Source organism: Micromonospora sp. DT48, assembly GCF_049844495.1.
Taxonomy (GTDB): domain Bacteria; phylum Actinomycetota; class Actinomycetes; order Mycobacteriales; family Micromonosporaceae; genus Micromonospora.
The window spans coordinates 57,672-115,342 of record NZ_JBNCLE010000008.1 but is presented as its reverse complement, the minus strand read 5'-3'; the positions used below and the strand labels follow the sequence as shown (position 1 = coordinate 115,342).

The window sequence follows — 57,671 nt, the reverse complement described above, 5'->3', positions numbered from 1 at the left end:
CGCGCCGCCGTCGCCTGCCACCGGCGCGGGCCGGTCGGGTGACGCACGGCGGCGACCGGGCCGCGACGACCGCGACGTTTCCGCCCCCGGCGACGTGGCCGACTGCGCGTACGGCCCGCGTACCGGCAAGAATGGCGGCATGCAGTCACACCCGAACGTCCGGGCGGTGCAGGACGCCCTCGACGCCGCGAACGCCCGGGACGGCTCCGACGCGCCCGCCACGGTCCGCCTGCTGCCCGACGCCGTGCACACCGCCGCAGCCGCCGCCGAGGCGCTCGGCGTCGACGTCGGCGCCATCGCCAACTCGCTCGTCTTCGACGCCGATGGAGCCCCGTTGTTGGTGCTCACCTCCGGCGCGCACCGGGTCGACACCACCGCTCTGGCGGACCGGCTCGCCGTCACCCGGCTGCGCCGGGCCACCCCGCAGTTCGTCAAGGAGCACACCGGGCAGGTGATCGGCGGGGTCGCCCCGGTCGGTCACCCGCAGCCGCTGCGCACGCTCGTCGACACCGCCCTGGAGAAGTACGACGAGATCTGGGCCGCCGGCGGCGTGCCCCGGGCGGTCTTCCCCATCACCTACGCCGAACTGCTGCGGGTCACCGGCGGAACGCCGACCGACGTGGCGTGAACGAGCGAAGCGAGCGGAGAGTGGTGCCTCGCGCCGACGGCGGGCGCAGCGAGGTGGCGGCGTGAGGCGCCCGGAGAGCGTCCCCGAGTTGGTCACCCTGCACGTGTGGCGGATCGCGCCGGCCGCCGTGGGTCGGGCGCTGACCCGGATGGCGCTCGACCCGCGCCGGCTGCGCGCGCTGCCCGGCGTACGCTTCGGCAAGCTGCTCGGCACCGGGACCGGCACCGGCTTCGGGCCCGGCGACGCGGACCTGACCCGTTGGGCGGCGCTGACCGTCTGGGACTCCCCCGCCGCAGCCGCCCGGTTCGCCGACTCATCCGTGGCGCGGGCCTGGTCCGGTCTCGCCCGCGCGGATGTCCGCCTCGACCTGCGCCCACTGACCAGCCGGGGTGAGTGGTCGAGACGGCGGCCGTTCGGTGACCCGACCGGCGGCCGGGTCGCCGGCCCGGTGTTGGCGCTGACCCGGGCCCGACTACGACCCACCCGGGCACTCACCTTCTGGCGGGCGGTCCCGCCGGTGGCCGCGGCCCTGCACACGGCACCCGGGCTGCTGGCCCGCTTCGGCGTCGGCGAGGCGCCGCTGGGCTGGCAGGGCACCGTCAGCGTGTGGCGCGAACCGGCGGATCTCGTGGCGTTCGCGTACCGTCACCCGCAGCACCGAGCCGCGATCACCCGGACGGAGACCCAACGGTGGTACGCGGAGGAACTCTTCGCCCGGTTCGAGGTGCGGGACGTGGTCGGCGACCGAACGGTACTGGGGTGGGTCACCGACGACGGTGACCCGGCGAAGGGTGGACGGGCATGAGGTTGGTGCGGTGGACGCCGGACGATCTCCTCCGACGGCTGGACGACGTGGTGGCCGTCTACGGCGAGGCGATGGGTTACCGCGCCGACCTGCTGGAGGCCCGTCGTGGCTACATCGCCACCCACGTACGCCGGCCCGGCTTCCGCGCCGTGGCCAGCCTCACCAACACCGGCCAGCTGGCCGGGTTCGGCTACGGCTACGTCGGCGCCACCGGCCAGTGGTGGCACGACCAGGTCTGGCGGGCCCTGGACCAGGCCGCCCGTCGGCGGTGGCTGACCGACTGCTTCGAGGTGGTCGAGCTGCACGTACGACCACCGGCCCAGGGGCACGGGCTGGGCGCCGGGCAACTGCGCGCCCTGCTCACCATGGCCGAGGGTGCCACCACCCTGCTGTCCACCCCGGAAGCCGACGAGCAGACCTCGCGCGCCTGGCGGCTGTACCGCCGGTTCGGCTTCGTCGACGTGCTGCGCGACTTCCGGTTCCCCGGCGACGAGCGTCCGTTCGGGGTGCTCGGCCGGGACCTGCCGCTACCCGCGCCGGAATCCACACCACCACCGGTGCGGTCATGACCGCACGGTCACCGGTCCGGGGCTACGCCTGGACCATGCTGGCCCTGCTGGTGCTGGCGCAGATCTGCTACCCGCTGACCGACGGGGTCACCCGGGCCCGGCTGACCGTGGCCACCGTCGTGCTCGGCTACCTGCTCTCGGTCGGTCACGCCCTGCTCAGCCGGGGGCCTCGGGCGGCAGCGGCGCTGGTCGCGGTGGCCACCGGCGGCGGGTTCGCCATCGAGGCGCTCGGCGTGGCCACCGGTTTCCCGTTCGGCAGCTACGACTACTCCGGCCAGCTCGGCCCGAAACTGGCCGGCGTGCCGCTGATCATCCCGCTGGCCTGGACCTGGATGGCCTGGCCCGCCTGGCTGGCGGCCACCCGACTCACCGGCGGGTCACCCGGCCGGTGGCGCTGGCCGGTGCGGATCGCGTTGGCCACCGTCGGGTTGGCCGCCTGGGACCTCTTCCTCGACCCGCAGATGGTGGCCGAGGGGCACTGGGTGTGGCGTGCTCCCACTCCGGCCCTACCCGGGCTGCCCGGCATCCCGGTCAGCAACTACCTGGGTTGGCTGCTGTTCGCGGTGCTGATGATGACCGCGCTGCGCCCGCTCGCCGGGCCCACCGTGACCGGCACCGGCGACGGCGATCACCCGATGTTCGCGCTCTACCTGTGGACGTACGGCTCCAGCGTGCTGGCCCACGCCGTCTTCCTCGACCTGCCCGCCTCGGCGGTGTGGGGGGCGGTCGGCATGGCGGTGGTCGCCGTGCCGCTGGCCGTGGCCCTGCTGCGGGCCGGGCGGACCCGCGACCACACCGGTCCGCCGCGCTCCCCGACCGACGCGCTCGACGTGGCGGCATGACCGTAGCGCTGGTCCTGCTGCTCGGCGTGAGCGTGCTGACCCTGCACACCGTGGTCAACGCCGGTCGCTGGCTGCGCCGACCGACCGACCGGCCGACGGAGGTCACCGAGACGGTGGCGGTGCTGCTGCCGCTGCGCGACGAGGCCGACCGGGTCACCCCGTGCCTGCGCGCCCTGCTCGCCCAGCGGGCGGTTCCCGGGCTGCGCGTGATGGTGCTCGACGACGGCTCCACCGACGGCACCGCCGACGTGGTGCGCGCGATCGTCGCCGACGATCCCCGGGTCACCCTGCTCACCGGGGTGACCCCGCCACCGGGCTGGCTGGGCAAACCACACGCCTGCTGGCAGTTGGCCACCCGCGTCGAGGAGCCCGTCACCGCACTGGTCTTCGTCGACGCCGACGTGGTGCTCGACCCGTACGCGGTGGCGGCGGCGGTCACCGAGCTACGCGCCGCCGGGGCGACACTGCTGTCGCCGTACCCACGGATCGTGGTGCGCTCGGCGGCCGACCGGCTGGTGCAGCCGCTGTTGCAGTGGTTGTGGCTGACCTTCCTGCCGCTGCGGGCGATGGAACGGTCGCCGCGACCGTCGCTGGCCGCTGCCGGCGGACAGTTCCTGGTCGTCGACCGCGACGGCTACCTGCGCGCCGGTGGGCACGCGGCGGTCGCCGACCGGGTGTTGGAGGACATCGAGCTGGCCCGGGCGGTGAAGCGGGCCGGTGGTCGGATCGCCCTCGCCGACGGCTCCCGGCTGGCCAGTTGCCGGATGTACGAGGACTGGCCGCAACTGCGCGACGGCTACACCAAGTCGTTGTGGGCCTCGTTCGGGCACCCGGCCGGCGCGGCCGTGGTGCTGGCCCTGCTGCTGACGCTCTACACCGCACCACCCGTGGTGGCCGTCGCGGCACTGCTCGCCGGGGCGCCGATGGTGGCCGGGATCGCGGTGGGCGCGTACCTGGCCGGGGTGGCCGGGCGGGTGGTCAGCGCCCGCGCCACCGGCGGCCGGGCATGGCCCGACGCGCTGGGCCACCCCGTGTCGGTCGCGATCCTCGGTTGGTTGACCCTGCGGTCGTACCATCTGCGTAAGCGACGGCGCCTGTCCTGGCGCGGTCGCCCGATCGGCTGAAGGTTCGGGCGAGGGGGCGCGACATGGCGCGGATCGTGGTCGTCGGCGCCGGGGTGGGTGGGCTGGCCACCGCGGCCCGACTGGCCGTCACCGGGCATCAGGTGACCGTCCTCGAACGCGCCGAGCAGGTCGGCGGCAAACTCGGACGGCACAGCCACGACACCCCCGAGGGCTCGTTCCACTTCGACACCGGTCCCAGCCTGCTCACCCTGCCCGAGGTCTTCCACGAGCTGTTCGAGGCGACCGGGGCGAAGCTCGACGAGTACCTCGACCTGGTGCCGCTGGACCCGATCGTGCGGCACGTCTTCCCCGGTGGCGGCCCGGTGCTCGACTCCTGCGCCGACCCGGCCGAGTTCACCGCCCGGATCGGTGCGGCCCTCGGCGACCGCGCCGCCGCCGACTGGCAGCGGCTGTGGCGCCGGGCCGCCCGGGTGTGGCGGGCCTCCGAACGCGACATCCTGCGCCGCCGCGTCGACTCTCCCCGTGACCTGGCCCGGTTGGCCTGGCGGCTGGGCGACCTGGCCGCGATCCGGCCCGGTCAGAGCCTCCGTGGGCTGGGCCGTTCCCTGATCTCCGAGCCACGACTGCGGATGCTGCTGGACCGGTACGCCACCTACACCGGCGCCGACCCGCGCCGCGCACCGGCCGCACTGGTCGCGGTTCCCTACGCCGAGCTGGCCTTCGGCGGCTGGTATCTGCGTGGCGGGCTGGGCAGCCTCGCCGACGCGCTGCTGTCGCGCTGCCTGGACCTGGGGGTGGTGGTGCGTACCGGCACCACGGTCAGCCGGATCGACGCGGTGGGCGGTCGGGTGCACGGGGTACGCGTCGCCGACTCGACCACCCCGATCCCGGCCGACGTGGTGGTGGCCAACGTCGACGCGCTCAGCGTCTACCGCGATCTACTGCCCGACCCGCGCCGGCTGGCCGCGCTCACCGACCGCAGCCTGGCCGGTTTCGTGCTGCTGCTCGGCGTACGCGGCGACTCCGGGCTGGCCCACCACAACGTCTTCTTCCCCGCCGACTACGACGCCGAGTTCGACGCGGTCTTCGGTGATCCGGGGCGGGGACTGCGGGCCCGCCCGGCCGCCGACCCGACTGTCTTCGTCACCGTGGCGGACGATGCGGCCGTCCGTCCGGCCGGGCACGAGGCGTGGTTCGTGCTGGTCAACGCCGCCCGGCAGGGCACCGCACCGGGGGCGATCGACTGGCGTCGGCCGGGGCTGGCGCAGGCGTACGCCGACCGGATCCTCGACGTGCTGGCCGAACGCGGCGTGGACGTACGCGACCGACTGGTGTTCCGCGATGTCCGTACTCCGGCCGACCTGGCCGCCGCCACCGGCGCGCCGGGCGGCACCATCTACGGCACCGCCGGTGGTTTGCTCCGCCCGGCCAACCGGGGACCGGCCCGGGGCCTGTGGCTGGTCGGCGGCTCCAGTCATCCGGGCGGTGGCCTGCCGATGGTGACCCTGTCCGCGCAGATCGTCGCCGAGGCGATCGGTCCCGCCTGGTAGGTGTAAGGAAGGGCCCCCTACTAACGCCTGCGGTAGAGGAAGGGCCCCTTGCTAACGCCCGCCAGGCGCGCTGGCACACCCAACAGGCGCGGCCAGTCGGGCGGTGCCCCCCGGAGTCCCCCGGCGGTACCCCGGGGACCGCTCAGCCGGCGTCGATCAACGCCCGGCGGACGGCGGAGAGCAGCTGCCCCAGCCCGAAGGCGGCGAGCAGCACCCAGACGGCGGTCGCCATGGTGATGGTGCCGGCCGCCAGGTCCGTCTCGATCAGCCCGCTCAGACCCGCCAGCAGCAGCCCCGCCACGGCCACGCAGACCCGGGTGGGCCGCTCCCCCACGGTGACCGCGCCGATCTCCCGCATGCCGGCGGCGACCGCGCGGGCGCGGACGTACTCGTGCAGCCAGGACAGCGCACCGGCTGCGGCGACCAGCGCCCCTGGCGCGCCGATCAGCCAGAACGCCACCAGCCAGGCGGCCTCGCCGAGCCGGTCGGCCAGTGAGTCGTAGACGTAGCCGAGGCGGGTGGTGCGCCCGGTGGCCACCGCCACCGCCCCGTCGACGCTGTCGGCGACCGAGGCGAGCAGCACGAACAACGCGCCCAGGAACGGCCCGTCGCCCGACCGGACCGCGAACAGCGGTACGCAGAAGCAGAGCAGCACCCCGACCACCGTCACCGCGGTCGGGCCGACCCGTAGCCGACCCAGCAGGAACCCGACGTGGTAGGAGAAGCGCAGCCAACCGCGCACCACCGGCGTGGCGGCCCGGGGATCGAAACCGCCGTGCAACCGGGCCCACGCCGTGGCGTACTCGTTCCAGTTCAGCTGTCTGCCCACCACGGTTCAACCGCCGCGACAGCGCCGAGGTGTCGCGCGCCTGGTGTCACGTCGCGACGCTCACCCGCAGGTTCTGCCATATCTCCCGGGTCGCGGTGGACCGGTTGAAGGTGATGAAGTGGATCCCCGGCACCCCCTCGTCGAGCAGCCGGCGGCACATCTCGCTGGTCTGCTCGATGCCGAGCCGGCGGACCGCCTCCGGGTCGTCGGCGACCCGCTCGAACCGCTCGGCCAACGCCGGTGGAAAGGGTGCCCCGGACAGCTGCACGGACCGCTCGATGGTGCCGATCCGGGTCACCGGCATCACCCCGGCCAGGATCGGGGTGTCGCAGCCGGCGGCGGCCACCCGGTCGCGCAGCCGAAGGTACTCGTCGGCGTCGAAGAACATCTGGGTGATCGCGAAGTCCGCGCCGGCCCGGCACTTACGCACGAAGTACTCGGTGTCGGCGGCGACGTCCGGCGAGCGCGGGTGCCGGTAGGGGAAGGCGGCGACACCGACGCTGAAGTCGCCGGAGTCCCGGACCAGGCGGACCAGGTCCTCGGCGTAGTGCACGCCCTCGGGGTGCGGGATCCACTCCCCGGTGGGATCGCCCGGCGGGTCACCGCGCACCACCAGCACGTTGCGCACCCCGGCACCGGCCAGCCGCCCGATCACGTGCCGCAACTCGGCGACGGAGTGGTTGACCGCCGTCAGGTGCGCCATCGGCAGCAGGGTGGTCTCGGTGGCGATCCGCTCGGTGACCGCGACCGTGGTGTCCCGAGTCGAGCCACCGGCACCGTAGGTGATCGAGACGAAGGAGGGGCGCAGCGACTCCAACTCGCGGATGGCCTGCCACAACTGCCGCTCGCCCTGCTCCGTCTTGGGCGGCATGAACTCGAAGGAGAAGGTCGGCTGGCAGTCGCGCACCAGCTCTCCGATCGCCGGTTGCGAGTTCGGGAGGACCGAGGGAAGACCGAGCGCCACGAACCGACTCTAGCCGGACCGGACGGACACCCCCACCGGCTTCCCAGCAGTGGGGACGGCCGACCCCGCACACACCGGCGTCCATCCGTGACATCGACACCACGGACCGTGGTGTACGCCGAACCGTCGCACACCCGCCGCCGGGGGAACTGTCGCACCCGCGGGCTAATCTGCTCACCTGCGCGGGTGCGGTCGACAGCCCACCGGGCGGCCGCGCGGGGGTCACGCGCGGGGGTCAGCAGCAGACGGTGCGCCGACACCACCCTGAGCCGGTGTCGGGCCACCACCCGCCGACCCTGCCGGAGGATCCATGTCCCCGCCGCCGTCCGCCTCCACCCGCCCCGACTCGGCACCCCTGGGCCCGCTGCTGGTCCGGCTACGCCGCACCCGGGGATGGAGCCAGGCCCGCCTCGCCGCCGAGCTGTGCGCCGCCGCCGGTGTGTGCACGCTGAGCCGGCACGAGATCTCCCGGTGGGAGCGGCAGGTACGGGAGCCGGGGCGCTTCTGGCGCGGCTGGCTGGTCCGGGTCCTCGCGGCCCCGGCCGTCCAGCCCGGCGCGGGCAGCCAGCCCTGTCGGCCGGGTCCGGGCCGACACGCCCGGCCCGCGTCCAGGCCCGGCAGCGCGTCCAGGCCCGGCGGGTCAGCCCGCTCGGCACGACCTGTCCCGCCGCCGGGTCGATTGCGACCAGCGGCTGACCCGACGCGCCGGAGGGCGGGTGGCTCGGCGCGTCGTACCCCGACCAACTAGCGTCGAGATGTGACCCATGCTGCTCCCGTCTCCCCGGTCGACCGTGCCAGCCTGCGCCAGCGGGTCGACAAGGCACTGTCGGACTTCCTCGTCGGCCGTCGCGCCTGGATGGCCGAGGTCGACGACGCCCTGCTGCCGGTCGCCGAGGCGATCGAGGCGTTCGTGCTGGGCGGCGGCAAGCGGCTACGGCCGGCCTTCGCGTACTGGGGCTACCGGGGCGCCGGCGGGGTGGACACCGATGCGGTGGTGACCGCCCTCGCCGCGCTGGAGTTCGTGCAGGCCAGCGCCCTGATCCACGACGACCTGATGGACCGTTCGGACACCCGACGCGGAGAGCCCGCGGTGCACCGACGGTTCGCCGCCCGGCACCGGTCAGCCGGTTGGGGTGGCGATCCGGACAGCTTCGGCGACGCCGCGGCGATCCTGCTGGGCGACCTGTGCCTGGTCTGGTCCGACGAGCTGTTGCACTCCGCCGGGCTCGACCCCCGGACGGTGGCCCGCGCCCGACCGGACTTCGACGAGATGCGTACCGAGGTCACCATCGGGCAGTACCTCGACGTGCTGACCCAGGCCACCGGCGACACCTCGCTGGAACGCGCCAGCAAGGTCGCCCGGTACAAGTCGGCCAAGTACACCGTGGAACGGCCACTGCTGGTCGGCGCGGCGTTGGCCGACGCCCCCGCCGACGTACGCATCGCCTACTCGGCGTACGGGTTGCCGCTGGGTGAGGCGTTCCAGTTGCGCGACGACGTGCTCGGCGTCTTCGGCGATCCGGCGCAGACCGGCAAGCCAGCCGGCGACGACCTGCGCGAGGGCAAACGGACGTACCTGGTGGCGGCCGCGCTGGAGGTCGCCGACGAGGCCGGTCGTGCCCTGTTGCTCGACGGCCTCGGCGACAGCGAGTTGGACGCCGACCGGGTGACCCGGCTGCGGGAGCTGATCGTCGACACCGGCGCGCTGGCCCGCACCGAGCAGCGCATCGTCACGCTGACCGACGCGGCGCTCGCCGCGCTCACCGCCGTCGACCTGGACACCGAGGCCCGACAGGCGCTGGTGGATCTGGCCATCGCCGCCACCCGCCGCGCCGACTGACTCGACCGGCGCGGCGACTGAGCCGGACGGTCCCTCAGAAACCCAGCGCCTGGGCGCGGCGCTTGACCTCACGGGCCTGGTCGCCGCCGAGGGCGGTCGCGGGGGTGCCGCCGGCCAACGTGTCGTCCGGCTCGTAGAGCCAGCGCAGCGCCGCCTCGTCGTCGTAGCCGGCGTCGGCCAGCAGGGTGAGCACGCCCGGCAGGTGCTTGAGCACGGTGTGGTTGGCCACCAGGTCGGCCGGGATCCGGCGGACGCCGTCCCGGCGTACCGCGAGCAGCTGCCGGTCCCGGATCATCTGGTGGACCTTGCTGATCGACAGGTCGAGCCGCTCGGCGACGTCCGGCAGGGTCAGCCAGCCCGCCGGGTCGGCGGGACCGGCCAGGGGCGCGGCGCCCTCGGCGGGTACGGAATCGGTCACGGCACCACCCTGCCACGCCGCCCCCGGCTCCGGTCAACGGCCTCCCGGCGACCACCCTGAGCAGGGGCGACCGTCACCGTACGCGCGCGTCGAACCCGCCGACGGGCACCTGCCGGTAGCATCCTGTTCAACCTTCATCCCCCCGACACATAGACTGCCTGCCGATGGACACACAGGTCGCCGACACGTTGCTGGGCTCGCTGATCGACGGGCGCTACCGCATCCGCGGTCGCGTGGCCCGTGGCGGCATGGCGACCGTGTACACCGCCGTTGACGAGCGGCTCGAACGCACCGTCGCCGTCAAGATCATTCATGCCGCCCAGGGACCACCCGGTCAGGCCGGTCGACCCAGCTTCGTCGACCGGTTCACCGACGAGGCCAAGACCATCGCCCGGCTCACCCACCCCAACGTGGTGGCGGTCTACGACCAGGGCACCCACGCCGGGCGGCCCTACCTGGTGATGGAGTACGTCCGTGGTCGCACCCTGCGCGAGGTGCTGACCGAACGACGCCGGCTCAACCCGGACGAGGCGTTGGCCATCACCGAGCAGATGCTCGCGGCCATCGGCGCCGCCCACCGGGCCGGTCTGGTGCACCGTGACGTCAAGCCGGAGAACGTGCTGGTCGCCGAGGCACCCAGCGGCGGTCCGGCCAACCTCGTCGACAGCGTGGTCAAGGTGACCGACTTCGGGTTGGCCCGGGCGGTGGAGGCGAGCACCGACCACGACAGCGGCAACCAGTTGATGGCCACCGTGGCGTACGTGGCACCGGAGCTGGTGACCGACGGCCGGGCGGACGCGCGCACCGACGTCTACTCGACGGGCATCGTGCTGTTCGAGATGCTCACCGGTCGGGTGCCCTACGACGGTGACCGGCCGATCGACATCGCCTGGCAGCACGTCGACCGCGACGTCCCCGCACCGTCGACGCTGGTGCCCGGTCTGCCGAGGGTCCTCGACGACCTGGTCGCCCGCGCCACCCGACGCGACCCGGCGGCCCGCCCCGGTGACGCGGGCACGCTGCTGGCCGAGGTGCAGGTGGCTCGGGACAGCGTGGGCAGTTCGAACAGCCACACCGCCCTGATCACCCCGGTGACCGACGGCCCCGCGGTGTCCCAACCGACGATGGTGGTCGCGCCCGTGCGTCCGTCCGAGCGACCGACCTGGGCGCGACTGCCGGAGGACGGCTCGCCCGCGCGTGGTCGCCGTCGGGCCGCGTCCGGCGGCGACGACCTGCGTACCCGATTGTCCGGCCTGGTCGCCCGCCTGCCCGGCCAGGGCGGCGGACGGCTCGCCGTGGCGGCGGTCGTCGTGGTGCTCGGGCTGGTGGCCGCGCTCGGTGGCTGGTGGTTCGGGGTCGGTCGGTACACCACCGCGCCGGAACTGGTGAGCATGACCAAGGCCGAGGCGGAGGCACGGGCCTCCCAGGCGGGCTTCGACGTGGTCTACGCCGATCCTCGCTACGACGACCAGGTCCCCCGCGACGGTGTGCTGGGGCAGGATCCCGCCTCCTCCGCCAAGATCCTCAAGGGCGGCACCATCACCCTGACCCTGTCGCTCGGGCCGGAGCGCTTCGAGCTGCCGGACGTGGTCGGCAAGGAGTTCGCGCTGGCCGAGGCCGACCTGCTCAGCGCCCAGCTAGAGGTGGTGAAGGGCACCGCCCGCTACGACGACAGCCTGCCGGAGGGCGTGGTGGTGTCCACCAAACCGGAGGCGGGCAAGGAGGTCAAACCGGGCGACAAGATCACCGTCATCCTCAGCAAGGGCCGCGCCCCGATCACCGTGCCGAACCTGGTCGGCAAGAACCTCAACGACGCCCGCAACCAGATCGCGCAGCTCGGTCTGGTGCTGGTGGAGCCGACGCGCAAGCAGTCCGACAAGCCGCGTGACGAGGTGATCGGGCAGAGCCCGGCCGACGGCAGCGGCGTGGAACGGGGGGCCCAGATCCGGCTGGAGGTCAGCGAGGGGCCGCCGCTGGTGACCGTGCCACGCGTCGTCGACCTGCCGTGCCAGCAGGCCAAGCAGGTGCTGGAGAGCCAGGGCTTCCCGGTGACGGTGCAGTTCAACCCGAACGCCGTCACCCGGTTCCAGAACCCGAACGAGAACGCCCAGGTCGCCCCGGGTACGCAGATCACCATCGGCTGCTTCTGATGACCGCTGCGGTTCCCGGCCACCGGCCGATCGGCTCGCACACGCCCACCTCCGGTGGGCTGGCCAAGGCGGCGCTGCCGTATATCGACGCGGCCGGTTCCGAGGTGGCGCAGGTCTACGTCGGCAACTCCCGGGGCTGGGCGATGCCGGCCGGCGACCCGGTGCAGGACGAGCTGTTCCGCGACGGCTGCGCCGACCGAGGTGTCGCCGTCTACATCCACGCGTCGCTGCTGGTCAACCTGGGTTCACCGACCGCTGCGACGGTCGAGCGGTCGACCCGGACGCTGGCCCACGCGCTGCGCCGAGGTGCCGCGATCGGCGCTCGTGGGGTGGTCTTCCACGCCGGCAGCGCGGTGGACGCCGGGCACGCCGAGGCGGCCATGCGGCAGGTACGCGAGTCGCTGCTGCCGCTGCTCGACTCGGCCGCCGACGCGGGTGGGCCGATGCTGCTGGTCGAGCCGAGCGCCGGAGGCGGCCGGTCGCTGGCCAGTCGAGTGGAGCACCTCGAGCCGTACCTCGACGCGGTGGACCGGCACCCGTGGCTGGGGGTCTGCTTCGACACCTGCCACGCCTGGGCCGCCGGGCATGACCTGGCCGCCGAGGGCGGGCTGACCGCGACGCTGGACGCCCTGGTCACCGCCGTCGGAGCGGACCGGCTGCGGCTGGTGCACGCGAACGACTCGAAGGACCTGTGCGGCTCCACCCGGGACCGGCACGAGAACATCGGCAAGGGCCTGATCGGCGAGCCCGCCTTCGCCGAGCTGATGCGTCACCCGGCCACCGCCGGAGTCCCGGTGCTGGTGGAGACCCCCACCGAACGGCACGAGGGCCACGCCGCGGACATCAGCACCCTCCGCCGCCTCCTGCCCTGACCCCTGCCCTCCGGCCGTGCCGGTCGTTTGCACCGGCCGAGCGGTGACGGGGCACGCCCGGCCAGGGCCGGGACGACGGCGGTCAGCGGCGGAGGATGCGGGTGAGGACGGCGGCGGCCTGATCCGTCTCGGCGTCGGTGACGTCCAGGTGGGTGACCAGGCGGGCGATACGCGGACCGAGCACCGAGACCAGCACACCCTCGGCGCGGGCGGCGGCGGCCAACTCGGCCGCGTCCAGCGGCGCCTTGGTCAGATCCAGCGGAACGATGTTGGTGCGTACCGTGGTGGCCAGCACCCCGAACGGGGCGACCGCCTCCGCCAGCCGGGCCGCCTTCGCGTGGTCGGCGGCCAGCCGGTCGACGTGGTGCGCCAGCGCGTACCGACCGGCGGCGGCCAGGATCCCGGCCTGGCGCATCCCACCGCCCATCCGCTTACGGATCACCCGGCCCCGCTCGATCCGGTCGGCGGAGCCGACGACCAGCGAGCCCACCGGCGCGCCGAGTCCCTTGGACAGGCAGACCGACAGGGTGTCGAACAACGCGCCGTAGGTGGCCAACGGCACGCCGTCGGCGACGTGGGCGTTCCAGATCCGAGCACCGTCGCAGTGCAGCGCCACCTGCCCGGCGTCGGCGATCCGGCGCAGCTCGCGCAGCGTGTCGAGGGGAATCACCCCACCGCCGCCACGGTTGTGGGTCTGCTCCACCGCGATCGCCCGGGTGGGCACCACCCAGGGGGCGTCGGGACGGACCATACCGGCGACCACGTCGGGGTCGAGCTGCGCGCCCACCGGTGGCCAGGTCCGCGAGGTGACCCCGCCGTACGCGGCGGCAGCCCCCATCTCGTACGTGACCACGTGCGCGTCGGCGTCGCAGAGCAGCTCCGTGCCGGGCGGCACCAGCAGTTGCAGGGCGATCTGGTTGGCCATCGACCCGCTCGGGCAGAACAGCGCCGCCTCGTGCCCGAACATGGCGGCGACCTCGGCCTCCAGCGCCTGGACCGTCGGGTCCTCGCCGTAGACGTCGTCGCCCACCTCGGCGTTGGCCATGGCCTGACGCATGGCGAGGGTGGGCCGGGTCACCGTGTCCGACCGCAGGTCGATCAGCTCAGCCATCGGTCGTCCCACCGGTGCCTCCCGTTGGCCATGGTCACCCCTCCGGCCGCCGCACCCGGCGGGCAGGCCGACTCCTCGGGTCAGCCACGGAGCATCTCCGCGACGAGGAACGCCAGCTCCAGCGACTGCTGGGTGTTCAGGCGGGGGTCGCAGGCGGTCTCGTAGCGGCCGGGCAGGTCGAGGTCGGCGATGCCCTGTGCGCCGCCCAGGCACTCGGTGACGTCCTCACCGGTCAGCTCGACGTGCAGGCCACCCGGGTGGGTGTCCAGGCCCCGGTGCACCTCGAAGTAGCCGAGCACCTCGTCGACGATGCGGTCGAAGTGGCGCGTCTTGTAGCCGTTGGAGGACTCGTGGGTGTTGCCGTGCATCGGGTCGCACTGCCACACCACCTTCGCTCCGGCGGCGGTCACCTTGGCCACGATCGGTGGCAGGACGTCACGGACCTTGTGGTTGCCCATCCGGCTGATCAGGGTGAGCCGGCCGGGGATGTTTTCCGGGTTCAGCTTCTCGCACAGCTCGATCGCCTCGTCCGGGCTGGTGGTCGGGCCGAGCTTGACCCCGATCGGGTTGGCGATGCGGGAGATGAAGTCGATGTGCGCGCCGTCGATCTGCCGGGTGCGCTCGCCGATCCAGAGGAAGTGCCCGGACAGCCCGTACGGCCGACCACCGGAGACCCGGGTCAACGCCCGGTCGTACTCCAGGGCCAGCGCCTCGTGTGAGCAGTACAGGGTGACCGTGCGCAACGCGTCGTCCTCGGTCATCCCGCAGGCGCGGATGAAGGCGAGCGCCCTGTCGATCTCCCGGGCGATCGCCTCGTACCGCTCCCCGGCCGGGGAGTTGCGCACGAAGCCCTTGTTCCAGTCGTGCACCGCGTGCAGGTCGGCCAGCCCACCAGCCAGGTAGGCACGCAGCATGTTCATCGCGGCGGCCGAGTTCGCGTACGCCCGGATCATGCGCTGCGGGTCGGCGACCCGCGCCTCCGGCGTGGCCTCCAGCGAGTTGATCATGTCGCCGCGGTAGGCCGGGAGGCCGCGCGCGTCGGTCGGCAGCGACCGGGGCTTGGTGTACTGCCCGGCCACCCGGGCCACCTTCACCACCGGCAACGACGCGCCGTAGGTCAGCACGATGGCCATCTGCAACAGCGTGCGGGCGTTGGCCAGCAGATGGCTCTCGGTGTTGTCGGCGAAGGTCTCCGCGCAGTCACCGCCCTGCAACAGGAACGCCTTGCCCTCGCAGACCAGGGCCAGACGCTGACGCAACTGGTCGACCTCGTACGGGGCGACCACCGACGGTACGGTGTCGAGCACCTTGCAGACCTCGGCGACCTGGGCCTCGTCGGGCCAGGGTGGGGTCTGTGCGCGGGGCAGGGCCCGCCAGAGGTCCAGACCGAGGGCCTCGTCCTCGGCGGAGTCGACGGTCGGCCGGCTGGTCTGCAGCACGGGGCTGCCGACGGCCGGATGGCTCAGCTGGTGCCACTCATGGCGCATGACAGAAAGCGTACGGCGACGGTCCGGGCCGCCGTCCGGCGAGGGGGACCGTTCCGGCAGATGAGAGATCGTCATCACGGGGTGCCGGCCGGTCCGTCGCCGCCGCTCACCGGTCCGGGTGACGGACCCGGACCGGTGAGCCCGGCGGCGGTCCGCACACCGGGCCCACCCGTCGCGGCATCACCGCGTCACGGCCGCCAGGTAAGCGCGAAACGGCTCGGACAGCTCGACCTCGGCGAGGGCGGTCTCACCGCGCCGGGCGATGCCGGGCACCACCGCGGCCACCGCGTCCGTGAGCCGCGTCGTCACCTCCGGGTTCGGGTCGATCCCGGAGGTGACGTGCTCGCGGCCGGCGGCGTAAACGATCTCGCGGACGCCCGCCATCGCGGCCGTCGTGCGGCAGATCGCGCAAGGTTCGCAGCTCGAGTAGACCACCGCTGCGGCCAGGTCGACCGAACCGGTCCGGCGAGCGGCGTCGCGGACCGCCGCCACCTCGCCGTGCGCCGTCGGATCCAGGTCTGAGGTGGTGGTGTTGACCCCCGCACCGATCACCACGCCGTCCTGGACGACGACGGCGGCGAACGGCGGGTGTCCGGCCACGGCGCGACGCCGCGCCAGGTCGACGGTACGGGCCAGCACGCCGGGCTCGCCCCCGAGTGCGGTGAGCGTGGAACCCACCAGATCGGTCCCGTCGTCGGGTTCCGCCAGCTCCTGGAAGATCGTCACCGGTACGTCGGACGGGCCAGCGCGTTCGACCTCGGCGATGTACCGCGCCTGGGCCTCGTCGGCCAGCTCCAACGTCGCACGACCGGCGTCGAGGATGACGAGCCGCTCGCCGTCGGGGCCGTCGATGGCCTCCGACTCCGGCAGGCCCAGGGCGTCACGGTAGTAGGTCACCGCGGCGTCGAAGTCGGCCACGGTCAACACGACACGGAGTTGCTGTACGGAACGTGAGGTCATGGCACGCACCATAGGAGCTGACACCGATGTCAGGGCAACGGTGTGATGTGGCCGGTCACAGCCCCGGTCAGGGGGTGACGGCGGGGCTGGGGCTGGGCGGGTTGCCGCCGGGTTCCTCCGCGGCGATGCACCAGTCGAGCCCGTCACGGGTGACCGTGAACAGCACCGGACGGGTCGCCTTCTTCTTACCGACGGTGACCGTGACCGTGGTGCTGACCTCCTGCCCGGACGGGCCGGGCCGGATGTCGATGATCTCGGACTTCGACACCTTGAAGTGGTCGGCGAAGTCGCCGTTCGCCTCGGTGGCGGCGGCGTCGAACGCCTCGTGCAGCACCGCGCAGAGCTGGCTGCGACCGGCCGCCACGTCCTTGGCGGCCATCGCGTCGAGGTACGCCTGGACCCGCTCGCGGGACTTCAGCATGGCCTCCTCGGCCGGTGCCCGACCGGGCTGCTCGGCCTCGTTCTCGCCACCGACGAGCCCGCAGCCGACCAGGGCGAAGGGCAGGATGGCGAGCAGCGCGGCGGTGCTCGCCGGACGCCGGTACGTGACCCGCATCGTCACCTCCCTCGACGGCGGCATCGAGACACGGTCGATCGGCGAGTCTGTCACACCACCACGATTCGGTGAAAGGAAGGGCCCCTTCCTAACGCCTGATGCATAGGAAGGGGCCCTTCCTTTCACCACAGCGGCGGGAGAAGGCCGGACGGGGAGGGGCCGGTGCGGCCCCTCCCCGTCGGGTGGGTGATGCGTCGACCGTCGGCTCAGCCGAGGCCGCCCTTGATGGCGCTGATCAGCTCACCGTTGCTGGTGTCACCGGAGAGTTCCCAGAAGAAGGCGCCACCGAGGCCCTGGTTCTTCGCGTACGTCATCTTGCCGCCGATGGTGGACGGGGTGTCGTAGCTCCACCAGTTGCTGCCGCACTTGGCGTACGCCGTACCACCGACGGTGCCGGTGGCCGGGCAGCTGTTCTTGAGCACCTTGTAGTCCTCGATGCCCTGCTCGTAGGTGCCCGGTGCCGGGCCGGTCGCGGTGCCGCCCGGCGCGCTCTGCGTGACCCCGGTCCAGCCCCGGCCGTAGAAGCCGACGCCGAGCAGCAGCTTGTTTGCCGGGATGCCCTTGCTCTTGAGCTTCTGAATCGCCGCGTCGGACCAGAAGCCCTGCTGCGGGATGCCGGAGTAGGAGTACAGCGGCGAGTGCGGGGCGGTCGGGCCCTGCGCGTTGAAGGCGCCGAAGTAGTCGTACGTCATCGGCATGATCCAGTTCAGGTGCGTGGCGGCACCGGCATAGTCGGTGGCGTCGATCTTGCCGCCGTTGCTGCCGTCGGCGGTGATCGCGGCGGTGACCAGGTTGTTCGGGCCGAACCGGGCGCGCAGCGCGCTGGCCACGTTCTTGAACGCGTTCGGGCCGCTGGCGTCACAGGTCAGGCCGCAGGCGTTCGGGTACTCCCAGTCGATGTCGATGCCGTCGAAGACGTCCGCCCAGCGCGGGTCCTCGACCAGGTTGTAGCAGCTCTCGGCGAAGGCGGTCGGGTTCTGCGCGGCCTGGGTGAAGCCGCCGGACCAGGTCCAGCCGCCGAACGACCAGATCACCTTCAGGTGCGGATACATCTGCTTGAGCTTGCGCAGCTGGTTGAAGCTGCCGCGCAACGGTTGGTCCCAGGTGTCGGCGACGCCGTCGACGCTCTCCGCCGCCGTGTACGCCTTCTCGTAGTCGGCGTAGCTGTCCCCGATGGTGCACCGGCCGCCGGTGGTGTTGCCGAAGGCGTACAGGATGTGCGTCAGCTTCGACGCCGAGCCGCTGGTGTGGATGTTCTTGACGTGGTAGTTGCGGGCGTAGACACCCCACTGGGCGAAGTAGCCGACCACCTTCTGCGCGCCCGGGTTCGGCGGCGGGGTGGTCGGGGGCGGGGTGGTCGGCGGAGGCGTCGTGGGTGGCGTGGTGGTGGGCGGCGTCGTGGTGGGCGGTGCGGTGGTCGGCGGCGGGGTGCCGCCGCCGCAGGGCGCGCCGTTGATCGTGCAGTTCAGCGGCGCCTGGTACGCGCCGGTGCCGTTGTAACCCCAGCTGAAGGAGGCGCCCGGGGCCAGCGCGCCGGCCCAGCTCTTCTTGACCGCCACATAGCGGTTGCCGGTGCGGGTGACGTCGGCGTCCCAGAAGCTGCCGATGCTGGTGCCCGACGGCAGCTCGAACTCGATGCGCCAGGTGCCCACGCTGGCGTCGGACCCGTTGGTGATGGTGACCCGCGTCTCGTGGCCCGTTCCCCAGTCCGACACCCGGGTGAACGAGGTGGTCACGCTGCCGGCGCCGAACGCCGAGGTCACCGGGACCGTGGCGACGGTCACCGCGACCACGGCGCCGACCCAGAGGGCTCGGCGAAGCGATCTCTTCATGTGGCGTCTCCAAACAGTTAGGAAACTTTCCAAAATGTTGAGGAGACGCTACTCACACGCCACCACTTCGTCAAGATGTGCATGTATCGATTCGCGCCTGACCCGACACCGCCCGCACCGCCCGCCCGCGCCGCCGCACCGCCCGCCCGCGCCGCACCGCCCCGCGCCGCCACACCGCCCGCCGCGCCACACCGCCCGCCTCGCCACACCGCCCCGCACCGCCGCACCGTCCGTGAGCACCGTCCCGGCGGTAGCCTCCGGACATGACCGTCTTCGACATCCCGATCGGTGCGCTCGCCGGTGGCCCGGCCGACCTCGCGCAGTACCGCGGACGCACCCTGCTGATCGTCAACGTCGCCTCCCGCTGCGGCCTCACCCCGCAGTACGCCGGCCTACAGGCCCTCTCCGACGAGTACGCCGAACGCGGGCTGACGGTGCTCGGCGTGCCCTGCAACCAGTTCGCCGGCCAGGAGCCGGGCAGCGCGGCGGAGATCAACGAGTTCTGCCAGGTCAACTACGGCGTGACCTTCCCGATCACGGAGAAGGTGGACGTCAACGGCCCCGACCGCCACCCCCTGTACGCAGCCCTGGTCGACACCCCCGACGCCGACGGTCACACCGGCGACGTCCGCTGGAACTTCGAGAAGTTCCTCGTCGCCCCCGACGGCGCCGTCGTCGCCCGCTTCGCTCCCACGGTCACTCCCGACGACCCTTCCCTGCGCGCCACCGTCGACAAGCACCTCCCCGCCTGATCCCCTCCCCCGCCTCGCCGGTCGTGCGTTTCTGGTAGTTGTTTGCGACTTTATGTGGCATATGAGCCCGACCGCCGCCGCATGACCGGCGACAGCGGACAGGTGTGGGATACCCCATTGCCCCCACGCCCGTTCTCCGCCCGCCGGTCGCCGGTCGCCGAAATCGGACGCCGCCGGAGCGTGTAGATATGATGGAGATTGCGTCTCGGCTCCATGGAGATTCCATGTAGATTCCGTGAATATCCACTTTGGACATCAACGCCGGACGCGGGACGACTGAGGTGCGGACCACACCGAGGAATGGTGTGTAACCCGCGACGGAAAACGCATCACCGACTCGACGACCATCCGACGCGAATACGGTCGAGAAGAACTCATCCGGATGATCACAGCGGCAAAACCTGATCAATCCGGCATTGCTATGCGATGGAAAGTCCGAAATCTTGCGTTTTGGGGCGTCGGCCAGTCGCCCGACCTGAGATACCAGAATCGCGCATCGCTTACCAATGTCCAATAGTGACGACGTCGAATCGCGCCGTCGCATCATGCAGCGGCACGGTCCGGGCTCGGCTTACGGGGTTGCCGTTCACAGAAAACTCTCGGGTAGGGTCGAGGCTCGCTCACCCAGGGCTTGTCGTGACTCGGTAGGCCCACGGCTACGACAGTGTCGACAGAGAAAGCGCCTTCGCGCGTCGCCCAAGAACGCTGCCCGCGTACTGTGTGCCCATTGGAATGGAGACCGTGTCCGCACTCAGAGTGAAATCCCTCTACAAGGTCTACGGCAACCGCGCCGACAAGGCGGCGGAGATCCTCCGCAACAGCCCAGACCGAGACGAGAAGCTGGCAGGACTACCCGTCACGGCCGCGGTCGTCGACGCGAACTTCGAGGTCAAGCGCGGCGAGATCTTCGTGGTCATGGGCCTGTCCGGCTCCGGGAAGTCCACCCTGATCCGGATGCTCAACGGTCTGCTGCCACCCACGTACGGCACGGTCGAGGTCGACGGGGTCGACATCACCAAGCTCAAGCCGGCCGCGCTACGGAAGCTGCGCCGCGAGAAGATGAGCATGGTCTTCCAGCACTTCGCACTCCAGCCGCACCGGTCGGTGCTGGACAACGCCGGCTACGCGCTGGAGATCGCGGGCCTGCCTCGCGCCGAGCGCCGGGAGAAGGCGCTGGAGGCACTCCGGATGGTCGGCCTCGACGGCTGGGCGGACAAACTCCCGCAGGAACTCTCCGGTGGCATGCGCCAGCGCGTCGGCCTGGCCCGCGCGCTCGCCGCCGGCACCGACATCATGCTGATGGACGAGGCTTTCTCCGCGCTCGATCCGCTGATCCGCCGCGAGGTGCAGGACCAGCTGATCGGGCTGCAGGCCGAACTCGGCAAGACGATCGTGTTCATCACGCACGACCTCAACGAGGCGATGCGCCTCGGCGACCGCATCGCGGTCATGCGGGCCGGTCGGATCGTCCAGATCGGCACCGCCGAGGAGATCCTCACCGACCCGTCCAACGACTACGTCGCCCAGTTCGTCGCCGACGTCGACCGGACCAGGATCCTCACCGCGTCGGCGGTCATGGAGCGGCCACTCGGCGTGGTGGACGTGAACTCCGGCCCACGGGTGGCCGCCCGGGTGCTGCGCGAGACCCAGACGTCGGCCGTCTACGTCACCGGCCGGGGCAAGCAGTACCTCGGCACCGTGACCGCCGACGCCGCCACCCAGGCCGTCCGGGACGGGCGGAAGGACCTCCGGGAGATCGTGTCGACCGAGTACGTCCGTACGGTCGAGGACACCACGCCGGTGGCCGACATCTTCGCCCCCTGCGCCGAGAGTCCCGCGCCGGTCGCCGTGGTCGACGCCGACGGTCGGCTCGCCGGCGTGATTCCGCGGGTCACGCTGCTCAGCGCCCTCGGCAGCCTCAGCTCCGACGCCGACGAGGGCAGCACCACGCCCGAACCCACCCACGCGGCCGACCCGGCGCCGACCGGCGACGCGATGCCAACCGGCGACGCGATGCCAACCAGCGACGCGATGCCAACCAGCGACGCGATGCCAACCGGCGACGCGATGCCAACCAGCGACGCGATGCCAACCGGCGACGCGATGCCGACCGGTGCTGGCACGGCTTCGACCGGAGGCGGCCCGGCGGCCACACCGGAGGTGCCAGCGCAGGCGGTTGCCGAGCCCTCGGCCCGGATGACGGGAGAGCCGGCATGAACATCGTCGAGCGTCTGAACGACATGCTGCCGTACGTGGAGATCGGCAACGGGTTCCAGACCGCCGTCGACTGGTCGAGGACGAACCTCACCGCCCTCTTCGACGGCATCGCCGCCTTCGTCGACGCGCTGGTCGGCCCCCTGGTGGACCTGCTCACCGCGCCCCCGGCGATCGTCATGGTGCTGATCTTCGCCGGCCTTGGCTGGTGGCTGCGGAGCTGGAAGTTCGGGCTGGGCACCGCGCTCGGGCTCGGCCTGGTGGCCGGGATGCCGATCTGGAACCAGACCATGAGTACGCTGGCACTGGTTCTGGTCTCCAGTGGACTCGCCCTGCTGATCGCCATACCGGTGGGCATCGTCATCTCGGAGAGCCGTCGCGCCTCGGCGGTCGTCCGACCGGTGCTCGACCTGATGCAGACGATGCCCGCGTTCGTCTACCTGATCCCGGCCATCTTCTTCTTCGGCGTCGGGGTCGTGCCCGGCGCGCTGGCCACCGTGGTGTTCAGCATGCCGCCCGGGGTACGCCTGACCGAGTTGGGTCTGCGTCAGGTCGACCGCGAGGTCGTCGAGGCCGGCGAGGCGTTCGGCGCGTCACCGTGGAAGATCCTGCTGCGCACCAAACTGCCACTGGCCCTGCCGACCATCATGACCGGCGTCAACCAGGTCATCATGCTGGCGCTGTCGATGGTGGTCATCGCCGGGATGGTCGGTGCCGGCGGCCTCGGTGAGGTGATCACGACGGCACTGTTCCGGGCCCAGGTCGGCGCGGGCTTCGAGGGCGGTGTCGCCGTGGTGATCCTGGCGGTGGTGCTCGACCGCCTCACCGACTCCATCGGCGGGCGTACCGCGTCGGCGAAGGCGCAACGCGCCATGCAGAAGGCCTGATCCACCCGTCCCGACCCACGCGGGGGAGTCACCATTGCCGGCGCCCTGCCTCGCTACCGCGAGTTCCGCCGGTGTACGCAACAAGGGAAGGAAACTCCACATGTGGAGCAGTAAATTGGTGCGCCGGGTCGCGTTGGCGGCCACCGCCGCTCTGGCGCTGACCGGCGTCGCCGCCTGCGGCGACTCCGACGACTCCGCTGGCGGCTCCGGCGGCAGCAAGAAGATCAGCATCGGCTACATGGCCTGGGATGAGGCCATCGCCGCCTCCTACCTCTGGCAGAACCTGCTGGAGGAGAAGGGCTACGAGGTCGAGCTCAAGAACGTCGAGGCGGGGGTCGTCTACCAGGGCCTGTCCACGGGTGACATCGACCTCTTCCTCGACAGCTGGCTGCCGCAGACGCACGCCGACTACATGGAGCGCTACGGCGACAAGATCGAGAAGATCGGCGTCTGGTACGACAACGCCAGCCTGAGCATCGCCGTCCCCGAGTACGTGACCGACATCAACTCGCTGGAGGACCTCGCCGCCAACGCGGACACCTTCGGTGGGGAGATCATCGGCATCGAGGCCGGCGCCGGCCTGACCGCCGCCACCCAGGACAAGGTCATCCCGGAGTACGGCCTGACCGACAAGCTGAAGCTGACCACCTCGTCGACTCCGGCGATGCTGGCCGCGCTCGACGGCGCGATCAAGGACCAGAAGCCGATCGTGGTGACCCTGTGGCACCCGCACTGGGCCTACGCGAACTACCAGCTGAAGGACCTGGCCGACCCGAAGGGCACCCTCGGCGGGGCTGAGGAGATCCACACGCTGGCCCGGCAGGGCTTCGGCGCGGACTTCCCCGAGGTCACCGAGATGCTGAAGAAGTTCAAGATGGACGACCAGCAGCTCGGCTCGCTGGAAGACCTGATGTTCAACGTGCACAAGGGCGACGAGGAGAAGGCCGTCGAGGAGTGGCTGAAGGCCAACCCGGACTACGCCGGAACGGTCTCCTGACCCGATCCTGAGCGACCAGCCGCCGGTGGCAGGGGCACGTCGGCCCCGCCACCGGCGGTTGCACTCTCGGCAGGAGTCACGCCGCCGCAGTCCCGTACCGACAGGGCTCCGGCGCGCCGGGCCCGCCACTCGGGTGCCAGCACCGACCAGATCTCCAGGTCGACGCGGCCCCGCGGACCCGGCAGCACCTCCCGCAGGACACCGTCGCGGCGCATGCCCAGTCGGCGGGCCACCGCGATGCTGCGCACGTTGCCGGCGTTGGTGCGCCACTCCACCCGGTGCAGCCCACGCTCGACGAGCGCCCAGTCGACGACCCGTTCGACCGCCCGGGTCACCAGGCCCCGCCCCTCGGCGGCCGGCTCCAACCAGCAACCCGCCTCGCAGACGCCCGAAGCCGCGTTGAGCGACACCAGCAGCACCCCTCCGACCAGCGTGCCGTCGGACCAGATCCCCCAGATGCCACCGTCGTCGCGGGCCCACCGGTCGGCGTACCGCTGGAGCACATGCCGCGCTCCGTCGAGGTCGGCGGCCACGAAGGACGGCGACACCCACGGCGCGATGTGCTGCCGCGCCCGGTCCAGGTTGCCCAGGAACTCCTCGGCGTGCCACGGATTCAACGGCCGCAGCTCGGCGTCCTCGGCCAACGGCAGAGCGAACATCAACACTCACCTTCCGGTACGACCCGGCGCAGGACCGACGTCGAGGTAGGGCGAAAGCCCTGCTCAGCCCAGCGAAGCAGGGTATCGGCGAGCACGCTGGGCACGAGAACGCAGGCGTTCAGCACCGCTACGATCATCAGCGGCCGTCACGCGCCGAGTTGATCGTCGGACGACTGGCGGCCACGCCTGATCGCCTCGTCGTAGACATCACCGGGTCAGACCGGGCGGCGGCCGGCGAAACCGCAGTCGGCGCGGTGGTACCACCGTACGTCGGTGTCGCCCTCCAGCCAGCACCAGAGCACCTGCCGACCCTCGCGCTCGCCCGGGAAGTCGAGCAGCACCGGCGCCACGCCCTTGACCTCGATGCCGTACTGCCGGATCTCGTCGAGGACCGCGTGCAGCCTGGCTTCCAGGCTCTTGACCTCGGCCCGGCCGCCGAGTGCGCTGAGCCCGTGGTTGGCGAGGTCGGCCTGCAACTCGGCCAGGTCGGCGCGTACCCGGATCAGCTCGTCGATCCGGGGATGCAGGGTGGCCACCAGGTGTCGGGCCTGGGCGAGAGTGAACACCGGGTCAGTATGCGCCACGACCCGTCCGGTCAGGACGACGGTGTCGACTGCCGAGAGCGGCGAAGCACCACCGGCGCCGCCGGGAGTCGGACTCGTGCGTGTCCCACCCCGCTCCTGACCCGTTTGACAGTTGCCGGGCCACTCCCCCGCTTCGCCCTGGCCTGCTGCGCCCGCTGCCCGAGGTGGCCTGGACCGGCACGGTCTCGCGCACGGATGGAGGCATGGTGAACCGGTCGGTGCCGCCCGAGGGCCAGGACGGCACCACGGACGCCTACCGGGAGTTCCGGCTGCCGCTCACGGCCCTGGCACTCGCGATCGTCACCGCCGGTGCTCTGGACGCCTTCGCGTTCCTCCGGTACGGCGCGTTCGTGGCCAACCAGTCCGGCAACGTCATCTTCCTCGGCATGGGCCCGGCCGGGGAGCACCCGGAGTGGCCGGTCTCCGGGGCGGCCATCGTCGCGTTCGCCGTCAGCGCCGGGCTGGTCGACCTGCTCCGGCGCAGTCTCCGACCGCCGGTGGCGTCGATGGTCGCCCTCACGGTCACCGCGGCCGTGATGGTCGTCTGGACGGTGCTCGACCTGGCGCTCGCGCACGGCCGGTACGGCATGGCGTCACGGGTGCTGCTCGCGGCGGCCGGTGCGGTCGCCATGGGCAGCCTGACCACCGTGGCGACCCGTGCCACGGGTGTTCCCACGCCGATCACCTATCAGTCGGGTACCACGAAGCACACCGGTGAACAGGCCGTGCGCTGGTTCCTCGGCCCCCGCGCCGGTCGTGTCGAGGCCCGACACGCCGCCCTGCTCGGGCTGTTCGCCCTCGGCTGCTACACCACGGGCGGCGCCCTCGGCACGCTCGCCCAGCATCAGTCTCGCTGGGTGCCGCTGTCCGGGACGGTCGCCATGCTCGTCCTGATGCTGCTGGTCCGGCGGCGGCTCGGCGGCTCGGCCGGGGCGTCACCACCGGACGCCGCCGGCCGCTGAGCGGTCAGTCGGCCTGGGCGGCGAGTTCGCGGGCCCGGTCGCGGGCGGCCTCCAGGGCGGCCAGCAACGCCGCCCGTACGCCGTGGTTCTCCAGCTCCCGGATGGCGGAGATGGTGGTGCCGGCGGGCGAGGTGACCGCCTCGCGCAGCTTCACCGGATGCTCGCCGGAGTCGCGCAGCATCACCGCCGAGCCGATCGCGGTCTGCACGATCAGGTCGTGCGCCACCTGACGGGGCAGGCCGAGCAGGATGCCGGCGTCGGTCATCGCCTCGACCAGCAGGTAGAAGTAGGCCGGGCCGGAGCCGGAGAGGGCGGTCACCGCGTCCTGCTGGGTTTCCGGCACCCGGATCGTCGCACCCAACGGCTTGAACATCTCCTCGGCCAGCGCCAGGTGCTCACCGGTGGCGTACGCGCCCGCCGAGATCGCGGTCATCGCCTGGTCCACCAGCGCCGGGGTGTTGGTCATGACCCGCACCACCGGGGTGCCCTCCGGCAACCGGCGGCTGAAGAAGCTGCTGGGCAGGCCGGCGCAGAGTGAGATCACCAGCTTGCCGGGCGGCACCTTGGGCCCGATCTCGTCCAACAGCGCGGCGGCGTCCTGTGGCTTCACCGAGACGGCCAGCACGTCGGCCTCGTCCACGGCGGTGATGTTGTCCACCACCCGGACGCCGTAGCGGGCGGTCAGTTCCTCGGCGCGGGCCGGACGACGGGCGGTGGCCACCAGGCGGTCCACCGGCCAGCCCGATCGCAGCAGCCCGGAGAGCATCAGCTCGCCGATCTTGCCCGCCCCGATCACCGCGACGGTGTGCCCCCCGGCTGACACCTGGCGTACCCCCTTCGTGGGCCGGCGTCGCGGCGGGCCCGACGGCCCGTCCGCGACGCCGGAACGACGATCAGCTACCGAAGAAGACCTCGGCCTCGGCGTACCGCTCCAGCGGAACGGTCTTCAGCTCGGCGGTCGCGTCGGCGAGCGGGACGCGGACGATGTCGGTGCTCTGCATCGCGACCATCTTGCCCCAGTCACCCTCGTGGGCGGCGTCGATGGCCTGCAGGCCCAGCCGGGTGGCGAGCACCCGGTCGAACGCGGTGGGGGTGCCGCCGCGCTGGATGTGGCCGAGCACGACCGTGCGGGCCTCCTTGCCGGTCTTGGCCTCCAGCTGCTCGGCCAGCCACTGCCCGATGCCACCGAGCCGGACGTGTCCGAACGCGTCCAGCTCCTGGTTCTGCAGGACCATCTGGCCCTCCAGCGGCTGCGCGCCCTCGGCGACCACGACGATCGGGGCGTACTGGTGCTGGAAGCGCTTCTCGACGTAGCCGGCGACCTGCTCGACGTCGAACTGCCGCTCCGGCAGCAGGATCACGTTGGCGCCACCGGCCAGGCCGGCGTGCAGGGCGATCCAGCCGGCGTGGCGGCCCATCACCTCGACCACCAGGGTGCGGTGGTGGCTCTCGGCGGTGGTGTGCAGCCGGTCGATCGCCTCCATGGCGATGTTGACGGCGGTGTCGAAGCCGAAGGTGTAGTCGGTCGCGCCGAGGTCGTTGTCGATGGTCTTCGGCACGCCGATGACGTTGACGCCCAGCTCGTGGAGCTTGGTGGCGACGCCGAGGGTGTCCTCACCGCCGATGGCGATCAGCGCGTCGACGCCCTGCGCGGCCAAGTTCTCCTTGATCCGCTCGACACCGTTCTCGATCTTGAAAGGATTGGTCCGCGAGGAGCCGAGGATCGTGCCGCCACGGGGCAGGATGCCGCGGACCTCCGCGATGCCGAGCGGACGGGAAAGCCCTTCGAGTGGGCCCTTCCACCCGTCCTGGAAACCCACGAACTCGTGGCCGTAGCTGGCGACGCCCTTACGGACCACCGCCCGGATGACCGCGTTGAGACCCGGGCAGTCGCCGCCGCCGGTGAGCACGCCGATACGCATGATCTGCTCATCCTCCTGGGGAGCATCTGGTCAAGCCCGATCAAGCCCCAGGATATGTGTCAGCGCGGACTCTCGGCACCGTTGCCGGCCCGGGGCGGGCCGTCCCTACGAACTGTAGTCGCCGCTCGGTACTGCTCACACCGCGCCCCGCTACCGGTCAGTAGCCCCGGGCGTCGGCGGTGGGCAGCACGACCGCGAGAGCGGATCTCACGAACCGGTCATCGCCCGCCACCGGGCCAGGTTGTGCCGGGCGTCGACCAGGGCGTCGTGCCGGGCCGCCGCGACGTTCGGCAGCGGGGGCCGCCCCCGGTCGTCCCACAGTTGCCGCAGCTCCTTGGTGTACCGGGGGATCTCCCGGGGCAGCGCCGGCATCGCGCCCCACAGCTGCGCCAACGCCACGTGGTCGTACGCGGCGTACCAGGCCCACAGCTCCAGTTGCTCGCCGGGACGCCCCCGGATCGGTTCGACCAGGAAGTCGTACAGGTCGTCCCGGATGCGCTCCCGGGACCGCCAGGAGCGGTCGGCAGGAGACGGCAACTTGTCCAGCACGTTGCGGCGGACCCAGGGCACCGCCCGGGAGGCGTCGAACTCGGTGGAGACCGCGTAGAACTCGCGGCCGTGCTCATCGACGACGCCGATCGAGACCAGCTCGACGGTCCGGCCGTCCTCGATGAACTCGCAGTCGTAGAAGTAGCGGTAGGCCATCGGTACCATCCTTGCCGACGGCCGTCACGGCCCGTCGATCGGGTCTGCGACACCGGGAGCGCTTCCACGGGCCACCGCGAGGTCACGCCGCAGCTCGAACCGGTCACGGAAGTAGTTTGAGGGGTGTACAGCACGCGACCGGACCGTCATGATCTGATGTGTTACCGCTGCCGGACGCCGAACGGGTGTCGGATCACCCCGTCAGGGCCGCCAGGCTCACCCGGTGAGCGAGTTGGGGTCCTTGACCGGGGAGGGGTGGGGCCGTGGAAATGCGCCTGCCGGAGCCGGGCGACGCGCTCACCGGCGTTGACATGTTCGCCGGGCTCGAACCGGAGGTACGCCAGCGGGTGGTCGCCGCGGCGGTGCCCCGGACGTACCGCAAGGGTCAGCTGCTGTTCGTGGAGAACGACCCGGGCGAGTCGCTGATCATCCTGCGGCGGGGCGCGGTGGCCGTGTTCCGGACCGCGCCCACCGGCGAGCGGGCGATCCTGACCGTGATGCGCCCGCCGGACGTGCTCGGCGAGGTCTCTCTGCTGGACGCCTCGACCCGGTCGACCTCCGCCGAGGCGATCGAGGACACCGCCGCGCTGGCGTTGTCCCGCCCGGCGTTCATGGAGCTGGTGCACTCGAACGCCCGCATCCTCGACGCGGTGATGCGGTCACTCGGTGCGCTGATCCGCCGGCTGACCGAGCAGAACGCCGACCACGTCTTCCTCGACCTGCCGGGTCGGGTGGCCAAGACACTGGTCCGGCTCGCCGGTGAGAGTCAGGCCCCGATGATCACCATCGAGCTGAACCAGAGCCAGCTCGCCGAGATGGCCGGTGGCTCCCGGCAGAGCGTCAACCAGGCGATCGGGTCGTTCGCCAACCGGGGCTGGCTGCGTACCGAGGGTCGACGGATCGTCGTCACCGACGTGCCCGCGCTACGTCGCCGCGCCGGCATGAACGAGCGCTGACCGGCCGGACCGGCACACAGCTACGCGGGCGGGGCCGGGACGATCGTCCCGGCCCCGCCCGCAGGTGTATTCGGTCAGGGCTGGGTGCTGCCCGGCCCGACCCAGTCGGTGCCGCCCGGCCCGACCCAGTCCGTACCGTCCTTGCCACCACCGGGCACCTCGCCGACGATCCCCTGCGCCTGAAGCTGCGCGAGGGTGGCGGCGTCCACGTCCACCGAGTCTCCGGCGGAGTGGGTGACCCCGTTACCGTCGGTCCAGTCGCTCTTCAGCATCACGTACACCATGGAGCTGTCCCCCTGATCGGCGGTCGACGAATAGGCTGCTGAATCTAGCCGTTCCGGAGCGTGTTGAGCTGCCCGGCTGAGTGTCCACAAGCCAACAGCCCGGTACCCGACAGTGCGCCGGACGGCGATACTCGATGCTGCGCCCCGGGGCGTCGGGGCCTGCCAGTGGAGGGTGTCATCGCCGCGCAGTGTGACCGCTGTGGACGTACCGCCGCCGAGGGCGACCGCTTCTGCGGTGGCTGCGGCGCGGAACTCGGTGCCGTCTGCCCGCACTGCCTGCGCCCGCTCGCGCGGGACGTGGTCTTCTGCACCTCCTGCGGCACGCCCCGCCCCGGCACGGACCTGGCGGGGGCCATCAACCAGGAGGACCGCCGTCGGGTCAGCGTGCTCTTCGTCGACCTCATCGACTTCACCCCGTACGTCGAGCGGGCCGACCCGGAGCTGGTCCGTGGCATGCAGACCGGTTTCTTCTCCACCGCCCGGCGGGTGGTCGGCCAGTACGGCGGGGTGGTGGAGAAGTACATCGGCGACGCGGTGATGGCGCTGTTCGGTGCGCCGGTGGCCACCGAGACCGACGCGCTGCGGTGTGTGCGGGCCGGGTTGGAGTTGCAGCGGGTGCTGACCCGGTTCACCCCCACCGGCACCGACGGGCTGCGCTTCCGGGTCGGGGTGGCGACCGGAGAGGCGCTGGTCGACGTGGCCGCCGCCCGCAACGGTGGGCAGGCCATCGTCGCCGGTGACGTGGTCAACACCGCCTCCCGGTTACAGTCCGCCGCGCCGCCCGGTGGGGTGCTGGTCGACGGCGCCACGCACGCGCTCACCCGGGACAGCATCCGCTACGACGAGCAGCCCCCGGTCACCCTGCGGGGCCGGTCCGCGCCGACCGAGGTGTGGCTGGCCCGCTCCGCCGTACGCCGGCAGCCCACCGACCGGGAGCCGGACACCACTCCCCTGATCGACCGGGAACACGAGCTGGGCATGCTGGTCAACGCCCTGCACCGCAGCCTGCGCGACCGCCGCCCCCAGGTGGTCACCGTCTTCGGTCGGGCCGGCATCGGCAAGAGTCGCCTCGTCCGCGAGCTGCACCGCCACACCGACCGGCTGGTGGACGAGCCGCTGACCTGGCGGATCGGCCGGTGCCCGCCGTTCGGCGAGAACGTCACGTTCGCCGCGCTGGCCGACATCGTCAAGGCCGAGGCGGGCATCCTCGACACCGACCCGGCGGCCAGCGCCGCGCAGCGACTCACCGCCGCCGTCAGCGAACTGGTCGGCCCCACCGAGCGGGACCGGGTGGCCGACGCGCTACGTCCGCTGGTCGGGCTGGCCGGCACCCCGCTGCCGGCGGAGGAGGCGGAATCGGCGTGGCGACGGTTCCTGCTGGCGCTGGCGGCCCGCCGCCCCACCGTGCTCGTCTTCGAGGATCTGCACTGGGCCGACGACGCGATGCTGCGCTTCGTGGAGCTGCTGGGCGCGGCGGCCCGGGACGTGCCGCTGCTGCTGCTGTGCACCGCCCGCCCGGAACTGGTCGACCGGGATCCGAGCTGGGCGGGGACCATCACCGGCTCGGTCACCATCACCCTGCCGCCGCTGCGGGACACCGGCATCGCCGCGTTGTACGCGCACATGTTCGGCCAGGCCGCGTTCTCCGCCGACCTGCTCACCCCGCTGATCGAGGTGGCCGGCGGCAATCCGCTCTACGCCCACGAGTACGTCCGGATGCTGATCGAGCAGGGCGCGTTGCGGCAGTCCGGTCGCGGCTGGTCGCTGGAGAAGCACCTCGACCTGCCCATGCCGGAGAGTGTGCACGCGGTCATCGCCAACCGGGTCGACCTGCTCGACGCCAAGGACCGGGCGGTGCTGCTGGCCGCCGCCGTCGTCGGGGTGCAGTTCTGGCCGGGCGCGGTGGCCGCCGCCGTCGGGCAGCCGGTCGAGTCCGTCGAGCGCGCCCTGCGCCGGCTGGAGCAGCGGGACTTCGTCCACGAGCAGGCCGCCTCCACCATGGCCGGTCAGCCGGAGTACCGCTTCCGGCACGTCCTGGTCCGCGACGTGTGCTACCAGCGGCTGCCCCGCACCGAGCGGGTGGCCCGGCACGAACGCACCGCCGACTGGCTGGACACGCTCTCCCAGAGCCGGGACACCGACCTGGCCGAGGTGCTGGCCCACCACCGCTGGGTGGCGCACGAGATCGCCCGCTCACTCGGCATGGACACCCGCCGCTACGGGGCGCCGGCACGGGCCGCGTTGCACCGGGCGGCACGCCGGGCGTACGCGCTGCACGGGCTGGACGCCGCCGCCAGCCACGCCGCCCGGGCGCTCGGCCTGGCCGACGACTCCGACTCGGTGGGCCGCCTCCAACTGGAGCTGCTCAGCACCGAGATCTCGTTCCACCGCGACGGCAACGCCTTCCTCTCCAGCGGCGGGCCGGAGCAGGTGCAGACGCTCGCGGACCGGCTGCTCGCCCACGGCGACGAGGCGTGTGCGGCGCGGGCCTGGACGCTGCTCGGCCAGGCGGCGTGGCTACGCGCCGACCGGCCCGCCGCGCTGGCCTGCCTGGACCGGGCGGTACGCCTGTTCGAGCCGCTGCCGGACAGCGCGCAGAAGGCCGACGCCTTCGCCGAGCTGGGGCGGCTGCACATGCTCAACTACGAACGTGATCCGGCCGTGGCGGCAGCCGACACGGCAGCCGAGATCGGCGAACGGCTCGGGCTGACCGAGATCCGCACCAACGCCCGGATCACCGCGGCCACCGCTCGCTATCAGGCCGGTGACCGGGCCGGGCTGGACGAGTTGTACTCCATCGTCGAGTTCAGCCGGGCCGGTCAGTTGCTCGCGCTGCCCCGGGCCACCCAGAACCTCGCCTACGCCGTCTGCGAGGAGGGTGACTGGGTACGCTCCGACGCCCTGCTCTCGGCGGTGCCGGCGCGTACCGCCAGCGGGCAGACCCTGACCACCAGCTATTCCAGTGAGGCGATGCGGGCCTGGTTCGAGGGGGACTTCGGCCGACTGCTCGCCGCCGCCGACGCCTTCGTGGACACCCCGACCGGCAGCTGGGACATGCAGGTGCGCGGCCTGCGGTCGTGCCTGCTGCTGCTGCGTGGCCAGCCGGTGCCACCGGGTCCGCCCACGGATCCGGCGTCGACCGGAACACCACCCCGCGACGACGTGGCCGCCGCGTTGGACGTCGCCCGACGTAGTGGCTTCTACCGGCTGCACTGGACGATGCTCGCGATGGGCGCGTTGTGCCGGGCGGTGCAGGGTCGCGTCGACGAGGCCGCCGCGCTGGTCGACGAGCTGGCCGAGTCGTGGTCCGCCGTGCCGGCACTGGCCAGTGGCGAGTGGATCGCGGCGGCGAGCTGGGCGGCCACCATCGCCGGTCGCAAGCCCGCGGCTCGGGTACGTGCCATGCTCGGTCGGGTCGGCCACCGTACGCCGTGGTCGGAGGCGGCGCTGCGGACCGTGACCGGCGCGCTGGCCGGGGCCGACGAGAACCACCGGCACGCCGCCGAGCTGCACCTGGCCGCCGCCGAGATCTACGCCGGCATCCCCGACGTCACCGACCGGATGCTGGCGCTGACCTTCGCGGTACGCGAGATGGCCTACGCCGGTGACCACGCGGCCGCCAGCGCTCCCCTGGCCGAGTTGCGTGCCTTCGCCCACCGCAACGGCGCACCCGGCCTGCTCGACCTGGCCCACCCGCCCGCCGACCCCACGCAGACCCTCGCCTCCTGAACCGTCGCCGCCCGGTCGCGCCGCCCACCCCGAGGGCGCGGCACCGGACGGTTCAGGCCGCGACTGGTGTGCTGCTCGCGGCGGGTTGGGCCTTGAGCTTCTGGGCGTACACGTCGACGTACTCGCGACCGGAGAGTTCCATCAACTCGTACATGATCTCGTCGGTGACGGCGCGCTCGACGAACCTGTCACCGGCCAGACCGGCGTAACGGGAGAAGTCCAGCGGCGGGCCGAACCGGATCCGCACCCGGGCCAGTTTCGGGATGAGCTGGCCGGGCGGCTGGATCTCGTCCAGGTTGAGCATCACCACCGGTACGACCGGCGCACCGCTCTCCAACGCCAGCCGGGCCACCCCGGTCTTGCCCCGGTAGAGCCGACCGTCGGGCGATCGGGTGCCCTCCGGATAGATGCCGGCGATGCCACCGGCCCGCAGCACCGTCAGCTGGGTGTCCAGCGCGGCGCGGGCGGCCTGCCCACCGGAGCGGTCCACCGGGATGGTGCCGGTGCCGGTGAAGAACATCTTGGTCAACCAGCCCTTGATCCCCTTGCCGGTGAAGTACTCCGCCTTGGCCACGAAGGTGACCTTCCGGGGCACGATCAACGGCGTGAAGATCGAGTCGGAGAAGGAGAGGTGGTTGCTGGCCAGGATGACCGGACCGGTAGCCGGAACATGGTGCAGGCCCTCCACCTGCGGCCGGAAGATGAGCCGCAGCAGCGGGCCGAGCAGCACGTACTTCAACAGCCAGTACAGCACCGGCTTCCCTTCCCCGAATCGCCCGCCCGGTGGACGGTGGTGGCACGAGCCTACGAACCCCCACCGCCGGCCACAACGCCGTCCCGGCTGCCACCGCTGGATGCGTACCTGTGGCGAGACGCCGCGGTCAGGTGTCTGACCACAGTGCCTCGCCACAGGTCACCGAGACCGATGAGGGTCTACATCGTCGCGCGTCAGGTCAACCCGTCGCGCTGCGCAGCGCGTCCGGCGACCCGGCCGCGTCGGCGCTGGGGGAATCGGCCGGCGCGTGGTGGATGCCGAGGGTCCGGTGCAGCCACTGGACGGGACGGGGCGCCCACCAGTTCGCCCGACCCGCCAGGCGCATGAACGCCGGGACGAGAGCGGCCCGAACGATGGTCGCGTCGACGATGATGGCGAGCGCGAGGCCGACGCCGAGGAGCTTGATGATGGAGATGTCGCCGGCGGCCAGTCCGATGAAGACGATGGCGATGAGCGCGGCGGCGGCGGTGATGATGGGGCCGGTGCGCTGCAGACCGGTGGCGACGGCGTCGCTGTTGTCGTGGGTCTTGTCGTACTCCTCCTTGATGCGGGAGAGCATGAAGACCTGGTAGTCCGTGGCGAGGCCGAAGGCCAGGAAGAACAGCAACACCGGGATGGAGATCTCGATGGTGCCGGTGCTGGTGAAGTCGAGCAGCCCCGCCAGGTGGCCCTCCTGGAAGCCCCACACCATCGCGCCGAAGGCCGCGGAGAGGCTGAGCACGTTGAGGACCAGGCTGATCAGCGGCAGCAGCAGGCTGCCGAAGACGATCATCAGGACGAGGAAGCTGATGGCCGCGATGAGCGCTCCGGCGAGGGGCAGCCGGTCGGCGATGAGCGTCTTTCCGTCCAGCAACGCGACGGAGGGACCGGCGAGCTTGACGGAGAACGGCGCGTCGGCGGCACGGATCCTCTTGACGAGTTCCTCACCCTCGGGCGAGATGGGCTCGACATCGGGTACGACCTGAAGCCGGGTCGCCGTCGGCGCGGCGAATCGGGCGGAGGCGGGCCCGGGTGGGGCGACCTGCTGACCGCCGGCGTAGCTGCCGGTCAGGGCGTCGACGCGGGCGACACCGTCGAGGCGGGACAGGGCGGTGGCGTACTCGTCGATGGCCGTGGTCTGGGTGTTGGGATCGCCGATACCGCTGGCCACGACGGCGATGGCGTCGGCGTCGCGGGTGTCGAAGTCGCTGCGGAGATGGTCGGAGACCTGCCGGGCGGTGGAGCTCGTGGGCAGGGCGCGGTCGTCGACGTCGCCGAAGCGGATGTCGAGGATCGGCGACCCGAGCAGGAGCAGGATCGCCACCGCAGCGGTGGCCACGATCAGCGGACGGCGCATGACGGCGTGCGCGATGCGCTGCCAACCGGTGCCCTCGCGGCGCTTGGCGCGGCGAACGGCCAGGGCGTTGACCCGGTGGCCGAGCACCGCCAGCAGCGCGGGGAGGACGACGACCGCGGCGATGGTGGCGCAGGCGACGACCGCGATGCCGGCGTAGGCGATGGAGCGCAGGAACATCTGCGGGAAGACCAGGAGGACCGCGAGGGAACCGGCCACCGCGAGCGCGCTGACGGTGACGGTACGGCCGGCGGTGTTGACCGCCCGGATCACCGCTTGGCGTACCTCGAGACCGTTGCCCAGTTCTTCGCGGAACCGGGAGACGATGAACAGGCTGTAGTCGATGGCGAGACCGAGGCCGAGCGCCGTGGTCAGGTTGAGCGCGAAGACGGAGATGTCGGTGAGGCCGGCGAGCCCGTAGAGGATGAGCAGGGCGCCGAGGACGGTGAAGATCCCGACGGCGACCGGAAGCAGCCCGGCGATGAGCCCGCCGAAGACCACGATCAGCAGGATCAGGGTGACCGGCAGGGCGATCACCTCGGCGCGGATGAGGTCCTTCTCGCTCTGCACGCTGAGCTGTCGGGTCACCTCGGCGCTGCCGCCCACGGCCACCCGCAGCGGACCGTCGGACTGGGTGTAGGCGGTGCTGAGCTCGCCCGCCCGAGCCTCGATGCTCTTGTCGTCGCCGGTGATGCGCCCGACGACGATGGCCTTGGTGCCGTCGCGCGACTTCAGCGACGGCAGGCCGGTCGTCCAGTAGGAGGCGACATCGACGACGTCCGGCTCGGCGGCCAGACGATTCGTCAGGGCCTGACCCGCCTGGGCGACCTCGGGGCTGTCCACGTCGGTCCCACCGGCGTCGCCCATCAGGATGATATTGGATTCGCCTGCCTTGAATTCGTCTTCAAGGACGCGTACGGCCGCGGCGACCTCATCGCCCGCGTCATTGAAACCTCCGCCGGCGAGTCGGTCCGTGACACTGCCGGCGGTCAGACCGGCGGCCACGAGTACCGCGACGGCGAGAACGAGCACGATCGCGCGGGCGCGCACGGTGATGTGGCCCAGCCAGTTGAGCATTTGTCGTCCTTCTAGGGATTCTTCGAGTGGCGAGCACGGCCATCATCGCATGTGGAAGAGACATCGGTGTGAAGCGATGATTTTTTGTTTCATGTGCCGGCCAGGTCGGTCGACGTGGGAAAGTGCGAGGCTACGGCGCGCGACCAGGCGCCGTATGCAATCTTCACATGGATTCGGTCGGTTGTGCGGACGCTCCGGTAACGGGACAACGTCCGGCGGGCTCGGCGGCGGCACCTAGGGCGAGAGCACGCGCCTCCGGGTCCAGATAGAAGTTCGGGCGAAGGTCGGCTTCATGGTAATAGCGGTGGAATACGGGGGTGGCGCTGCCGGACAGCGGCGGCACGATCCAGGTCCAGTCGGCCGGGACGGAACGGCCGAGGCGCTCCTCCCGCTCGATGTGGGTGCAGAACAGGTGGGCCTCGGTGTGGTGGTCGCTGATCCGCACACCCGCCGTGGTGAACGAATGCAGCACGGCTATGTTGAGCTCGACCATGGCCCGGTCGCGCCACAGCGTCGCGTCCGTGCTGGTGTCGAGGCCGAGCTTGTCGGCCACGACGTGCAGCATGTTGTAGCGGTCGAGGTCGGCGAGGTTACGGGCACCGATCTCGGCGCCGAGGTACCACCCGTTGAACGGCGCGCACGGGTAGTGGATTCCGCCGATGGTCAGGCGCATGTGCGAGATGGCCGGTACGACGTGCCAGCGCAGATCGAGGTCGGCGAACCAGGGGTGTTCGGGGTGGCTGAGGTGGACTTCACTCACCGCGTGTTCGGGTAGATCGAACAGGCGCGGGCCCTCGGCGGGAGTGTCGATGACCAGCGGCAGGATGTCGAATGCGGTCCCTTTGCCGATCCAACCCATCGCGCTGACGGCGGCGGTGAAATCGACGTACCGGGGGTCGCCGACAACGTGGCCGTCGGATTGCCGGTGTCCCGCATAGCGGATGAGCTGCTCGTTCCAGATACGGGCGTAAGGCTGACCGGGTCGGGCCGGCGGAAAGACCGTGATGGTGGGTCGGATGTTGCCGTTGTTGGTCGCGCTGCACAGATGATCGACCACGCTGCTGTAGATGCCGTCGGCGGTGTGCACATCGCGACGATCGAGCAGTCGCAAACTGCGCCAGTACAGGCGACCAATGCAACGTGACGAGTTACGCCAGGCGACCCGGGCACCGAATGTGAGTTCTTCACGGGTGTGCGTATAGGTGCCGGTGGCGGCGATCTCCGCGCGGACCGCGGCCAACCGAGCGCGCAGGTTTTCGGCGTCGTCGTTCTCGTCGTGGAACAGCCGAAGGAACGCTTCGGCCTCGTCCAGGTCGGTCGGGGCATCGGGATCCCACCGGGAGGTGGGGATGTCCCGGTAACCGGGCACTCCCCCACCTCCCGACGCCGCACTCGAAACGGTTGGCGGGCTCGGCTGGCCGGCACCGGCGGCGCGCGGATGGGTCTGCGTCACTGCGCGGCCCGCCTGCTGCGGTTGATCGCGGTGCCGAACACCTTGTCCCAGTACGGCGCGGAAACCCCGAATCCACGGCCGTCGTCCCGGAAGTGGTGCCGCATGTGCAGCTCGTGCAGCCATTTCATCGGACCGGACTTGGGACGGGAGTGGTGCAGATAGAGGTGGATGAGGTCGTAGGCGAGGTAGCCGAAGACGAAGCCGGACGCGTACATGCTCGGCAGGTCCAGCAGCACGATCGACACCAGCAGGGCGATGCCGACGATCGGGATGGACAGCAGCGGGGTCATGATGGACCGGCGGGAATCCTGCGGATAGTCGTGGTGCAGGCCGTGGACGATGCGGTGGAACCACGCCCCCCAGCCCTGCTCCGGTTCGAAGTGCAGCACCAGCCGGTGACCCCAGTACTCGACGAGAGTCCAGGTCAGGTAGCCGCCGACCGCCCAGCCGACCAGTGCCGGCGCAGACGCCTGGCCGAACGAGGCCACTGCGGTGACGACGATGACCGGCAGGTAGAGGGCGACCGCGACGAGCGGGTGAACATGGACGATGTTGTCGATGACGGTGGATGAGAAGACGGCCGGGCCACGGCCCCGCAGAATCGCTCCCCGATTGGCCATGGCACTACACCTCGCGAGTGAGAGTCGTCGCCCGAGCCCGCTCCTCGTACTTGACGCGAGCGGCGGCGTCGGTGGTCTTGAGCAGTTGGTCGGCCTTGAGCAACCGACCTGCGGCGTCACGCCACCCCTGCGGCAGTAGACCGAGGATCCGGGTGACCGGGTTCGTCCAGCCCGGCACGTAGACGTGGTAGCGGGGACGGCGGGCGGTACGCACGGTGGCGGCGGCGATGTCGGTCGCCTTGAGGTAGGGCACGAAACGGCCCTTCCCCACACCGGAGGTCAGTTCGGTCTGGGCGGGAATCGGCAGGATGATGGAGAGGTCGACGCCGGTTCCGCGCAGTTCGCCCCGGACGGCTTCGGAGAGTCCGACGACGCCGTGCTTGGCGGCGGAGTAGGTGGCGCAGCCGGGCAGGCCCACCATCCCGACGGCGGAGACCATGTTGATGATGTGGCCACGGCCCCGGGCGCGCATCCGCGGCAGCACGGTCTTCACGCCGTTGATGGTGCCGAGCAGGTTGACGTTGAGCTGCTGGGCGGTGACGTCGTCGCTCTCGTTCTCGAGGCGTCCGACGAGCATGACGCCGGCGTTGTTGACGAAGACGTCGATCGGCCCGAGGTCTTCCTCGACCTGCCGGCAGAACTTCTCCACACTGCCGGAGTCGGTGACGTCGAGGGGGAAGGCGATCGCGCCGATCGACCTGGCCGCGCTGACGGCCCGGTCGAGATCGCGGGCGCCGATGGCGACCTGGGCTCCGGCCGCGATGAACGCCTCGGCGGTGGCACGGCCGATGCCGAGACTGCCGCCGGTAATCGCGACGACCTTGCCGGAAAGGGTGCGTTTGGCCATGGTCAGAACCTCCTGGGCTGGTCGGACAGGTGATCGCCGGCGGCCGGGGCCAGCCGCCGGTAGCTTCGGGCATGCCAGAGCAGCGGCTGCCCGGCATGATGGGAGACGGCCGTGATCCGCCCGACGACGATGGTGTGATCGCCGCCGGGGTGGGTCTGCTCGACGGTGCAGGTGAACACCGTCAGCGCGTCGCCCAGTACGGGCACCGCGTCGACGATGCGGTACGGGGCGCAGGCGAACCGGTGCCCCGGGTGCGGTTCCGGGTTGGCGAACGTGTGGGCCAGCGCGCCGTGCCCGGCGGGCAGCGTGTTGACGGCGAACCGACCGTGCGCGCGTAGCCGGGCGAGCGTGCCGGAGGTGTTGGCGGCACACACCAGCAGCAGTGGTGGATCCAGGGACAGCGACGCCACCGCGCTGGCGGTCATCCCCACCGGTCCGTCGGGTGCGAGGGTGGTGACCACAGTGACCGCGGCCGGCAGGTGGGCGAACGCCTCGCGCAGCGCCGGGATGCTGACCGCCGGTGGCCCGGCCGCCTCGTCGCCTCCGGTGGCCGCCGCGTCACGGGTGGCCGCAGTCGACATGTCATCCCCTCTGCGCGGCGAGCACGGGAATGTCGGCGTCGCTGAACGCCACGTCGTCGCCGAGGAGTCCATGCAGGATGAGCTGGATGCTCTCGGTCAACGCCTCGCAGGCGATCGGGTCGACGATGGCCGCGAGGCTGGGCATTCCGAGGTCGAAGCTGCACGCGAAGCGCACCTTGACGCCGGAGTCGTCGGTCCGCACCGACCAGGCTCCGTCGAACCGGTGGAAGTCGCCGTCGAGCTGGGTGAACGCGATGGTCTGGGTGGCGTCGTCGAAGGTGTCGCGTTCGGTCCAGCAGAGCACGCCGTTGCGGAAGTTGACCGACCAGCGGGTCTCCACGGTGTCGTCGTCGACGGCGAGTACCTTGACCTCCCGGACGGCGTCGGTGTAGCGGGGGTAGGCACCGAAGTCGCGGAGTTTGTTGTAGACCTCGGCCGCGGTGGTCGCTGGGACGAGGGCGTCGATCGTGACATCAGGCACGGCGGACCGCCTTTCGATGAGTCGTTGCGTGGCGAGTGAGCTGCTGCGCCGCGGTGCGCAGCGCGCTGTGCAGCTCGTCAAGGTCACGGTCGGTCAGGACCGCCGGCGGGGTCAGTCGGACGACCCGGTGCGCGTTGAGGGAGTGGTTGACGACCACCCCGGCCTCCAGCAGGTGCAGCATCAGCTGCCCGGCCAGTGCCTCGTCGGCGAGTTCGACACCGAGCAGCAGTCCTCGGCCACGGATGTCGGTGACGACATCACCGCGCAGGTCGCCGAGCGTCTCGTCGAGCACCTGCCGGATGCGCTCGCCGAGGCCGGCCGCCCGGGTCACCAGCCCGTCACGGGCGATGACCCGGACCGCCGCCGCGGCGGCGGCCATCGCCACCGGAGCACCGGCGAAGGTGGAGGTGTGCAGGAACGGGTCGTTGTCCAGCGGCGCATAGGCTTCGGCCGTCGCGACCGCGGCGGCGACGGGGACGACACCGCCGGAGAGGTTCTTACCCACGAGCAGGATGTCCGGCCGTACGCCCTCGTCGTCCGCGCCCCACCAGGAGCCGAGACGGCCGAGACCGGTCTGGATCTCGTCGAGCACGAACATCGCCCCGTACGCGCGGCAGAGTTCCTGCACCCGGGTCAGGTAGCCGGGCGGGGGCACGACCACGCCGCCCTCGCCCTGGACGGGCTCGACCACGACGCACGCCTGGCCGTGCCGTTCGGCCAGCACCGTCTCCAGGGCCGACGGGTCGCCGTACGGCACGTGGACGCTGTCGAGCAGGGGCCGGAACGGCTCCTGGAACACCGGCCTCGCGGTCAGCGCGAGCGCGCCGGTGGTCTTGCCGTGGTAGCCGCCCGTGGCCGAGACCAGGACGTGCTTGCCGTGGGCCCGGGCCAGCTTGATGGCGGTCTCGGTGGCCTCGGCGCCGGAGTTGACGAAGTGGACGTAGTCCAGGCCCGCCGGCGTCACCTCCGCCAGGGCCGCCGCCGCCGTGGCCGCCGTCGGCTCCAGCAACAGCCGGGTGGCCATGGGATGGCGGCGGATCTGACCGATCACCGCCTCGGTCACGTCCGGGTGCGCGTGCCCGAGCAGGAAGACGCCGTAGCCGCCGCAGTCGAGGTACCGTCGGCCGGTCGAGTCCCAGACGTGCGCGCCGGAGGAGGCGACCTCGATAGCCGCGCCGGTCATCGCGGCGATCCGGGCCCGACCTCGGCCGATGTGTCGGCGGTAGGTCTCCAGCACCATCGCCGTGTCGACGTGCGGGGCCGGCGCGGTCTGGATCTCGGCGGCGCTGGTCATGCCGGTGCCCCCACCCGGGCGGCCACCGGTGCCACCAGCTTCTTGGCGTGGGCCAGGTAGATCAGCGATGCCCGGTACGCGTCGGTGACCTGCTCGGCCGTCAAGGCCGTGGGCTGCCGGGGCAGCTGCCCGAGCGTGCTGGGGAACACCGGCGCGTTGACGAACAGCGCGGTCATCGCGAGCAGATCGTCGAAGCGCCGCCGCGCGGGCGGGGGCAACGGGTCGATGAAGACCGGGCGGATCAGTCTGTCCACCATCTCCGGCTCGACCATCCGGGGGCGGTTCACCTTGATGCCGAGTTCGGCGCCGACCGACACCGCGGTGTCGATCGTCACCTCGATCGTCGGGGCCGCCCGCCCGGCGGTGATCCAGACCTCGCCCTCGCTCTGCCGGTCGAAGACCAGGGAGGCGATCGCGCGGGCGACCACGTCACAGGGTACGAAGTCGAGCCGCGAGGTCGCCGGCATCGGCATCAGCGGAAGGAGGTTGCGCAGCAGCACGGTGGAGATGCCGTGCAGCCCCTGGAAGCGGCTGATCGCGCCGGTCTGGGAGTCGCCGATCACCACCGAGGGGCGGATCAGCACCGCCGGCACACCGCTGTCGCGTACCACCTGCTCGGCCATCCGCTTGGAGTCCAGATAGTCCTCCGGCCGCGCGCTCGCGTCTCCGGTGCCACGGCCGAGTGACCGGCGGGTCAGCTCGGTACGGGCGACGAACGCCGTGGAGACGTAGTACAGGGGCGCGCCCGCGTCCGCGGCGAACGCGACCACCGCCTCGGTCCCGGCGATGTTCACGTCCTCGGTGACCTGTCGGCCACCGGAGAAGCCGGTGTGCGCCGCGCAGTGCACGACCGCGTCGACCCGGGCGGCCAATGACGCGTAGTCGGCCGGGGCCAGGCCGAGTCTGGGCGCGGTGACGTCTCCGACGACCGACTCGGTCGCGTCGGCGCAGGGGGTCCGGTGCACCAGGGCCACCACGTGAGCGGGCGCCAGTTCCGGAATGAGGGCGGTGCCGACCACCCCGGACGCGCCGGTCAGCAGCACCGTTCGAACAGCCGTCATGATCACAACCTTGGGTTGGCAGAGGTGTTGTCAAACGCCGACGACAGGCAGGTCGGCGCGGTGAGGCGACGTGGCGGAGAACGGCACCGCGCGGCCTACGGCACGCGCAGCGGCCCACCGGTGAAGTAGTCGCGCAGCGACGCGGCCATCCGGTGACGTCCGGGTGGGTGGAACGCCAGCGCCCGGCAGGCGCCCGCGAGGTAGGCGACCTCGCCCGAGGAGATGAACGCCATGCCGCCCAGTGCCTCGACGGTCAGGTCGAGCACCCGGGTGATCGCGTCCTGCACCGCGTAGCGGCAGACGAGCACGTCGGCCAGGCGCTCCTCGTTGATGGGCCCCGACCTGGTCGCGGTGCCCTCCACCAGCAGCGTCGCCGCCCGTATCGTGCTGGCGACCTGCGCCTGCACACCGACGTCGGCGCTTCTCGACTCCAGCAGGCGGTCGGCCAGCGCGGTGGCGGCCCCCAGATAGCTGGACGCCATCAGCAGCTCGAACCAGACGAACCCGACCGTCTGAAGGTGGTCCAACCGGTCTCCGTCGACCAGTTCCGTCCGCACCACCAGGCTCTGTGGGACCTCGACGTCGGTGAGGATCACCTCGTCGCTCTCCGCTCCAGCCAGGGCCGGAGTGTTCCAGAACGGCCGCACCGACACTCCGGGGGCGGCGGCCGGCACCACCGCGATCGCGAGCTGCGGCTTGCCGTCGTCTCCGGGGAGTACGACCGAGGCGGACAACAGGTCCATCGACCGGGCGAGGCTGCAAGGCTTCTTCGTGCCGTTGAGCACGACCACATCGTCGCGCTCGGTGGCCGTCATCGTCGGCGTGAGGATCCCCTGGCCGGCCCGGCCCTCGGAGAACCCGGAGGCGACCAGGAGGGCGTCGCGGGCGACCGCGGTCAGCAGCATCCACTCCATCCCGGTCGACGTGGCGGTCAGCTCCACCAGCGAGGCCATCGAGAAGTGGTGCATCGTGGTGGCGACCGCCAACGACGGCGACCGGGCGCCGATCGCCCGTTGCACCCGGGTGGCGGTCAGCAGATCCCCACCCAGCCCACCGTGTTCCTGCGGCACCAGCAGCGCCGGCCCGCCGACCTCCTTGAACACCGCCAGACCGGGCGCGTCCGGCTGTTCCCAGGTCGACAGCGGCGACTCGGCCAGCCGCTTGTCCAACCCGGGAAGAACCTCGTCAAGTACCACGCGCGCTTCATCGAGCAGCCGCATGCTGGAGCCCCCACTCAGCGAGCCGTCATCGTGCGCCTCGTGGAGCCGGCCTCACCCGAAGGATGGCCGTACTCCTGTCTGGCACGCGAATCACACTAGGGATCGGACCTGCAACGGAGGTCACAGCTGACGACAGGGCTCAGGCAATCTTCTGCACAGGGAAAAGAGAAAGTTAACCAATGTCATGCAGATGTCTTGCATCTCCGCTGACCATAAAACTCACTAAAAGGCGGAAACGTAGAAGCCGGACATCCCGCACATCCGTCGGCTGCACGGCCCGCTGAGCGGCCTGAGCCGCAGTTCGTCGTGCGTAATTTTTCCGACAGTCGGCCGGAACGGGACACACTTGAGCCGGCCGCGCATTCCGCACGACCGCACAGCGCTTTCCAGGCGGGTGAATAATCAGGGCGAACAGAACGTGGACGCCGTTGGGCGCGACATCACCCGAGCCGAGCCACTGTCCTGCCCGGACGATTTGTTAACAGCGCAACTCACTGTCGGGCATTCGCACCCGGAAACCGACTCCCCGCACCGACTCGATCCACCGCCGGTCACCGAGCTTCGTCCGCAAAGATCCGACGTGGACATCCAGCGTTCGAGTCGAGCCGTGCCAGTTCTCGTCCCAGACCCGTTCGATCAACTCCTGACGCCCGACCACCGCTCCCGGGTCGTCGAGCAAAGCCGCGAGCAGATCGAACTCCCGCCGGGTCAACGTGACCTCACGGTCGTGCAGGGAGGCCCGGCGTACCCGCAGGTCCACCTGGAGCGGGCCGTGGCGTCGCTGCTCCTCCACCGGCGGTCCCGCCGACGCCCCCCGGAGCGCGCGACCCGCCTCACCCACCTCGCCCACCGCGCCGCGCCGCACCACGGCGTCCATTCGGGCCAGCAATTCCCGCATGCTGTACGGCTTCACGACATAATCGTCCGCGCCCGTCTCCAGCAGCAGGACGCGGTTCAACTCGTCACCGCGACCGGTCACCACGATGATGGGTATCCAGGAGTGCTGCCGGATTCGCCGACACACCTCCTGGCCGTCGAGGTCGGGTAGGCCCAGATCCAGCAGGATGAATTCGGCCTTGCCGAGCACGGTCAGCGCCTCAACACCCGTCGTCACATGCTCGGCCTCGTGCCCGAAACGTCGCAGCGCCTCGACCATCGTCCCGCCGAGTGACTCGTCGTCCTCCACCACAAGCACCCGCACAGTCCCTGCCCCCCAGCTGACCTCGGGCACGCATAATTGGCGAACACACCTATCACGGGGAATCAGCCATCATCATAGGCGCTTCAGATGTGAGCCTCTATGGGGGCTTCAACCCTCGACCACGGGCGAAAAAATCGATCGTCCAACGGGTGGGACTATGCGGAAGTGCCCGTCGAAGCACCAATTACCAGGCCCGGCCCAGGGTCCGGGACTCCGACATGAGGAATACATAGTCAGGTCGCCAAAGAAATCCCTACCGAGAATGTCCGACCGATGGACATCACTTCAGTGCTGTCGGGGGATCAGGGTCTCATCGCAATGTCTCGCGCCAGCCGTCCGGATGGCCATCCGCCCCTAACCACCTGGCGGAACGCCGTGACACCATACCGGTGCAACTTGCCACATCTGTCACGGTGCAACCGGGTTGAAGTCCACTTGCGCCACGCCACAGCCGGAGAGTCACAAACGCGACGGAACCATCACTGCATGTATTCACGATTGCGGTCGAGTCTGGCGACAACCATCCGACAGACCTGACCTCCGAGTGCGGGTCGACGAACCTTATTCCTTTCCATCAACTACGTCCAAAAGAATCTTAGCCCGCTTACCTCGGCACGCTTTCCGGCGGCGTATTTCCCCAGGAACGAAACCGCACCCGCGCACCCGGCGCCCGCGCACCCCCGCCGGTCGAGCCGATCGTCGCGCGCAAGCCGTCCAGGGCGTACGCGTATGGGGGCAGGAGGGGACAAAGCGTCGAACGCTACCCGAGCGCCGATGACCGGTCGGCCGTACGCCGCGCCACAAGGCACTCCCCGAACCCACCCTCGACGTGTCACGATTCAGGGCACGGGGCGTGCGGGGGCGCGTCGAGGGGCTGCGGGGCGCGCCGGTGGCGCGATGAGGAGGATGTCCGGTGTCAGCGGGTGGGGCCCGCCGGGGACGGCGGGACAACGGTCTCGACGCGAGCGAGTACGCCATCGCCGGCGACGTCGACCCGCGCGTCGGCGAGCACCTGCTCGACGTGCTGGCCGCCGGGGGGATCGCCGCCTACCTACAACCGTCGGCCGACCTGAATCCGGTCACCCGCACCACCACCGTGCCGTCCCGGCCGGTGGACCGCCTCTACGTGGACCGCTCACACCTGAGCACCGCCCGGGACTACCTCAGCCAGCTCGCCGACGAGACCGGCGGTGTCCGCGCCAGCGAGGAACCGGACATCGACGCCGAGTGGGAGCGGATCGTCGCCGGCTTCCACACCTCACCGGGTACCGGCGACCACCCGTGGCCCGCCGCCGAGGACGTGGACGACCAGACCGGGCAGGGCGGGGGCACGGCGACCGCCACCCGGCCCGGCACCGAGGAGCCCGGCCCGACCGCCACCGACGTACGCCGGCTGCCCTACGCCGCCGACATCTCCGGCATCTCGGTGGGACATGGCGGCCCCCGGGACGGGGAGGGACCGTCACTGCTGGACGGGCTGGACACCTTCGGCGCGCAGCTGCCCGACGACCCGGACGACGACGAGCGTTACGTACCGCCACCACCGCCGCCGCTGCCCCGGGTGTCGAAGTTCGCGGTGGCCGGCATCCTCGCCGTGCTGCTCGGCTTCGTGCTGTTCCTCTTTCCCGACCTGCTCCCCGCCGACCAGGGCGTGGTGACGCTGCTCGGTTTCACCGGCATTCTCGCTGGTTTCGTCACGCTGGTGTGGCGCCTGCGTCCCGGCGACGCGGAGGACCACGACCCCGATGACGGCGCCGTCGTCTGACCTCCGCACCGGGGGGAGGCCGTCCGGATACCGGGACGGTGACCGACCGTGCCAATGTGCGTAACAGTGGTGTAACTTACTGTCAGTAGGAATACCGCAGTACGTCACGTCAAACGCTGACTGCCCGGTTGTTCCTTCTCGTGGCGGTCAAGCCCCTGCTGATCGGAATGCCCGAGATGCGACAGAGTTCCCTGGTGGTGGTGGCCAACCGCCTACCCATCGACGACAGCGTGGCCCCCGACGGCGCCTGCGAATGGCGGCGCAGCCCCGGCGGTCTGGTCAGCGCTCTGCACCCGCTGCTGCGCCACACCCCCGCGACGTGGGTCGGCTGGGCCGGCGGGACCGGCCCAGCGCCCACCCTGCCGGACATCGACGGTGTGCGGATGCACTCCGTGCCGCTGAGCAGTGAAGACCTGCGCGACCACTACGAGGGGTTCGCCAACGCCACACTGTGGCCGATCTACCACGACGCGGTCGAGCAGCCGCAGCACCATCGACGCTGGTGGGACGCGTACCTCCGGGTCAACCAGCGGTTCGCCGAGGCCACCGCGCAGGTGGCCGGGTCCGGTGCGGTGGTCTGGGTGCAGGACTACCACCTGCAACTGGTGCCGGGGCTGCTGCGCGCGCTCCGACCCGACCTGCGCATCGGCTTCTTCCTGCACGTGCCGTTCCCCCCACCGGAACTGTTCATGCAACTCCCCCGCCGAGCCGAGTTGCTGCGCGGGATGCTCGGTGCCGACCTGGTCGGCTTCCAGCGGGCCCAGGCCGCGCACAACTTCGCGCAGCTGGTGACGAAGGTGCTGGGGTTGCCGGCCACCGACCGACGGATCGGGGTCGACGACCGGGTGGTACGCATCGGCGCGTTCCCGGTGTCGATCGACACCGCCGAGATGGCCGCGCTGGCCGACCGCCCGGACGTGGCGGACCGGGCCCGCCGACTGCGCGACGACCTGGGCAGCCCCGAACAGGTGGTGCTCAGCGTCGACCGGATGGACTACACCAAGGGCATCGAGCAGCGGCTCAAGGCGTACAGCGAGTTGCTCGCCGGCGGGCACGTCAAGGTCCGCGACACGGTGCTGGTGCAGGTGGCGGTGCCCAGCCGGGAACGGGTCAGCCAGTACCAGATCCTCCGGGACCGGGTCGAGCGGGAGGTCGGGCGGATCAACGGTGAGTTCGGTCGGGTCGGCGAGCCCGCGATCCACTACCTCACCCAACCGTTCGACCGCGCCGAACTGGCCGCGCTCTACCGGGTCGCCGACGTGATGGCGGTGACCCCGCTACGCGACGGCATGAACCTGGTGGCCAAGGAGTACGTCGCCGCCCGGGTCGACGACACCGGGGCGCTGCTGCTCAGCGAGTTCGCCGGGGCAGCCGCCGAGCTACCGCAGGCGTACCTGGTCAACCCGCACGACCTGGAAGGGCTCAAGCAGGGCCTGCTCGCGGCGTTGCGGGCCGACCCCGCCGACGTCCAGGAGCGGATGCGGGCCATGCGCGCGCACCTGCACGAACACGACATCCGGGCGTGGGCCCGCTCCTACCTGTCCACCCTGGACCAGACCGGCGCGATGCTGGCCCACCTCGGCGGCAGCTGAGACCGGTCCAGCCGGGCCACGCCCGCGACGGTCAGTCGCGACCGTCGCGGGTCGGGTCCTTGACCAGCCAGTCGAGGATCGCGTCGATCGGCTCCCGCCAGCGGGCGTCGAGCATCATGTCGTGTCCCATGCCCGGAAAGAGCAACGGGGCCGACCCGTACCGTTGGGCGGCCCGGGTCAACGCCGAGGCCGGCACCACCCGGTCGTCCGGGCTGCCCACCACCAGCACGGGCGGGTCGCCCACCGCCGGTTCCGGATCCGCGCCGGTCACCAACTGCCACTGGGCCCGCCGGGACGCCCGCCCCAGCCGCGCGGTGTACCGCCGGGCCTCGGCGTCGGGCAACTCGCCGCTGAACAACTGTCTGCGGTTCAGCCGCAGCCCGGCGCCGAACACCGCCGGCAGGGTGCCGAGGGGATTGCGACGCAGCGCGGTGCCGAACGTCGCCCAGCCGCCGAGCACCGGCGCCACCAGCACCGCCGCCCGAGCCGGATAGCGGGCCATCGCGTGCGCGGTCACCAGGGCCCCGGCACCGTGCCCCACCAGCACCGCCTGGCGCGGCAGGCTGGCCGCCACCTGGACCACGTCATGGGCGTACGCCCGCAGGGTCGCCTCCGGCGCCGGGTCGCTGCCGCCGTGCCCGCGCAGGCTCACCGCGTAGCCGCTGAAGCCCCGGGCGGCGACGTGTCCGAGCCAGTTCTCGGCGTACGCCCACGCACCGTGACCGAAGCCCGGCACGAACAGCAGCGGTGGCCGCCCCTCCTCCAGCTCCGGAACGGCACTGAGCACCTCACGCCGGACCGGACGCACCGGCCGCGCCCACTCCCAGCCGCGCATCACCTGCTCGGTCACTTGCTCTCCAGCTCGCGTAGGGCGCGCGCCAACGCGCGCAGGTAGTCGGCGTGCCCGACCTCGAACCAGTGCCGGGTCGAGTCCTTGACCCGGGCCGCGTACCGTTCACCGGCCCCGGCCCGCACCCGGGCGGCGAAGGCCGTGGCCCGGTCCGGACGGCTGACGCGCAACCGCAGCAGCCGGGCGAAGAGCACGGCCTGCCAGTGGGCCAGGGGGAAGAGGCCGGAGTCCGGTTGCAGCAACCCGGTCACGGCGAGGGTGGGATGGTCCGGCACGAAGGCGTTGAGCCACAGCCGGGGCCGGCCCACCCCCTCGTCGTCGCCGAGGATCTTCCCGTCGAGGAACTCGAAGCGGGGCAGGTAACCGGTGGCGAAGACGACCAGTTCGGGGTCGATCTCCCGGCCGTCGGTCAGCTCCACCCCGTGCGGGTGGAACCGGGCGATGTCCGGCACCGGGGCGATCCCGCCGTGGCCCACGTGGTAGACGAGCAGACTGTTGGCGATCGGATGGGTCTCGTACACCCGGTGGTCCGGCTTCGGCAGGCCGAAGCGGGTCAGGTCGCCGACGGTCAGCCGCAACGTCCGGTGATAGAGCCACTGGCGTACCCGCAACGGCACCCGCAACGCCAGTAGCAGGTCGTTGACCTGGTCGGCGGGGCGACCGAAGACGTACTTCGGGGCGTACCAGTAGCCACGGCGGGTGGAGTGCCAACACCGCGACGCCTGCTGGGCGGCCTCCACGGCGATGTCGCAGCCGGTGTTGCCGGCACCCACCACCAGCACCCGCTTGCCCCGCAGCTGCGCCGCGTCCTTGTACGACGAGGCGTGCATGACCTCGCCACGGAACTGCTCCAGCCCTTCGTAACGAGGCAGCTTCGGCGACCAGTTGTGCCCGTTGGCGATCACCACGGCGGCGTACCGGGAGGTGCGCTCGGGGCCGTAGCCGCCGGTGCTGCGGGTGGTGACGTCCCACCGGTCGTCGGCGACCGGCTCGACGCGCACCACCTCGGTGCCGAACCAGATGTGCCGGCGCAGGTCGAAGTGGTCGGCGTAGCGCTCGAAGTAGGACAGCAGCTGGCTGTGGTGCGGGTAGTCCGGCCAGTGGTCGGGCATCGGGAAGTCGGGGAACTGGGTGAACGGCCGCGACGAGATCAGGTGGGTGCTGGCGTACACCGGGCTGCGGTCGTGCCGCCAGTTCCAGGCGCCGCCGACGCCGGTCTCGCGTTCGTAGCAGTCGACCCCGAAGCCGTGCTCGACGAGGTTCTTGACGGCGGTCAGTCCGCTGGCGCCAGCGCCGATGACGCAGACCGTGTCGCCCCGGTCGGAGACCGGGCGGCCGTCGTGGCCGTGGGCGAGCGTGGTCGGCTCCGGATCTGGTCGGCCGGGCTCGGTGGAGGTGGGCACCGGGGATCTCCTTCGTCTCGGCACGAGTGCCGGGTCGCGCGAAATCCTCTCCACATCTGGGCGGGATGTCCAGCGCGGCGGGTTCGGTGTCAGGCGGTGGCGGGCAGCAGCAGGTCCACCAGGACCGGGAAGTGGTCGCTGGCCCGCCGGGTCAACGGCGTGTCCACCACGTCGTAGTCGACCACGTCGATGCGGGGGTCGACGAACAGCGCGTCGATGCGCCGTCGGGGGTTCGCGCACGAGTAGGTGAGCCGGTCGGCCCGGTCGGCCGCCTCCGCCGCGTCGGTCAGCCCGTCGGCGACGGTGCGCCACGCCGGACCGCCCGGCTCCTCGTTGAGGTCGGCGGCGGCGATCACCGGGTGTGGCGCGGCGGTCAGATCCCGTTTGAACAGCTCGGCCTGGCGTGGGCGTTCCGTGGGGTCGGTGGACAGGTGCGACCCGGCCACGGTGAACGTGGCGCGGTTGCCCACCCGGCAGTCGGCGTACGCGGCACCGCGCAGGTGCCGACCCGGGGTGAGCGGGAAACGCCGACAGCGGGTCCCGGTCACCCGCACCCGCAGGCTGGTCAACACCAGGTTGCCCAGCGACGGCAGCCCACCGGCGGCGACCACCAGGCCGAACGACTCGGCCAGCGCGGCCGACCTATGCCGCCACCGGAACCGGCGCGGTCCCTCCTGGACGACCACCACGTCCGGTGCCGCCGCCCGGACCACGGCGGCCAACGCGGCGGTGTCGTCGCGTTGGCCGTGGACGTTGTACGACAGCACGCGCAGCGGCACGCCGCCGTCGACCGGGTCCGGTGCGACGGGCACCGGCTAGGCCCGCCGGGCCAGGTCGGCGGCGCCGATGACCCCGGCGGCGTTGCCGAGTTCGGCCGGGCGGATCTCGGCCACCGGCAGTCGGCTGCGCTGGGCCAACGCCTCGGTGAACGAGCGACGGGTGGGGCCCATCAGCAGGTCACCGGCCTCGATGACGCCACCGCCGACGACCAGGACCTGCGGGTCGAGGACCTGCGCCATGTCCGCCAGGCTGGTGCCCAGCCACCGCCCGACCTGCGCGAACGCCTCGGCCGACACCGGATCGCCGCTCTTGGCGGCGGCGGTGACCATCGGGCCGGTGATCGCCTCGGCCTCCCCGTCGGCCAGCTCCAGCAACGCGGCGGCCCGGTGCGGCTCCTGCCGGGCGGCGGCCCGGGCGAACCGGACCAGGGCGCTGCCGCTGGCGTACTGCTCGATACAGCCGAGCCGGCCGCAGCCGCACTGGTGGCCGTCGGGAACGGTGAGCATGTGGCCCAGTTCGGCGGCGATGCCGTTGGCGCCGCGCAGCAGCTCACCGCCGAGCACGATGCCGCCACCGACACCGGTGCCGATGGTGAACATGACCATCGAGTCGTCGGCGTGGCGGGCGGCGCCGTGGCGGAACTCCGCCCAGGCCGCGACGTTGCCGTCGTTCTCGACGATGACCGGCAGCCCCACCGCCGCGCTGACGTACGCCTGCAGCGGCTCGTCACGCCAGGCCAGGTTGGGGGCGAAGAGCACGGTGGAACGACTGGCGTCGATCCAGCCCGCCGCGCCGATGCCGACCGCCTGGACATCGCGGCCGAAGGCCAGTTCGGCGACCAACTCGATGATGACGTCACGGGTCTTGCCGACATCGTCGGCGGGGGTGTCCCGTCGGGTCTGCACGAGGATCGCGCCGGTGTCGTCGACGACACCGCCGGCCACCTTGGTGCCACCGACGTCGACTCCGATGGTCAGCGTCACCGCTGCCACTCCCCTCTGCTGTGCCACCCCGCGCACACCTGCCCTCGCCGGTGGTGCGGGTCGTCCGTGGTCAGGCTCCGTCGCCTGGTGCGTCCTGTCGCCCGTCGGGCACGGCACGGCCGTCCGGTGCGGGCTCGTCACCCGGCACGGGCTCGCCGTGGGGCACCCGGGATACGGGCACCACGCGACGCTCGGTCGACGCCCGACGTCCGGCCGGTGCGACCGGCCCGGCGGCGTCGACGGGCGCGGCGGCCGGGACGGCGACGTCCTCCGCCCGGGTCGCGGCGGACCAGACCTCCCGCTCCGGTGCCGGCTGAGAATCATGCCCGGTACGGGTCGCCTCGCGCCACACGTGGTCGCCGTACGGCTCGGCGGTGGCGGTCGCGGAGGCACCGGCGGCGGACCCCGGCGGCGGTTCGGCGGCCGGGTCGGTCGGGGTGAAGGCACGCAGGAAACTGGCCAGGCCGGCGGCCAGGTCACCGGCCCCGGTGGCCAGTCGTTCGGCGAACTCGGGGCTCGGGTCACGCAGCGCGGCGATGCCCCGGCATACCGGGCAGACGCAGCATTCGGCGGCACCGGTGGCGAAACCGCCTCCGGTGGTGTCCGGAGGGTCGTTGTGACCGAGGACACCGGTCACGATCCCGCCGAGCGGGCCCAGGGGCACCGCTGCCGGGTTGGCGGCGGCCATCCGTACGGTCGCCAGCAGAGTGGCGACCAGCCGCTCCGCCTCTTCCCGGGCCGTGCCCGGATCTGTCGCACCCATGCTGGGCTCCTCTACCGCGGCGACCGGGTCGCCGGACGCCTCACTGCGCCGCACCAGTTGCTTCTACCCGGCCCTTGAGCTGCTTCAACGCGGCGTCCATGATCATTTTCTCGGCCTTGCGCCGGAACATCCCGAGCATCCCGACGGCGAGTTCCACCTCCAGCGTGTAGGTCACCGTGGTGCTCCCGTCGGCGTTGGCCACCAGGTCGTACGAGCCCCGCTGCGCCTTCTGCATCTTCGACGGGGCGACCAGGTGCCACTCGATGCGGGACAGGTCCTCGGCGTAGGCGTACGCCAGCACGTACTCGTCGGCCAGCACCGTGGCGTCGAGGACGAACCGGACCTGGCTGGCGTAACCGTCCTCGTACTCCTCGATCACCTCCGCCTCGCGTACCGCCTCGGTCCACTCCGGGTAACTCGGGAAGTCACAGATGACCGCAGCCACCCGGTCCGGTGCCGCACCGATGATGATCGACTGGGTGGAGGAGTCCGCCATGGTGGGAGGCTACCGTCCGTCGACCGTCCGCGTGCCGCGCAGCCCACCTGCGGTGGGCTTGTGGCTGGCCGGGCGGGTAGGTTTCGACAAGGCCACCGGCGCAGGTGGCGGCCCGACCAGGTCTTGTGAGCACGAGGGAGTGCAGGTGCGCGAGTTCACCGTCCCGCCGATCGTCACCGTCGGCGATTCGGCCAACCTCACCGATCCGGTCTGGGACAATGCCGAGGCCGCACCCGACGCGGTGCAGTTCGTCCGCCGCGACGCGACGGGCGCGTGGGTCGATGTCACCTGCCGGCAGTTCCGCGACGAGGTGATCGCCGTCGCCCGTGGGCTGGTCGCCGCCGGCGTCCAGCCGGGCGACCGGGTGGCGCTGATGAGCCGCACCCGCTACGAGTGGACCCTCGTAGACTACGCGATCTGGGCGGCCGGCGCGGTCACCGTGCCGATCTACGAGACCTCCAGCGCCGAGCAGGCGCTCTGGATCATGAGCGACTCGGGCGCGGTGGCCCTCGTGGTGGAGACCACCGCACACGCCACCCTGGTCGCCGGCCTCCGGGACCAGTTGCCCGCGCTGTCCAACGTCTGGCAGATCGACCTGGGCGGGGTGGACGACCTGGTGGCCGCCGGGGCGTCGGTGGAGCCGGCCGAGATCGAGCGCCGCCGCGCCGGCCTGCGCTCCTCGGACACGGCGACCATCATCTACACCAGCGGCACCACCGGCCGTCCCAAGGGCTGCGTGCTGACCCACCGCAACATGTACGCCGACATCGCCAACGCCGTCCCGGTGCTGCCGAACCTGTTCGGGCCGAACGCGTCGACCCTGCTGTTCCTGCCGCTCGCGCACGCCTTCGCCCGACTCATCCAGATCGGCGTGGTGCAGGCCCGGGCCACCATGGCGCACTGCTCGGACACCAAGAACCTGGTCGCCGAACTCCAGGAGTTCAAGCCGACCTTCGTGCTCTCGGTGCCCCGGGTCTTCGAGAAGGTCTACAACGGCGCCCGGCAGAAGGCCGAGGCGTCCGGCAAGGGCCGGATCTTCGCGCGGGCCGAGGCGGTCGCCATCGCGTACAGCGAGGCGTTGGACACCCCGACCGGACCGGGTCTGGCGCTGCGCGCCCAGCACGCGATCTTCGACCGGCTGGTCTACGGCAAGCTGCGCGCCGCGCTCGGCGGACGGTGCCGCGACGCGATGTCCGGCGGCGCACCGCTCGGCGCGCGGCTCAGCCACTTCTTCCGGGGCATCGGGGTGACCGTCTGCGAGGGGTACGGCCTGACCGAGACCTCCCCGGCCGCCTCGGCCAACCTCCCCGGGTTCACCCGGATCGGCACCGTCGGCCGACCGCTGCCCGGCGTGACCATCCGCATCGACGACGACGGCGAGGTGCTCATCGCCGGTGATCTCGTCTTCCAGGGGTACTGGCACAACGACGAGGCCACCGCCGAGGCGATCACCGCCGACGGCTGGTTCCGCACCGGCGACCTGGGTTCGCTCGACGGTGACGGCTACCTGACCATCACCGGCCGGAAGAAGGAGATCATCGTCACGGCCGGTGGCAAGAACGTCGCCCCCGCCGTGCTGGAGGACCAGATCCGGGCGCACCCCCTGGTCAGCCAGTGTGTCGTGGTGGGTGACCGGCAGCCGTTCATCGCCGCGCTGGTCACCCTCGACGAGGAGGCCCTGCCGGGCTGGTTGGAGTCGGTCGGGCTACCGGCCGACATCAGCGTCGAGGAGCTGCGCCAGGACGACCGGCTGCGGGCCGAGATCCAGGCCACGGTGGACCGGGCCAACCAGTCGGTGTCCCGCGCCGAGGCGATCAAGGTGTTCCGGGTGCTGCCGCGCGATTTCACCGAGGCGACCGGGGAACTCACCCCGTCGCTGAAGGTCAAGCGCCAAGTCGTCCACAAGACGTACGCGGCGGAGATCGCGGACATCTACCGCGGCTGACTACGATCCGTCACGTGCCCGCCTCGACATCCGCCCTGGCCCGCTCACACCCGCTCGCCGCAGCGGCGCGCGTGGTCGTACTCACGCTGGTCGCCGTCCTGACCCTGTTCGCCACCCGCGACGTGACCCAGCTGTGGTGGATCGTGCTGCTGGCACTGGCCGGGCTACCGGCGATGCTGGCACCCCAGCACCGGCTCGTCGGCCCACTCAGCCGGGTGGCGGAGGTGCTGGTGCTCGGCCTGGCGGCCAGCCAGGTCGCCGCAGTGGCCACCGTCGGCGGCCAGATCGACGGGCTGGGCGCCTCCGCGGTGCTGCCGTACCTCGCGGTGCCGGTGACCGTCACCGCGCTGCGCCACCGGTTCCGGGAGGGCGGGGCGCTGATCGCGGTGACCGCCGGCAGCCTGCTGGTCGCCGGCACGCTCACCCAGGTCGACGGGGTACGCCAGGTGAGCCAGCCCGGATACCTCGCCGTCTGCGCGCAGTGGCTGATCCTGGCCGCCCTCGGCCTCTACGCCGCGAACACGCTGCACCGGGTCATGCAGGCCCGGCACGACAACAAGCCCCAGCCGTACGCCGAGGCGACCCGGCTGCTGACCCAGTTGCGTACGGTGGCCCGCCAACTGCCCGGCGCCACGCTGGACCCGGGCGGGATCTCCGAGCACCTGCTGGAGGAGCTGCGCACGGTGGCCCGCACCGACCGCGCGGCGGTGCTCTCCGCCAGCGGCGGCGGCCGGCTGGTGGTCCTCGCCCAACTCGGCGCGGACCGGGTCGACTGGGAGACCACCATCGACGCCGACTCGGCCATCGCCGACGCGTGGGCCAGCCAGCAGTCGCAGACCTCGGCCCGCTCGCAGTCCCGCTCGCACTCCGGCGGCGAGGTCTCGGCGCTGATCGTGCCGCTGGTGGCCGGCCTGCGCACGGTGGGCCTGGTGGTGTTGGAGACCGACTCGGCGCACGCGTACCCGCCGTCGGTGGTGGCGCAGGTGACCGGGTTGACCGGTCCGGCCGCGCTGCGTCTGGAGGCCGCCCTGCTCTTCGACGAGGTGCGCTCGCTGGCCACCAACGAGGAGCGGCAGCGACTGGCCCGGGAGATCCACGACGGGGTGGCCCAGGAACTGGTGATGGTGGGCTACGGCATCGACAACGCCCTGGCCACCGTGCACTCCGACGCCGAGGAGACCGCCGAGTCGCTGCGCCTGCTGCGGCAGGAGGTGACCCGGGTGATCACCGAGTTGCGGCTGAGCCTGTTCGAGCTGCGCAGCGAGGTGGACCGGCACGGCGGTCTGGCCGCCGCGATCGCCGAGTACGCCCGCACCGTCGGCGCCTCCGGCGGTCTGCGGGTGCACCTGTCCCTGGACGAGTCCACCGCCCGGCTGCCCGCCGCGACCGAGGCCGAGTTGCTGCGCATCGCCCAGGAGGCGGTCACCAACGCCCGCAAACACGCCGGCGCGGCCAATCTGTGGGTCACCTGCGAGGTGGATCCACCGTTCGCCCAGATCGAAGTGTCGGATGACGGTCACGGCATAGGTGACCAGCGCTCGGACGGGCACTATGGTCTTGCGATCATGGCCGAGAGAGCGGAACGTATCCGGGGCCGGTTGGAGATCAGACCGCGGCAGCCGAGTGGTACGACCGTCGCGGTGGTGGTCGGTTCACCGCCCCGGCGCGATAACGTTCGCGGTAGCGCCGCCGCAGCAGAAGGGGAGTAAGCCGAGGATGACCACAAGCCCGACACCGGCAACCCGTACCAAGGTCCTCCTTGTCGACGATCACGACTTGATCCGTAAGGGCCTGCGGCACGCCTTCGAGCGCGACCGGCAGTTCGAGGTCGTCGGCGAGGCCGCCACGGCGGCGGAGGGCGTCCGGCAGGCCGGTGCCCTGCAGCCCGACGTGGTGATCATGGATCTGCGGCTGCCCGACGGCAGCGGCCTGGAGGCCACCCGGGCGCTGCGCAAGTCCAGCGCGTCGATGGGCATCGTGGTGCTCACCATGTACGCCGGTG

Annotated in this window: 51 protein-coding genes and 2 pseudogenes (1 of these 53 only partly in view); 22 read left to right on the top strand and 31 right to left on the bottom strand. The window is 71.5% G+C overall.

The features are described from left to right. The first annotated feature begins 139 nt into the window (after positions 1–139). From ACLQ2S_RS10630 to ACLQ2S_RS10605, 6 genes are all read left to right on the top strand, one after another. Entirely contained in the window at positions 140–628 is a 489-nt protein-coding gene (locus tag ACLQ2S_RS10630) for a YbaK/EbsC family protein (RefSeq protein ID WP_155219192.1), read from the top strand. A 61-nt stretch (positions 629–689) separates the two neighbouring features. Next, the gene (locus ACLQ2S_RS10625; protein WP_309223432.1) at positions 690–1,433 is read left to right on the top strand and encodes a monooxygenase; all 744 of its coding nucleotides are present in this window, start codon (positions 690–692) and stop codon (positions 1,431–1,433) included. Then, entirely contained in the window at positions 1,430–2,002 is a 573-nt protein-coding gene (locus tag ACLQ2S_RS10620) for a GNAT family N-acetyltransferase (RefSeq protein WP_155219194.1), read from the top strand. The genes ACLQ2S_RS10625 and ACLQ2S_RS10620 overlap by 4 nt, the downstream gene beginning before the upstream one ends. Further along, entirely contained in the window at positions 1,999–2,844 is an 846-nt protein-coding gene (locus ACLQ2S_RS10615; RefSeq protein ID WP_155219197.1) for a carotenoid biosynthesis protein, read from the top strand. The genes ACLQ2S_RS10620 and ACLQ2S_RS10615 overlap by 4 nt, the downstream gene beginning before the upstream one ends. Next, positions 2,841–3,968, top strand: a complete 1,128-nt coding sequence (locus ACLQ2S_RS10610) for a glycosyltransferase (RefSeq protein ID WP_425701611.1) — start codon at positions 2,841–2,843, stop codon at positions 3,966–3,968. Before ACLQ2S_RS10615 ends, ACLQ2S_RS10610 begins: the two co-directional genes overlap by 4 nt. Positions 3,969–3,991: 23 nt before the next feature. Next, a complete protein-coding gene (locus ACLQ2S_RS10605) occupies positions 3,992–5,479 on the top strand; it encodes a phytoene desaturase family protein (RefSeq protein ID WP_155219202.1) in 1,488 nt (495 codons plus the stop codon). A 142-nt stretch (positions 5,480–5,621) separates the two neighbouring features. On the opposite strand, the gene ACLQ2S_RS10600 is transcribed toward ACLQ2S_RS10605, so the two are convergent. Both ACLQ2S_RS10600 and metF read right to left on the bottom strand, forming a co-directional pair. Continuing rightward, entirely contained in the window at positions 5,622–6,311 is a 690-nt protein-coding gene (locus ACLQ2S_RS10600; RefSeq protein ID WP_309223433.1) for a CDP-alcohol phosphatidyltransferase family protein, read from the bottom strand. Positions 6,312–6,354: 43 nt separating this feature from the next. Further along, a complete protein-coding gene (gene metF, locus ACLQ2S_RS10595; protein WP_309223434.1) occupies positions 6,355–7,272 on the bottom strand; it encodes a methylenetetrahydrofolate reductase [NAD(P)H] in 918 nt (305 codons plus the stop codon). A 310-nt stretch (positions 7,273–7,582) separates the two neighbouring features. On the opposite strand from metF, the gene ACLQ2S_RS10590 reads away from it, so the two are divergent. Continuing rightward, positions 7,583–8,020, top strand: a complete 438-nt coding sequence (locus ACLQ2S_RS10590) for a helix-turn-helix domain-containing protein (protein ID WP_425701610.1) — start codon at positions 7,583–7,585, stop codon at positions 8,018–8,020. Between the two features lie 9 nt (positions 8,021–8,029). Further along, entirely contained in the window at positions 8,030–9,112 is a 1,083-nt protein-coding gene (locus tag ACLQ2S_RS10585; protein WP_309223435.1) for a polyprenyl synthetase family protein, read from the top strand. A gap of 34 nt (positions 9,113–9,146) precedes the next feature. Here ACLQ2S_RS10585 and ACLQ2S_RS10580 read toward each other — a convergent pair whose 3' ends face one another. Next, positions 9,147–9,530: an Rv2175c family DNA-binding protein gene (locus ACLQ2S_RS10580; RefSeq protein ID WP_309223436.1), complete on the bottom strand. Its 384-nt coding sequence runs from the start codon at positions 9,528–9,530 to the stop codon at positions 9,147–9,149. A gap of 164 nt (positions 9,531–9,694) precedes the next feature. Between ACLQ2S_RS10580 and pknB the strand changes: the two genes are divergently transcribed. After that, positions 9,695–11,680, top strand: coding sequence for a Stk1 family PASTA domain-containing Ser/Thr kinase (gene pknB / locus ACLQ2S_RS10575; RefSeq protein ID WP_155219208.1), 1,986 nt, complete (start codon positions 9,695–9,697; stop codon positions 11,678–11,680). Next, the gene (locus ACLQ2S_RS10570) at positions 11,680–12,552 is read left to right on the top strand and encodes a deoxyribonuclease IV (protein WP_155219211.1); all 873 of its coding nucleotides are present in this window, start codon (positions 11,680–11,682) and stop codon (positions 12,550–12,552) included. Before pknB ends, ACLQ2S_RS10570 begins: the two co-directional genes overlap by 1 nt. Positions 12,553–12,634: 82 nt before the next feature. On the opposite strand, the gene ACLQ2S_RS10565 is transcribed toward ACLQ2S_RS10570, so the two are convergent. The 5 genes from ACLQ2S_RS10565 to ACLQ2S_RS10545 all read right to left on the bottom strand — a co-directional run bounded on the left by ACLQ2S_RS10565 (position 12,635) and on the right by ACLQ2S_RS10545 (position 18,498). Next, positions 12,635–13,663, bottom strand: coding sequence for a threonine aldolase family protein (locus ACLQ2S_RS10565; protein WP_155219214.1), 1,029 nt, complete (start codon positions 13,661–13,663; stop codon positions 12,635–12,637). A gap of 80 nt (positions 13,664–13,743) precedes the next feature. After that, complete coding sequence (locus tag ACLQ2S_RS10560; protein WP_155219217.1) at positions 13,744–15,150, bottom strand: class II 3-deoxy-7-phosphoheptulonate synthase; 1,407 nt, start codon at positions 15,148–15,150, stop codon at positions 13,744–13,746. Positions 15,151–15,330: 180 nt separating this feature from the next. Next, entirely contained in the window at positions 15,331–16,110 is a 780-nt protein-coding gene (locus ACLQ2S_RS10555) for a deaminase (RefSeq protein WP_425701609.1), read from the bottom strand. Between the two features lie 67 nt (positions 16,111–16,177). Further along, positions 16,178–16,666: a hypothetical protein gene (locus tag ACLQ2S_RS10550; protein ID WP_155219225.1), complete on the bottom strand. Its 489-nt coding sequence runs from the start codon at positions 16,664–16,666 to the stop codon at positions 16,178–16,180. Between the two features lie 206 nt (positions 16,667–16,872). After that, positions 16,873–18,498 carry a glycosyl hydrolase family 18 protein gene (locus tag ACLQ2S_RS10545; protein WP_155219228.1) on the bottom strand — a complete coding sequence of 542 codons (1,626 nt, stop codon included), beginning with the start codon at positions 18,496–18,498 and terminating at the stop codon, positions 16,873–16,875. 263 nt (positions 18,499–18,761) lie between these two features. On the opposite strand from ACLQ2S_RS10545, the gene ACLQ2S_RS10540 reads away from it, so the two are divergent. The 4 genes and pseudogenes from ACLQ2S_RS10540 to ACLQ2S_RS10525 all read left to right on the top strand — a co-directional run bounded on the left by ACLQ2S_RS10540 (position 18,762) and on the right by ACLQ2S_RS10525 (position 23,348). Next, complete coding sequence (locus tag ACLQ2S_RS10540; protein ID WP_155219231.1) at positions 18,762–19,250, top strand: glutathione peroxidase; 489 nt, start codon at positions 18,762–18,764, stop codon at positions 19,248–19,250. A gap of 732 nt (positions 19,251–19,982) precedes the next feature. Next, positions 19,983–21,171 (top strand): annotated as a pseudogene (locus tag ACLQ2S_RS10535) (quaternary amine ABC transporter ATP-binding protein); the annotation flags it as partial. 292 nt (positions 21,172–21,463) lie between these two features. After that, on the top strand, positions 21,464–22,351 hold the full coding sequence (locus ACLQ2S_RS10530; protein WP_155219235.1) for an ABC transporter permease: 888 nt from the start codon (positions 21,464–21,466) through the stop codon (positions 22,349–22,351). A gap of 100 nt (positions 22,352–22,451) precedes the next feature. Continuing rightward, entirely contained in the window at positions 22,452–23,348 is an 897-nt protein-coding gene (locus ACLQ2S_RS10525; RefSeq protein WP_155219238.1) for a glycine betaine ABC transporter substrate-binding protein, read from the top strand. A gap of 113 nt (positions 23,349–23,461) precedes the next feature. Here ACLQ2S_RS10525 and ACLQ2S_RS10520 read toward each other — a convergent pair. Continuing rightward, positions 23,462–24,007 (bottom strand): annotated as a pseudogene (locus ACLQ2S_RS10520) (GNAT family N-acetyltransferase); the annotation flags it as partial. Between the two features lie 215 nt (positions 24,008–24,222). Continuing rightward, entirely contained in the window at positions 24,223–24,573 is a 351-nt protein-coding gene (locus ACLQ2S_RS10515) for a DUF2203 domain-containing protein (protein ID WP_309223437.1), read from the bottom strand. A 221-nt stretch (positions 24,574–24,794) separates the two neighbouring features. Here ACLQ2S_RS10515 and ACLQ2S_RS10510 point away from each other — a divergent pair, with 221 nt between their 5' ends. Then, positions 24,795–25,553, top strand: coding sequence for a YoaK family protein (locus tag ACLQ2S_RS10510; RefSeq protein WP_425701608.1), 759 nt, complete (start codon positions 24,795–24,797; stop codon positions 25,551–25,553). Positions 25,554–25,557: 4 nt separating this feature from the next. Here the strand turns inward: ACLQ2S_RS10510 and proC are convergent, their stop codons facing one another. The 3 genes from proC to ACLQ2S_RS10495 all read right to left on the bottom strand — a co-directional run bounded on the left by proC (position 25,558) and on the right by ACLQ2S_RS10495 (position 28,180). Then, on the bottom strand, positions 25,558–26,376 hold the full coding sequence (gene proC, locus ACLQ2S_RS10505) for a pyrroline-5-carboxylate reductase (RefSeq protein ID WP_425701607.1): 819 nt from the start codon (positions 26,374–26,376) through the stop codon (positions 25,558–25,560). 70 nt (positions 26,377–26,446) lie between these two features. Further along, positions 26,447–27,475: a 6-phosphofructokinase gene (locus ACLQ2S_RS10500; RefSeq protein WP_155219250.1), complete on the bottom strand. Its 1,029-nt coding sequence runs from the start codon at positions 27,473–27,475 to the stop codon at positions 26,447–26,449. Positions 27,476–27,682: 207 nt separating this feature from the next. Further along, entirely contained in the window at positions 27,683–28,180 is a 498-nt protein-coding gene (locus ACLQ2S_RS10495; RefSeq protein WP_155219253.1) for a polyadenylate-specific 3'-exoribonuclease AS, read from the bottom strand. A 263-nt stretch (positions 28,181–28,443) separates the two neighbouring features. Here ACLQ2S_RS10495 and ACLQ2S_RS10490 point away from each other — a divergent pair, with 263 nt between their 5' ends. After that, positions 28,444–29,136: a Crp/Fnr family transcriptional regulator gene (locus tag ACLQ2S_RS10490; RefSeq protein ID WP_093401197.1), complete on the top strand. Its 693-nt coding sequence runs from the start codon at positions 28,444–28,446 to the stop codon at positions 29,134–29,136. A 74-nt stretch (positions 29,137–29,210) separates the two neighbouring features. On the opposite strand, the gene ACLQ2S_RS10485 is transcribed toward ACLQ2S_RS10490, so the two are convergent. Beyond that, positions 29,211–29,420, bottom strand: coding sequence for a hypothetical protein (locus ACLQ2S_RS10485; protein ID WP_155219255.1), 210 nt, complete (start codon positions 29,418–29,420; stop codon positions 29,211–29,213). Between the two features lie 165 nt (positions 29,421–29,585). Here ACLQ2S_RS10485 and ACLQ2S_RS10480 point away from each other — a divergent pair, with 165 nt between their 5' ends. Next, entirely contained in the window at positions 29,586–33,149 is a 3,564-nt protein-coding gene (locus ACLQ2S_RS10480; RefSeq protein WP_309223439.1) for an ATP-binding protein, read from the top strand. A gap of 52 nt (positions 33,150–33,201) precedes the next feature. On the opposite strand, the gene ACLQ2S_RS10475 is transcribed toward ACLQ2S_RS10480, so the two are convergent. From ACLQ2S_RS10475 to ACLQ2S_RS10425, 11 genes are all read right to left on the bottom strand, one after another. After that, positions 33,202–33,903, bottom strand: a complete 702-nt coding sequence (locus ACLQ2S_RS10475) for a lysophospholipid acyltransferase family protein (RefSeq protein WP_309223440.1) — start codon at positions 33,901–33,903, stop codon at positions 33,202–33,204. Positions 33,904–34,102: 199 nt separating this feature from the next. After that, positions 34,103–36,334, bottom strand: a complete 2,232-nt coding sequence (locus ACLQ2S_RS10470) for an MMPL family transporter (protein WP_425701606.1) — start codon at positions 36,332–36,334, stop codon at positions 34,103–34,105. Between the two features lie 163 nt (positions 36,335–36,497). Beyond that, positions 36,498–37,703 (bottom strand): nitric oxide synthase oxygenase, encoded by a 1,206-nt coding sequence (locus ACLQ2S_RS10465; RefSeq protein ID WP_425701605.1) that lies wholly within the window; start codon positions 37,701–37,703, stop codon positions 36,498–36,500. Positions 37,704–37,783: 80 nt separating this feature from the next. After that, positions 37,784–38,407: a sterol desaturase family protein gene (locus ACLQ2S_RS10460; protein ID WP_155219260.1), complete on the bottom strand. Its 624-nt coding sequence runs from the start codon at positions 38,405–38,407 to the stop codon at positions 37,784–37,786. 4 nt (positions 38,408–38,411) lie between these two features. Then, complete coding sequence (locus ACLQ2S_RS10455; protein ID WP_155219263.1) at positions 38,412–39,254, bottom strand: SDR family oxidoreductase; 843 nt, start codon at positions 39,252–39,254, stop codon at positions 38,412–38,414. 2 nt (positions 39,255–39,256) lie between these two features. After that, on the bottom strand, positions 39,257–39,835 hold the full coding sequence (locus ACLQ2S_RS10450) for a flavin reductase family protein (protein ID WP_155219265.1): 579 nt from the start codon (positions 39,833–39,835) through the stop codon (positions 39,257–39,259). A 1-nt stretch (position 39,836) separates the two neighbouring features. Continuing rightward, positions 39,837–40,316, bottom strand: coding sequence for a type II toxin-antitoxin system RatA family toxin (locus ACLQ2S_RS10445; protein ID WP_425701604.1), 480 nt, complete (start codon positions 40,314–40,316; stop codon positions 39,837–39,839). Then, positions 40,309–41,610: an aspartate aminotransferase family protein gene (locus tag ACLQ2S_RS10440; protein ID WP_155219268.1), complete on the bottom strand. Its 1,302-nt coding sequence runs from the start codon at positions 41,608–41,610 to the stop codon at positions 40,309–40,311. Before ACLQ2S_RS10440 ends, ACLQ2S_RS10445 begins: the two co-directional genes overlap by 8 nt. Continuing rightward, positions 41,607–42,671: an SDR family oxidoreductase gene (locus ACLQ2S_RS10435; protein WP_155219271.1), complete on the bottom strand. Its 1,065-nt coding sequence runs from the start codon at positions 42,669–42,671 to the stop codon at positions 41,607–41,609. The genes ACLQ2S_RS10440 and ACLQ2S_RS10435 overlap by 4 nt, the downstream gene beginning before the upstream one ends. Before the next feature lie 95 nt (positions 42,672–42,766). Beyond that, positions 42,767–43,867 (bottom strand): acyl-CoA dehydrogenase family protein, encoded by a 1,101-nt coding sequence (locus ACLQ2S_RS10430; protein ID WP_309223443.1) that lies wholly within the window; start codon positions 43,865–43,867, stop codon positions 42,767–42,769. Positions 43,868–44,369: 502 nt separating this feature from the next. Beyond that, on the bottom strand, positions 44,370–45,086 hold the full coding sequence (locus ACLQ2S_RS10425) for a response regulator transcription factor (protein WP_425701603.1): 717 nt from the start codon (positions 45,084–45,086) through the stop codon (positions 44,370–44,372). Positions 45,087–46,005: 919 nt separating this feature from the next. On the opposite strand from ACLQ2S_RS10425, the gene ACLQ2S_RS10420 reads away from it, so the two are divergent. Together ACLQ2S_RS10420 and ACLQ2S_RS10415 are read left to right on the top strand one after the other, a co-directional pair. Next, positions 46,006–46,857: a DUF308 domain-containing protein gene (locus ACLQ2S_RS10420; protein ID WP_309223445.1), complete on the top strand. Its 852-nt coding sequence runs from the start codon at positions 46,006–46,008 to the stop codon at positions 46,855–46,857. Positions 46,858–47,033: 176 nt separating this feature from the next. Then, the gene (locus ACLQ2S_RS10415) at positions 47,034–48,449 is read left to right on the top strand and encodes an alpha,alpha-trehalose-phosphate synthase (UDP-forming) (protein ID WP_155219278.1); all 1,416 of its coding nucleotides are present in this window, start codon (positions 47,034–47,036) and stop codon (positions 48,447–48,449) included. Positions 48,450–48,480: 31 nt separating this feature from the next. Here the strand turns inward: ACLQ2S_RS10415 and ACLQ2S_RS10410 are convergent, their stop codons facing one another. From ACLQ2S_RS10410 to ACLQ2S_RS10385, 6 genes are all read right to left on the bottom strand, one after another. Next, complete coding sequence (locus tag ACLQ2S_RS10410) at positions 48,481–49,299, bottom strand: alpha/beta hydrolase (protein ID WP_309223446.1); 819 nt, start codon at positions 49,297–49,299, stop codon at positions 48,481–48,483. Then, entirely contained in the window at positions 49,296–50,702 is a 1,407-nt protein-coding gene (locus ACLQ2S_RS10405) for a flavin-containing monooxygenase (RefSeq protein ID WP_309223447.1), read from the bottom strand. The genes ACLQ2S_RS10410 and ACLQ2S_RS10405 overlap by 4 nt, the downstream gene beginning before the upstream one ends. A gap of 89 nt (positions 50,703–50,791) precedes the next feature. Further along, positions 50,792–51,514: an endonuclease/exonuclease/phosphatase family protein gene (locus tag ACLQ2S_RS10400; RefSeq protein WP_425701602.1), complete on the bottom strand. Its 723-nt coding sequence runs from the start codon at positions 51,512–51,514 to the stop codon at positions 50,792–50,794. Between the two features lie 3 nt (positions 51,515–51,517). Beyond that, the gene (locus tag ACLQ2S_RS10395) at positions 51,518–52,465 is read right to left on the bottom strand and encodes an ROK family glucokinase (protein WP_425701601.1); all 948 of its coding nucleotides are present in this window, start codon (positions 52,463–52,465) and stop codon (positions 51,518–51,520) included. A 70-nt stretch (positions 52,466–52,535) separates the two neighbouring features. Next, positions 52,536–53,228: a hypothetical protein gene (locus tag ACLQ2S_RS10390; protein WP_425701600.1), complete on the bottom strand. Its 693-nt coding sequence runs from the start codon at positions 53,226–53,228 to the stop codon at positions 52,536–52,538. Positions 53,229–53,268: 40 nt separating this feature from the next. Beyond that, on the bottom strand, positions 53,269–53,724 hold the full coding sequence (locus ACLQ2S_RS10385; RefSeq protein WP_155219281.1) for an SRPBCC family protein: 456 nt from the start codon (positions 53,722–53,724) through the stop codon (positions 53,269–53,271). Between the two features lie 145 nt (positions 53,725–53,869). On the opposite strand from ACLQ2S_RS10385, the gene ACLQ2S_RS10380 reads away from it, so the two are divergent. The 3 genes in view from ACLQ2S_RS10380 to ACLQ2S_RS10370 are tightly spaced (at most 14 nt apart) and all read left to right on the top strand, a layout consistent with a single transcriptional unit that may run on beyond the window. Then, positions 53,870–55,669 (top strand): AMP-dependent synthetase/ligase, encoded by a 1,800-nt coding sequence (locus ACLQ2S_RS10380; protein ID WP_425701692.1) that lies wholly within the window; start codon positions 53,870–53,872, stop codon positions 55,667–55,669. A 14-nt stretch (positions 55,670–55,683) separates the two neighbouring features. Next, positions 55,684–57,378, top strand: coding sequence for a sensor histidine kinase (locus ACLQ2S_RS10375; protein ID WP_309223450.1), 1,695 nt, complete (start codon positions 55,684–55,686; stop codon positions 57,376–57,378). Positions 57,379–57,385: 7 nt separating this feature from the next. Beyond that, positions 57,386–57,671, top strand: partial view of a response regulator transcription factor gene (locus tag ACLQ2S_RS10370; protein ID WP_007072219.1) — the 5' portion only. 383 nt of this gene lie beyond the right edge of the window; 286 of the gene's 669 nt are visible here — the first part of the coding sequence; the start codon lies at positions 57,386–57,388; the stop codon falls past the right edge of the window.

Bases quoted from the DNA above. Each gene is read 5' to 3' on its own strand.
- ACLQ2S_RS10415 (WP_155219278.1), top strand. From the start codon at position 47,034: ATGCGACAGAGTTCCCTGGTGGTGGTGGCCAACCGCCTACCCATCGAC.
- ACLQ2S_RS10525 (WP_155219238.1), top strand. From the start codon at position 22,452: ATGTGGAGCAGTAAATTGGTGCGCCGGGTCGCGTTGGCGGCCACCGCC.
- ACLQ2S_RS10440 (WP_155219268.1), bottom strand. From the start codon at position 41,610: ATGACCAGCGCCGCCGAGATCCAGACCGCGCCGGCCCCGCACGTCGAC.
- ACLQ2S_RS10485 (WP_155219255.1), bottom strand. From the start codon at position 29,420: ATGGTGTACGTGATGCTGAAGAGCGACTGGACCGACGGTAACGGGGTC.
- ACLQ2S_RS10460 (WP_155219260.1), bottom strand. From the start codon at position 38,407: ATGGCCAATCGGGGAGCGATTCTGCGGGGCCGTGGCCCGGCCGTCTTC.
- ACLQ2S_RS10390 (WP_425701600.1), bottom strand. From the start codon at position 53,228: ATGGGTGCGACAGATCCGGGCACGGCCCGGGAAGAGGCGGAGCGGCTG.
- ACLQ2S_RS10550 (WP_155219225.1), bottom strand. From the start codon at position 16,666: ATGCGGGTCACGTACCGGCGTCCGGCGAGCACCGCCGCGCTGCTCGCC.
- ACLQ2S_RS10555 (WP_425701609.1), bottom strand. From the start codon at position 16,110: ATGACCTCACGTTCCGTACAGCAACTCCGTGTCGTGTTGACCGTGGCC.
- ACLQ2S_RS10470 (WP_425701606.1), bottom strand. From the start codon at position 36,334: ATGCTCAACTGGCTGGGCCACATCACCGTGCGCGCCCGCGCGATCGTG.
- ACLQ2S_RS10540 (WP_155219231.1), top strand. From the start codon at position 18,762: ATGACCGTCTTCGACATCCCGATCGGTGCGCTCGCCGGTGGCCCGGCC.
- ACLQ2S_RS10510 (WP_425701608.1), top strand. From the start codon at position 24,795: ATGGTGAACCGGTCGGTGCCGCCCGAGGGCCAGGACGGCACCACGGAC.
- ACLQ2S_RS10630 (WP_155219192.1), top strand. From the start codon at position 140: ATGCAGTCACACCCGAACGTCCGGGCGGTGCAGGACGCCCTCGACGCC.
- pknB (WP_155219208.1), top strand. From the start codon at position 9,695: ATGGACACACAGGTCGCCGACACGTTGCTGGGCTCGCTGATCGACGGG.
- ACLQ2S_RS10495 (WP_155219253.1), bottom strand. From the start codon at position 28,180: ATGGCCTACCGCTACTTCTACGACTGCGAGTTCATCGAGGACGGCCGG.
- ACLQ2S_RS10610 (WP_425701611.1), top strand. From the start codon at position 2,841: ATGACCGTAGCGCTGGTCCTGCTGCTCGGCGTGAGCGTGCTGACCCTG.
- ACLQ2S_RS10545 (WP_155219228.1), bottom strand. From the start codon at position 18,498: ATGAAGAGATCGCTTCGCCGAGCCCTCTGGGTCGGCGCCGTGGTCGCG.
- ACLQ2S_RS10500 (WP_155219250.1), bottom strand. From the start codon at position 27,475: ATGCGTATCGGCGTGCTCACCGGCGGCGGCGACTGCCCGGGTCTCAAC.
- ACLQ2S_RS10620 (WP_155219194.1), top strand. From the start codon at position 1,430: ATGAGGTTGGTGCGGTGGACGCCGGACGATCTCCTCCGACGGCTGGAC.
- ACLQ2S_RS10530 (WP_155219235.1), top strand. From the start codon at position 21,464: ATGAACATCGTCGAGCGTCTGAACGACATGCTGCCGTACGTGGAGATC.
- ACLQ2S_RS10565 (WP_155219214.1), bottom strand. From the start codon at position 13,663: ATGGCTGAGCTGATCGACCTGCGGTCGGACACGGTGACCCGGCCCACC.
- ACLQ2S_RS10560 (WP_155219217.1), bottom strand. From the start codon at position 15,150: ATGCGCCATGAGTGGCACCAGCTGAGCCATCCGGCCGTCGGCAGCCCC.
- ACLQ2S_RS10570 (WP_155219211.1), top strand. From the start codon at position 11,680: ATGACCGCTGCGGTTCCCGGCCACCGGCCGATCGGCTCGCACACGCCC.
- ACLQ2S_RS10605 (WP_155219202.1), top strand. From the start codon at position 3,992: ATGGCGCGGATCGTGGTCGTCGGCGCCGGGGTGGGTGGGCTGGCCACC.
- ACLQ2S_RS10615 (WP_155219197.1), top strand. From the start codon at position 1,999: ATGACCGCACGGTCACCGGTCCGGGGCTACGCCTGGACCATGCTGGCC.
- ACLQ2S_RS10590 (WP_425701610.1), top strand. From the start codon at position 7,583: ATGTCCCCGCCGCCGTCCGCCTCCACCCGCCCCGACTCGGCACCCCTG.
- ACLQ2S_RS10435 (WP_155219271.1), bottom strand. From the start codon at position 42,671: ATGACGGCTGTTCGAACGGTGCTGCTGACCGGCGCGTCCGGGGTGGTC.
- ACLQ2S_RS10385 (WP_155219281.1), bottom strand. From the start codon at position 53,724: ATGGCGGACTCCTCCACCCAGTCGATCATCATCGGTGCGGCACCGGAC.
- ACLQ2S_RS10455 (WP_155219263.1), bottom strand. From the start codon at position 39,254: ATGGCCAAACGCACCCTTTCCGGCAAGGTCGTCGCGATTACCGGCGGC.
- ACLQ2S_RS10450 (WP_155219265.1), bottom strand. From the start codon at position 39,835: ATGTCGACTGCGGCCACCCGTGACGCGGCGGCCACCGGAGGCGACGAG.